Annotated in this window: 33 protein-coding genes; 26 read left to right on the top strand and 7 right to left on the bottom strand. The window is 72.0% G+C overall.

What is annotated here, in order from left to right; genetic code table 11:
* Nucleotides 1–814, bottom strand: an 814-nt coding sequence (locus LE181_RS04330; protein WP_263868437.1) for a DUF5933 domain-containing protein, incomplete at its 3' end; no start/stop codon positions are given.
* A gap of 239 nt (nucleotides 815–1,053) precedes the next feature.
* Between LE181_RS04330 and LE181_RS04325 the strand changes: the two genes are divergently transcribed.
* From LE181_RS04325 to LE181_RS04305, 5 genes are all read left to right on the top strand, one after another.
* A complete protein-coding gene (locus LE181_RS04325; protein ID WP_225659680.1) occupies nucleotides 1,054–1,236 on the top strand; it encodes a hypothetical protein in 183 nt (60 codons plus the stop codon).
* Nucleotides 1,237–1,670: 434 nt separating this feature from the next.
* Nucleotides 1,671–2,147, top strand: a complete 477-nt coding sequence (locus LE181_RS04320) for a pyridoxamine 5'-phosphate oxidase family protein (RefSeq protein WP_225659678.1) — start codon at nucleotides 1,671–1,673, stop codon at nucleotides 2,145–2,147.
* An 87-nt stretch (nucleotides 2,148–2,234) separates the two neighbouring features.
* A complete protein-coding gene (locus tag LE181_RS04315; RefSeq protein WP_225659677.1) occupies nucleotides 2,235–5,405 on the top strand; it encodes an amino acid adenylation domain-containing protein in 3,171 nt (1,056 codons plus the stop codon).
* The gene (locus LE181_RS04310; RefSeq protein WP_225659675.1) at nucleotides 5,402–6,625 is read left to right on the top strand and encodes a cytochrome P450 family protein; all 1,224 of its coding nucleotides are present in this window, start codon (nucleotides 5,402–5,404) and stop codon (nucleotides 6,623–6,625) included. Before LE181_RS04315 ends, LE181_RS04310 begins: the two co-directional genes overlap by 4 nt.
* Before the next feature lie 59 nt (nucleotides 6,626–6,684).
* Nucleotides 6,685–7,911 carry a cytochrome P450 gene (locus LE181_RS04305; protein ID WP_225659673.1) on the top strand — a complete coding sequence of 409 codons (1,227 nt, stop codon included), beginning with the start codon at nucleotides 6,685–6,687 and terminating at the stop codon, nucleotides 7,909–7,911.
* A 114-nt stretch (nucleotides 7,912–8,025) separates the two neighbouring features.
* Here the strand turns inward: LE181_RS04305 and LE181_RS04300 are convergent, their stop codons facing one another.
* Entirely contained in the window at nucleotides 8,026–8,232 is a 207-nt protein-coding gene (locus LE181_RS04300) for a hypothetical protein (protein ID WP_225659672.1), read from the bottom strand.
* A 107-nt stretch (nucleotides 8,233–8,339) separates the two neighbouring features.
* Nucleotides 8,340–8,975 carry a MerR family transcriptional regulator gene (locus LE181_RS04295; protein ID WP_225659671.1) on the bottom strand — a complete coding sequence of 212 codons (636 nt, stop codon included), beginning with the start codon at nucleotides 8,973–8,975 and terminating at the stop codon, nucleotides 8,340–8,342.
* A gap of 78 nt (nucleotides 8,976–9,053) precedes the next feature.
* Between LE181_RS04295 and LE181_RS04290 the strand changes: the two genes are divergently transcribed.
* The 3 genes from LE181_RS04290 (at nucleotide 9,054) to LE181_RS04280 (ending at nucleotide 11,400) form a co-directional block, all read left to right on the top strand.
* Nucleotides 9,054–9,557, top strand: a complete 504-nt coding sequence (locus tag LE181_RS04290) for a DUF4188 domain-containing protein (RefSeq protein WP_225659669.1) — start codon at nucleotides 9,054–9,056, stop codon at nucleotides 9,555–9,557.
* Nucleotides 9,558–9,701: 144 nt separating this feature from the next.
* Complete coding sequence (locus tag LE181_RS04285; RefSeq protein ID WP_225659667.1) at nucleotides 9,702–10,694, top strand: GlxA family transcriptional regulator; 993 nt, start codon at nucleotides 9,702–9,704, stop codon at nucleotides 10,692–10,694.
* Nucleotides 10,695–10,776: 82 nt separating this feature from the next.
* The gene (locus LE181_RS04280; RefSeq protein WP_225659665.1) at nucleotides 10,777–11,400 is read left to right on the top strand and encodes an isochorismatase family protein; all 624 of its coding nucleotides are present in this window, start codon (nucleotides 10,777–10,779) and stop codon (nucleotides 11,398–11,400) included.
* A gap of 122 nt (nucleotides 11,401–11,522) precedes the next feature.
* Here LE181_RS04280 and LE181_RS04275 read toward each other — a convergent pair whose 3' ends face one another.
* Nucleotides 11,523–12,254: a dienelactone hydrolase family protein gene (locus LE181_RS04275; protein ID WP_225659664.1), complete on the bottom strand. Its 732-nt coding sequence runs from the start codon at nucleotides 12,252–12,254 to the stop codon at nucleotides 11,523–11,525.
* Nucleotides 12,255–12,628: 374 nt separating this feature from the next.
* Between LE181_RS04275 and LE181_RS04270 the strand changes: the two genes are divergently transcribed.
* Nucleotides 12,629–13,678, top strand: coding sequence for a hypothetical protein (locus LE181_RS04270; RefSeq protein WP_225659663.1), 1,050 nt, complete (start codon nucleotides 12,629–12,631; stop codon nucleotides 13,676–13,678).
* 80 nt (nucleotides 13,679–13,758) lie between these two features.
* Here LE181_RS04270 and LE181_RS04265 read toward each other — a convergent pair whose 3' ends face one another.
* A complete protein-coding gene (locus tag LE181_RS04265; protein WP_225659662.1) occupies nucleotides 13,759–14,760 on the bottom strand; it encodes a VOC family protein in 1,002 nt (333 codons plus the stop codon).
* A 421-nt stretch (nucleotides 14,761–15,181) separates the two neighbouring features.
* On the opposite strand from LE181_RS04265, the gene LE181_RS04260 reads away from it, so the two are divergent.
* The 16 genes from LE181_RS04260 to LE181_RS04185 all read left to right on the top strand — a co-directional run bounded on the left by LE181_RS04260 (nucleotide 15,182) and on the right by LE181_RS04185 (nucleotide 43,454).
* Nucleotides 15,182–17,515, top strand: coding sequence for a ComEC/Rec2 family competence protein (locus LE181_RS04260; RefSeq protein WP_225659661.1), 2,334 nt, complete (start codon nucleotides 15,182–15,184; stop codon nucleotides 17,513–17,515).
* Between the two features lie 10 nt (nucleotides 17,516–17,525).
* On the top strand, nucleotides 17,526–22,949 hold the full coding sequence (locus LE181_RS04255; RefSeq protein WP_225659660.1) for a YncE family protein: 5,424 nt from the start codon (nucleotides 17,526–17,528) through the stop codon (nucleotides 22,947–22,949).
* Nucleotides 22,946–25,600, top strand: a complete 2,655-nt coding sequence (locus LE181_RS04250) for a hypothetical protein (RefSeq protein ID WP_225659659.1) — start codon at nucleotides 22,946–22,948, stop codon at nucleotides 25,598–25,600. The genes LE181_RS04255 and LE181_RS04250 overlap by 4 nt, the downstream gene beginning before the upstream one ends.
* The gene (locus LE181_RS04245) at nucleotides 25,593–29,384 is read left to right on the top strand and encodes a hypothetical protein (RefSeq protein WP_225659657.1); all 3,792 of its coding nucleotides are present in this window, start codon (nucleotides 25,593–25,595) and stop codon (nucleotides 29,382–29,384) included. The genes LE181_RS04250 and LE181_RS04245 overlap by 8 nt, the downstream gene beginning before the upstream one ends.
* Before the next feature lie 51 nt (nucleotides 29,385–29,435).
* The gene (locus LE181_RS04240; protein WP_225659655.1) at nucleotides 29,436–30,395 is read left to right on the top strand and encodes a hypothetical protein; all 960 of its coding nucleotides are present in this window, start codon (nucleotides 29,436–29,438) and stop codon (nucleotides 30,393–30,395) included.
* A gap of 1 nt (nucleotide 30,396) precedes the next feature.
* Entirely contained in the window at nucleotides 30,397–31,518 is a 1,122-nt protein-coding gene (locus LE181_RS04235) for a hypothetical protein (protein WP_225659690.1), read from the top strand.
* A 296-nt stretch (nucleotides 31,519–31,814) separates the two neighbouring features.
* The gene (locus LE181_RS32395; RefSeq protein WP_225659653.1) at nucleotides 31,815–33,149 is read left to right on the top strand and encodes a NucA/NucB deoxyribonuclease domain-containing protein; all 1,335 of its coding nucleotides are present in this window, start codon (nucleotides 31,815–31,817) and stop codon (nucleotides 33,147–33,149) included.
* Between the two features lie 26 nt (nucleotides 33,150–33,175).
* Nucleotides 33,176–33,646, top strand: coding sequence for a hypothetical protein (locus LE181_RS04225; RefSeq protein WP_225659651.1), 471 nt, complete (start codon nucleotides 33,176–33,178; stop codon nucleotides 33,644–33,646).
* Nucleotides 33,647–33,703: 57 nt separating this feature from the next.
* The gene (locus LE181_RS04220; protein WP_225659649.1) at nucleotides 33,704–34,348 is read left to right on the top strand and encodes an HAD family hydrolase; all 645 of its coding nucleotides are present in this window, start codon (nucleotides 33,704–33,706) and stop codon (nucleotides 34,346–34,348) included.
* 96 nt (nucleotides 34,349–34,444) lie between these two features.
* A complete protein-coding gene (locus tag LE181_RS04215) occupies nucleotides 34,445–35,365 on the top strand; it encodes a LysR family transcriptional regulator (protein WP_225659647.1) in 921 nt (306 codons plus the stop codon).
* Nucleotides 35,366–35,419: 54 nt separating this feature from the next.
* Nucleotides 35,420–36,964, top strand: a complete 1,545-nt coding sequence (locus LE181_RS04210) for an AMP-binding protein (protein WP_225659646.1) — start codon at nucleotides 35,420–35,422, stop codon at nucleotides 36,962–36,964.
* A 248-nt stretch (nucleotides 36,965–37,212) separates the two neighbouring features.
* A complete protein-coding gene (gene cseB, locus LE181_RS04205) occupies nucleotides 37,213–37,956 on the top strand; it encodes a two-component system response regulator CseB (protein WP_308103064.1) in 744 nt (247 codons plus the stop codon).
* 5 nt (nucleotides 37,957–37,961) lie between these two features.
* Nucleotides 37,962–39,248: a sensor histidine kinase gene (locus tag LE181_RS04200; RefSeq protein WP_225659644.1), complete on the top strand. Its 1,287-nt coding sequence runs from the start codon at nucleotides 37,962–37,964 to the stop codon at nucleotides 39,246–39,248.
* A gap of 152 nt (nucleotides 39,249–39,400) precedes the next feature.
* On the top strand, nucleotides 39,401–40,183 hold the full coding sequence (locus LE181_RS04195; RefSeq protein WP_372458238.1) for an ABC transporter ATP-binding protein: 783 nt from the start codon (nucleotides 39,401–39,403) through the stop codon (nucleotides 40,181–40,183).
* Between the two features lie 91 nt (nucleotides 40,184–40,274).
* On the top strand, nucleotides 40,275–42,833 hold the full coding sequence (locus LE181_RS04190; protein WP_225659642.1) for an ABC transporter permease: 2,559 nt from the start codon (nucleotides 40,275–40,277) through the stop codon (nucleotides 42,831–42,833).
* 27 nt (nucleotides 42,834–42,860) lie between these two features.
* Entirely contained in the window at nucleotides 42,861–43,454 is a 594-nt protein-coding gene (locus LE181_RS04185) for an HD domain-containing protein (RefSeq protein WP_263868433.1), read from the top strand.
* 48 nt (nucleotides 43,455–43,502) lie between these two features.
* Here LE181_RS04185 and rox read toward each other — a convergent pair whose 3' ends face one another.
* Together rox and LE181_RS04175 are read right to left on the bottom strand one after the other, a co-directional pair.
* Nucleotides 43,503–44,930: a rifampin monooxygenase gene (rox, locus tag LE181_RS04180; protein WP_225659639.1), complete on the bottom strand. Its 1,428-nt coding sequence runs from the start codon at nucleotides 44,928–44,930 to the stop codon at nucleotides 43,503–43,505.
* 205 nt (nucleotides 44,931–45,135) lie between these two features.
* Complete coding sequence (locus tag LE181_RS04175) at nucleotides 45,136–46,242, bottom strand: serine hydrolase domain-containing protein (protein WP_225659682.1); 1,107 nt, start codon at nucleotides 46,240–46,242, stop codon at nucleotides 45,136–45,138.
* 218 nt (nucleotides 46,243–46,460) lie between these two features.
* On the opposite strand from LE181_RS04175, the gene LE181_RS04170 reads away from it, so the two are divergent.
* A complete protein-coding gene (locus LE181_RS04170; protein ID WP_225659637.1) occupies nucleotides 46,461–46,844 on the top strand; it encodes a hypothetical protein in 384 nt (127 codons plus the stop codon).
* The last annotated feature ends 59 nt before the right edge of the window (nucleotides 46,845–46,903 follow it).

The following is a 46,903-nucleotide window of genomic DNA, read 5'->3' as shown; positions in this document are numbered from 1 at the left end:
TGTAGATGGCCGGGCCGAGGAGGCCGATCACCAGGAACGTGCGGACCAGGTGGTGGCGCGGGAAGCGGCGTTCGGCCGCCACGTTGCGCAGCTGGTACAGCGCGACGACGACCGCGGCCACCGCGAGCTGGGCGTAGATCAAGCCGAGAACATGGTTGCCGATCGGGCCGGTGGCGTTGAGGATCCGGCCTGCCAGCCACGACGGGTTGCCCAGCGCGTGGTCGGCGGTCGCCACGTACGGGTCGAGCACCGTCGGGCGGGCCTTCGACGTGACGAGGAGCCAGGTGTCGCCGACCTTGCGGCCGGCCCACAGCAGCAGGCCCAGCCCGACGCCCTGCAGCAGCAGGACACGCTCACGGCCGGTGCGGCGCGTGACAGCGATGACCGCACAGCCCAGCATCACCCACAACGCGCCGTTGCCGAAGTAACGGCCGTCGGTCATCTTGGCGTCGACCGCCCACCGCACCAGCACGAAGACGACGTCGATGCCGATCGCGACACCAGCTGCGATGAACCGTTGCCGCCAGGTGAGCACCACCATCATCAACGCCATGCCGGCGTAGAGCGGCCCCGGTTTGGGGGCGAATATCAGCTCTTGCGCCTGGGTGGTGATCGGCCCCGGTACGCCGTAGCGACGCGCGGCGATCTCCAGCGCGATGAGGAATCCGAGGGTCGCCACACCCGCCGTGGCCCACAGGATCGCTCGCGGTTGACGCCACGCGGCGAACTCAGTTCTGCAGCTTATTCGCGAAGACACCCGCCATACTATAGGTATCGATCGTTTGACCGCTTTGTTGGCGTTGGATAAGGACATCACCTTTTGCGCCGAATGGTGCGCCCGGATGCCGGGCGTACCGCCGGCGGTGAGCACGGGGGCATGCCTGAGCATTCCGAGGAACGGACGGATGTCACCGGACCGGCGTATCGGCTGAGTGCCGACGACGAGTGGGATCCTCTGGCGGAAGTGATCGTCGGCGTGGCCCATCGGGCGATGTTTCCCGCCGAGGACCACCTGACGATCCGGTCCACCATGCCGTCGGAGCACTGGCACCGTTGCCCACCGATGTGCACCGGGAGAGCGACGGGCTGCTGGATGCCGCACACCGTGGCGCCCGTGACATGGCCGAGCTGCTCCGCAGTCTCGGCTTCGAAGCGATCCCCTGCCCGTTCCAGCACGTGCAGAGCCTCGGAGGGTCGTTCCCCTGCGCAACGCCCGACATCCGCCGCAGCGCCTGACCACCCCCTGCCGCTCGTGGGCCGTCTACCACGAACGAAGCGCTCGGGCAGCTCGCGCCCTGTGTGATCCGTATCCGGATATCCCGTCGAACCCGTCGAGGTGGCCCGGATCACACAGCGTGATCCGGACACTCCAGTGCGTCGGAAGGCCCCTGCCGCAGAAGAGACGACGGCCGCCCGGCGCGGCACGCCCGCCCCGCTCTCTCCGGCCTCGCGTCGGCTCCTGCCTGCGGTGATCACCGACCCGCACGCCTCGTCCCGCGCCCCGATGAGAAGCGGCTCAAAACCGCCTAAATCATGTGTTTACCAGCTATTCGGTCGGGGATTGATCACTCGCTCTCACGATTGCTCACCAGGACGGCGCCGTAACAGCACCATTCCGGCCGCGACGTCACAGCCACCGAAACAGGAGTCCGAAACGCATGCTGCCCTCCATGCCCCGCCCCGACCGCGAACGCTTCCTCGCCGAACCGCGCGTCGGCGTCCTGGGGGTCACCGACTCCCGGGGCGGCGACCGCGGGCCCCTGATCGTGCCGGTGTGGTACGGCTACGAACCCGGCGGCGACGTCGTCGTCCAGATGGGCCGGGAGACCATCAAGGCGCGGCTCCTGCGCGCCGCCGGCCGGTTCAGCCTCTGCGTGCAGGACGAGGGCCGGCCGTACCGCTACGTCAGCGTCGAGGGGCCCGTCACGGCGATCGAGGATCCGGTCGACCCGGCCGTCCGAGAGGCACTGGCCCGGCGGTACCTCGACCCCGAGGAGGCGGAGGCGTACCTGGCGGCGACCGCCGACCAGCTCAAGGACGACATCGTCTTCCGCATGCGCCCGCAGCACTGGCGCAGCGCCGACTTCGCCGCCTTCGCGGCGGACTTCGCCGAAGCGGGTGCCGGCCAGGAGGGCAGCGCCGGCTGAGCGCCGGGACCTCGTCCGCATCGCCGTACAGACCCCACCGCGCGCGCAGCGCACACCGCACCGAAGCCGCTCAAGCAAGAAGGACTCATGACCGACACCGACGTTTCGTCACGCCTGCTGTTACCCCGCTCCCCGGCTCCGGCCCCGGCCTCCGACCCGTCGCCGACGGCGTCCGGCGCGCCCGCGACCGGCTATCCCCGGGACAGCCGCATTCCCGAGCTCTTCGAGGCGCAGGCCGCGGCACGGCCCGACGCGCCGGCGGCACGGCACGGGGAGCGCACCGTGACCTACGGGCAACTCGACGCCCACGCCGACGCCCTGGCGGCGCGCCTGCTCGCCCGCGGCGTCCGGCCCGGTGACCTCATAGGCGTGTGCGGCAGCCGCTCGCTGGAGGCGCTGGTGGCGCTGCTGGGCATCCTCAAGGCCGGCTGCGCGTACGTACCCCTGGACGACGACCTTCCGCCCGCCCGCCTGCGGGCCATGGCCGAGGACGCGGGCCTGAGTGCCGCGGTCACGCTGCCGGGCAGTACACGTCGCGTGCGAGGTCTACGCGCGTCAGTCGAGATCGGTTCCCTCGATCACCCCGCTGACAACGTTGCCACCGGCGCCGGTCACCCGCGCACCGGCGGCTCCGCGGCCGACTGCGCCTACGTGGCCTTCACCTCCGGGACGACCGGCCGCCCGAAGCCCGTTGCCATACCCCACCGGGGCGTGGTGCGCCTGGTGCTGTCCGACCCCGAACTACCCCCGCCCGCACCGGGCGACGGGGTGCTGCACGCATACGGCCTGTCCTCCGACGCCTCGACGATCGAGATCTGGGGCGCGCTGCTCACCGGAGCCTGCCTGGTCATCGCCGACCGGGAGGAACTCCTCTCCCCCACCGCCCTGGAGCAGCTCTTCCGCGCGCAGGACGTCACCATGGCGTACCTGACGACGAGCGTCTTCCACCTCGTCGCCCGCACCCGTCCCGAGGTGCTGGCCACGCTGCGGTTCGTCTCGGCCGGCGGGGAGGCGATGGACCCGCACCTCGCGAACGCCGTCCTCGCGGCCTGCCCCGGCACCACGGTGGTCAACTTCTACGGCCCGACCGAGAACGCCGTGGTCTCCACGGCCCACGTCGTGCGCCCGCTGCCGGAGGACGCCACGCACGTCCCCCTGGGCCGCACCTTCGGCGCCTCCACGTGCCACGTCCTGCGGGCCGACGGCTCGGTCGCGGAGCCGGGCGAGGAAGGGGAGCTGTACGTCGGCGGGGACGGACTGGCCCTGGGCTACCTCGGCGACCCGGAACTGACCGCCGAACGGTTCGTCCCGGTGCCCGCCGTGGAGCCGGGCGGCCTGCTGTACCGGACCGGCGACCGGGCCGTACGGACCGCCGACGGCCTGCTGGAATACCGCGGACGCCTCGACCGCCAGGTCAAACTGCGCGGCGCGCGCGTGGAGCTCGACGAGGTGGAGGCCCGATTACGGTCCCACCCCGAGGTCGGCGAAGCCGTCGTCGAGGTCGAGTCGGCTGCCCTGACCGCCTACGTCACCCCCGCCGTCCCCGGCAGCCCTCTGCCGCTGGCCGCCCTGCGCGCGTACTGCGCCCAGTGGCTGCCCTCTCAGGCCGTCCCCGCGCTGGTGCCCCTGGACCACTTCCCGGTGACCAGCGGCGGCAAGGTCGACCGCACCCGCCTGAAGTCCACCGCACCACTGGCCGACCGCGGCCACGGCGACAGCGACGCGACGGGCGGGCAGGACACCGAGGAGGCGGACGAGCCGAAGATCGAGGGCCTGCTCGACGTCCTCACCGAGGTGTGGCAGCAGGTACTGCGCGTCCGCCCGCAGCCCCATGACGACTTCTTCCTCCTCGGCGGCGACTCCCTGCTCGCCTCTGAGGCCGTCACCCGCACCCTCGCCGTGCTCAGCCTCGACGCCGCCCTGGGCTCCACCCTGATCAGGGCCCTGCTGGCCACACCCACGCTGGACGGCTTCACCGCCGCCGTACGCGAGGCCCGGGGCGGCTTCGGCAGCACGGCAGGACAGGAACCGGTCGTCGACTTCGTCCGGGAGAGCGAACTCGGCTTCACCCTCCCGCCCGCCGAAGGCCCCGCTCCCCGCCCGCAGGACCCGAAGGACGTGCTGCTCACGGGCGCTTCCGGGTTCGTCGGAGTGTTCCTGCTGCACCGTCTGCTGCGCTCGACGGCCGCCCGCGTCCACTGCCCCGTACGGGCGACGGGCCCGGCACACGCCGAGCAGCGGGTGCGCACCGCGCTCGCCCGCTACGGACTCCACCTCGACGAGGCCGAGTGGCGGCGTGTCGAGTGCTTCCCCGGCGACCTGACCCAGCCGCGCCTGGGGCTGGAGACCGGCCACGCCGACGCACTGGCCCGCCGGCTGGACCTCATCGTGCACAACGGCGCGCAGGTCAACTTCCTCTACCCCTACGAGCAACTGCGGCCGGCGAACGTCGACGGAACCCGCGAGGTCATCCGCATCGCGGCGCCCCGCCGCGTCCCGGTGCACTTCATCTCGACGGTCGCCGTCGTCGCCGGATTCGGCACCGCCGGGGTGCACGAGGTGGACGAGGACCTGCCCCTTGCCCACGCGGACGGGCTCACCATGGGCTACGCCGAGAGCAAGTGGGTCGCCGAGGGCGTGCTGCAGCAAGCCGCCGCACAGGGCCTGCCGGTGGCCGTGTACCGGCCGTACGAGGTGACGGGCGACCGGGTGCACGGCGTGTGCAACACCGAGACGGCCATCTGCTCGCTGTTCAAGACGATCGCCGAGACGGGACTGGCCCCCGGCATCGAGCTGCCGATGGACTTCGTCCCCGTCGACCACCTCGCCGAGTCCGTGGTCCACATCGCCACGCACCGGCCGGCCGACGGCCGGGTCCACCATCTCACCAACCCCCGCCCGGCGATGCTGTCGGACGTCCTCGACCGGATGCGCACGGCGGGCTTCACCCTGCGCACGCTGCCGTACGACCGGTGGGTCGGCGAGCTGGTGCGTTACGTCGCCGAGAACCCGACGAGCGCCACGGCACCGTTCGTGTCCCTGTGCGTCGACCGCAGCCGCAACGCCGACATGTCCGTCAAGGAGATGTACCTCAAGGACACCTTCCCGGTCCTGGGACGGCGCAACGCCGAGGAGGCGCTGGCCGGCAGCGGGCTGCACTGCCCACCGGTGGACTCCGCGCTGCTGGACCGGTACCTGGAGCACTTCTTCACCACCGGCTACCTCGCACGCCCCACGGGATCGGAGCACGCCGCATGAACCGGCCCGAAGCCCCCGAAGCCATCGTCCCGGTCCCGGAGGTCGAGCCGGGTACCGCCGGACCGCCGTGCGCCTACGCCCGCCTGCGGGCCGAAGCCCCCGTCGTCAAGGCGCAGCTCCCCAACGGTGAGACGGGCTGGCTCATCAGCCGCTACGAGGACGCGCGCGCCGCGTTCGCCGACCCCCGGCTCGTACGGCCCCTGATGTCGGCCTGGCCGCCCCGTGAGGGGGACGACGCACCGCCGCCGTGCCTGCCGACCTTCCTGGAGATGACCGGCGCGCATCACGAGCGCGTGCGCCGTGCCGTCCTGCCGATGTTCGGCCGGAAACGGCTGGAGTTCATGGCTCCCCGGATCCGGACGATGGCCGGGGAACTCGTCGACGCGATGGTCGCCGGGTCGGACGACGGAACGGCGGACCTCATCTCCTCGTACGCCGATCCGCTGCCGCTGCGCGTGCTGTGCGAGACCACCGGGCTGCCATACGAGGACCGTGGGATCTACCTGCCGCACACCCTCGCGCTCCTCAGCGCCGCCGGGCTGACGATGGAGGAGGTGCTCGCGGCGCTGTACGCGCTGCAGGACTACGCCGAGGAGCTCATCTCCCGCAAGGAGAAGGACGCCGACGGCGGCGAGGACTACATCCGGCTGCTCCTGGCCGAGGCACGCCGCCCGGGCGCGGGGCTCACCCGGGACGACGTCGTCAGCTTCGTCGTCACCATGCTCATGGCCGGCTACAAGACCAACATCCAGCACACCGGCAACGCCCTGCTCGCACTGCTCACCCACCCCGAGCAGTTGCAGAGGCTGCGTGAGGCGCCCGGGACGATCGGCACCGCGGTGGAGGAACTGCTGCGGTACGTACCGCTGATGAACGCCATCAACATCCTCGTCGCGACGGAGGACTTCACCCTGCACGGGCAACACATCCGTGCGGGCGACGCGGTCGTCCCGGTCCCGGCGTCCGCCAACCGCGACCCGGAGGCGTTCGCCGATCCCGACCGTCTCGACCTGACGCGCACGCCCAACGCGCACGTGGCGTTCGGGCACGGCCCGCACGCGTGCACGGGCGGGCACCTGACCCGTATGCAGCTCGCGATCGCCATCGAGGTGCTGCTGGAACGGCTTCCCGGCATCGAGCTCGCGGAGCCGGCGGAGTCCCTCCCCTGGGACGAGTCCACCCCGCTGCGCGCACCGGCCCGGCTGCCCGTGCGCTGGTGACGGCCGCCCCGCCCGACGCACCGTACGCGACATCGATCCATAAGAGAGGCCCGCACCCCATGACCACACCTCACGCACCCGCGTCCGCGGAAGCCCCGCACGAAGCGCCCCTCCCCCACTATCCCTTCAGCACCCGGGGTGACCGGCTCGCGCCCGAACTCACCGAACTGCGCGGCCGCTGCCCCGTGGCCCGGGTCAGCACCAACTCCGGCGACGAGGCGTGGCTGGTCACCGGCTACGAGCTGACGCAGCACGTGCTGCGGGACCGCGCCTTCGCCCGATCGGTGCTGGCCGAGGCGGACAGCCCGGGCCAGGACGCCCCGATCCTGGCGCCCGAACTGCTCGACGCCATGAACCACCTGCAGAAGGCCGGCCTGCGCGACGAGGTGCTCCAGGCCCTCGGCCGCAACCAGCCCGAGCTGCCCGCCGACTGGGTCGAAGGCGTGACCCACGAGGGCCTGGACGCGATGGTCCGGGAAGGAAGCCCCGGTGACCTGCAGCGCCACTTCGCGGAGTGGGTCGCCGGCCAGTGCATGATGCGGCTCCTCGGCCTGCCCTTCGAGGACCACGCCTGGCTCGCCGTACGGGCCGACCTGGACCTGACCATGGTCACGCCCACGCACGAGGAACTCGCCCGCAACTGGGAGGAGATCCGCGTGTACATGCACGCACACATGGCGGCTCGCCGCCCCGGCGAGCCGCGCGGCCTGGCGGACCGTCTCGCCGACCTCAATGCCGGGCACAAGGGGCTGACGGACGAGCAGCTGTCGAACATCGTGTCCGTCCTCTTCGTCAGCGGCTACGAGGACTTCGCGAGCTTCCTGGGCGTCGCGGCCTTCAACCTCCTGCAGCGCCCCGACGTCATGAGCGCGGTCCGCGCCCGTCCGGAGACGATGCCGCAGTGCGTCGAAGAGCTCCTGCGCTGCAGCGTCGTCCTGGGCAACGCGATCCCCCGCTTCGTCACCCGGGACGCGCGGCTCGGGGACGCGGAGGTGAAGGAGGGCGACATGATCCTTCTCTCCCTGGACGCGGTCAACTACGACCCCGCCGCGTTCTCCGACCCCGAGGACTTCGATCCCGCCCGCTCCCCCAACCCGCACCTGCGCTTCGGCTACGGCCGCCACCACTGCCCCGGCGCCCATCTGGTCCGCCGCCAGTCCGACGTCGCCTTCCGCGTCCTCCTCGACCGCCTCCCCGGAATCCGCCTCGCCGTACCCCCCGCGGAGGTCCCCTGGCACCCCAATCGCATGGCCATCATGGCGGCGGCGCTGCCTGTGACCTGGTGAGTCCCGCCAGAAGGTGACCCTCGGAACGGGCCCTGGGTGAGGGCGACGGAGTCCGGGCCCTGACCGCGGGCGGCGCGGTCAGGGGCATGACGCCGTGGATCCGCCGCTGCGGTGTCATGTCGCTAAGCTCCCGGGCGCGTTCCTGGGATGCGGCCCGGGCCGAGGTTGAGGTAGAGGCCCCTCGTCGAAGTCGCAGCGGTGGGTGCGCGTGAGTTCTCCGCGTGCGTCGAGCCCGTAGGGCTCGTCAGCCTGCCGGGCCGTGCGGTTCCGGCCGCCGGCCCGGCGCCAGGCTTCCAGGACCGTGCAGTGGTAGCCGCGCAAGGAGAGTTCGTAGGCCGCCGTGAGGCCGGCGACGTTCCGCGCCCAGGGTGAGCACCTTCAGCTGTTCCTCGCGGCAACGGGTGGGCGCCCTGCCTACGTTGCGGCATTCAGAAGCGCCGGGCCGATTCCTCCGAGTGAGCGATGCGCCGCAGGCTCAGCAGCACCGGTTCGTACAGCACCGTAAGCGCGACGGCCGCCTCGATCTGCCCGGCCGGGGTCGGCTGCTCCTCGATCAGGTCCAGGTCGCTGACCGCCAGTTGCGCCGCCAGCTGCCCGTACGGCAGCAACTGCTCGACGCCGCAGGGGTAGCCGAGCCGCACCAGCGCGGCGACCGAGTCGACGAGCCGCCGACGGGCGGGGTTGACCATGTCCTTGTCGGGGTCGGAGGACCAGCCCAGCCGCTCCAGCAGCGTCTCCACCGAGCGGCGGGCGGTCTCCACTGCCGGGTCGTCCTCGGCCACCTCTTCAGCGCAGGGTAGCGCCCGGGTCGCCGCACCCAGCCGCAGGTGGTGGTCCAGCGACTCGTCCTCCGCGGCGGCGATCACCTCGCGCGCGGCGGCCACCGGAACCCCGCCGATCTGGATCAGCGCCCGCACCAGGCGCAGCCGCCGCAGGTGATCCTCCCCGTACTCGGCCTGGGTGGCGGAGATCCGGCGCCCGGGCTGGAGCAGCCCTTCGCGCAGGTAGTACTTGATCGTGGCGGTGGACACACCGCTGCGCTCGCTCAGCTCCGCCAGTCGCATGCTCTTGCGCCTTTCCTTGGACAGTGGCACTATCCAAGCATGGATAGCGACGCTATCCAATACGGAACGGGGAACCTCATGGGTAGTGCACCGATGTCCGAGCGACGGGTCACGGCCGCCGCGGAGGGCGACGTCGTCGTCTTCCTCATCGGGATGCGGATCAACCGCTGGCGGGCCGTACGCCACTGGCTGCCGACCCTGGCCGCGATGCCGCGCATGCTCAAGGAGCTCTCGCAGGACGACGACAGCGGGCTGCTGGGTCTCCGGGCGCTGGGCGGCGGTCGCCGCGTATTCGGCGTCGTGCAGTACTGGGAGTCGCGCGAGAAGCTGCTCGCCTACGCCTCCGACCAGAGCGGGCAGCACCGCCCCGCGTGGGCGGCGTTCAACCGCCGCGTGCGGGACAGCAAGGGCGGCGTGGGGATCTGGCACGAGACGTACGTCGTCCCGGCCGGTTCGTACGAGTCGGTCTACGTCGACATGCCGCCGACCGGTCTGGGGGCGGCATGGGGGGTCGAGCCCGTGGGCCGGCGCGGCGAGCGGGCGGCGCAGCGGCTGGCGAGCGGGGCCGTTCAGAAGGCGTGATGTCCGGTGTGCCGGGGAGCGCGCTGGCGATGGGGACAAGGCTGCTCGTCGGTGACGGGAGCGTCGCGCCGGACCCGGCCGCATGTCTGGATGTGACAGATAGCCGTCATTGCCGTCATGGGCGGTGGGGTTGAGGATGACCTCATGCCCCTTTCGCACCGTGTCGTCATCGCGGTTTTCCCCGATGTCGATCTCCTCGACGTCACCGGCCCGGCCGAGGTCTTCGCGCTGGCCAACCGGGAGACGGCGGGCCGCGCCGGCTACCAGGTCCGCCTCGCCGGGCCGGTCGCCGGTGAGGTGCGGACGTCGGCGGGCGTGCGGCTGCTGGCCGATCTGGCCTTCGACGAGGTCGGCGGGCGCGTGGACACTCTGCTGGTGCCCGGTGCGGTCGACATGACCGAGGACGGCCCGTCGGCCAGGATCGACGCCGATGTCGTGGCCTGGGTGAAGGAGACCGCTGCGCACGCCCGGCGGGTGGCGTCGGTGTGCGTGGGCGCGCACGTGCTGGCGGCGGCCGGGCTGCTGGACGGGAAGACGGCGACCACGCACTGGTCGACGGCCGCCCAGCTCGCCGCCGACCATCCGGCCGTCAGGGTGGACCCGGACCCCATCTTCGTACGCGCCGACCGCGGCCGGCTGTGGACGGGAGCCGGAATCAGCGCCTGCCTGGACCTCGCGCTCGCGCTGGTGGCCGAGGACCTGGGCGAGGACGTAGCCCTGTCGGTGGCCCGGCACCTGGTGATGTACCTCAAGCGGCAGGGCGGGCAGAGCCAGTTCTCCGTGCCGCTCAGCCGGCCCGCCTCCGCCCGCCGTGACATCGACGAGCTGCGGCTGTGGATCGCCGACCACCTCGACGAGGACCTGTCCGCGGGAGTGCTGGCGGCCCGGATGTGCCTGAGTGAGCGCCACTTCGCCCGGGTCTTCACACGGGAGACCGGCACCAGTCCCGCCGCCTACGTCGAAGCCGCCCGGGTCGAAGTGGCCCGGCGCCTGCTGGAGACCGGCGACAGCCCGCTCGACCAGGTCGCGGCCGCGGCCGGACTCGGCTCCGTGGAGTCCCTGCACCGGGCGTTCAAACGGCAGCTCGCCATCACCCCGGCCGCCTACCGCCGCCGCTTCCGCACCCAGTCCGCCTGACCCCCTCCCCCCCACCGATAACCCCCTGCGCAGGCCAGGCGGGTAGCCCCGCCATGCCTGATTCCCTCATGAAAGGTTTCCCATGAACAGCAATCAGCCCTCCGCAACCCTGCGCGACGTCATCGGTCTGGACAACCAGCCGCCCAGGCTGAGTGACTCCGTTCTGATCATGATCGACTTCCAGAACACCTACCGGACCGGTGTCATGGCCCTGGAAGGCGCCGAGGAAGCGCTCGCAGCCGGCGCCCGTCTCCTCGCGCGCGCACGCGGCGCGGGCATACCCGTCATCCACGTCATCAACGACGGCGGCGAGAACACCCCCTATGACGTCCGCGCCCGCATCGGCGCCATCAGCGACGAAGTCGCCCCGGCGGACGGCGAGGCAGTGGTGGTCAAGCAGTTCCCCAACGCCTTCCACCTCACCGGCCTGGAGAAGACCCTGACCGACCTGGGCGCCTCTCCGGGCGGAGGCAAGGACCTGGTCATCGGCGGCTTCATGACCCACATGTGCGTCAGCTACACAGCGCAGGGGGCCTTCAACCTCGGTTACCGCCCCACCGTCGTCGCCGAGGCCACCGCCACCCGCGCCCTCTCCGCACCCGACGGCACACCCCTGTCCGCGGCCGCCCTCCAGACCGCCGCCCTGACCACCATCACCGACCTGTTCGGCACTGTCGTCCCCACGGTCGACGCCCTCCCCGCCTGATTCCGGACCCAGCCCAGCCGTGCGCGACAGCGCGAGGACGGCCGACCGCAGTGCAACGCGCCGATGGGACGGTCCCCATCGGCGCGTCGTGCACCGCACGTGGTGGTGTCAGCTGCCAGCTGTCAGCCGAGGTGTCGGGTGAAGAACCGCAGCGTGCTGTCCAGCTCGAACGCCGGGATCTCCGCGTGCTTGCCGGGGTTGGCGTGCAGCGTCTTCTCGGGTGAGGCCAGGGCGTCGAACAGTGCCAGGCTCTGGGCCCGCGGCACCCGCTCGTCGTCCCACTGCACCAGGAACTCCACCGGGACGGTGACCCGCGCGGCGGCCTCGGCCGATGCCGGCGCCCCGCCCAGGCCCAGCACCGCCGCGCGGACCCGGGGTTCGGCGGCAACGAACGGAACGCCGAGTCCGCAGCCCAACGACACGCCCCAATAGCCGACCGGGCCGGCGCCGACGTGCTCACGTTCCTGGACCGCGTCCAGGACCGCCCGCCATTCGGGGACGGTCTGGCGAGCCACGAGCGCCTGGAAGCCGGCGAGCAGCGGAGCCAGCTCCTCTCCGGCGTCCACGCGAGCCTGGTTCTCGGTCGCGATCCGGTCGTACTCCTCGTCCTTCGGCCGGTCACCATGGCCGGGTACGTCGACCGCCACCACCGCGAAACCGCACTCGGCCACAAAACGGCGCGCACGGGCCACGACGCCGGGAGCCTTCTTGTGCTGGCCGCCGCCGTGCCCCATCACGATCAGGGGACGAGTGCCGGTGGCGCCTTCGGGCGTCCACAGCACACCGGGAATCTCACCGAGGGTAAAGAGCTGTTCGCAGACGCCGTCGGACGACGACTCAGAGATGAAGCGCATAGCGTATCAAGCCTTTCGGGATGCCTTCTGCGGGCACTCCCTAGGCCATGCGAAGGAGGGAGTCCCGACATGTCACAGCGTTGATCGGTCTCACCTCCTCGGTTGGCAACAGCGCACGGCGGCGCCGAAATTATCACACGAAGCCCGGTGCCGGGGCCGCCTGAGCGGCCGTCCGCTCGCGGCGCCGAAAAGCGTTGCCCTTCCCGTCCGCGTCTTGAGGCTTCGGCCGACGGCCTGCCGGCACCCCGGCGGGGGCAGGGGGTGGCGCGCCCACCCCGTCCGCCCAGCCAGTCCCACTGTCAGCACGCTGTGTCATTATGCGGACGCGTCCCAGGGGAGTGGGCCGCGGACTGTTGATCGCCAGGGGGTTGAGGATGGGCACGGGTACCGAGCCGGACGGCTCGTCCAGGTCCGACGAGGAGTGGGAGCGGTTTCTGCGCGAGTCGGTGGCGGGTGTCGCCGACGCGCCCAAGGAGCCGTCGGCGCGGGCCCGCGATGTGGCGAAGCGGCTCCGCGCGGAGCCCGGCGCCGGCCTGGAGGGCTGGCGCAGCTACACCCCCGCACGGCCCAAGCGGCGCACGGGCTGGTACGTGGTCGGGCTGCTGGCCTCGCTGGTGCTGCTGGTGGTGGCGCTCGCGCCGGGGCGGATAGTGGACCTGTTCGCCGGTGCCGACTCTCCGGCGGAGGCGACCCAACGTCCCACCATGGACGAGCCGTTCCGGGGCTCGCCGGCGGCGAGCTGGGCGAGCGGAGCGGCTGGGATCACCGTGCCGGAGGCCCGGGCGGTCGGCTGGATGAGCGCGGCCGAGGTCGAGCAGGCCCTCGCCCGCAGCCGGGACTTCCTCGTCGCATCCGGCCTGGACCGCGGGGTGCTGCAGGGTGAGAGCCCCGAGAAGGCGATCGCACTGATCAACCCGCACCAGAAGGACGTCCAGGACCTTCTGAAAACCGCTTTCCGGACGCCGAGCGAGAAGAACGACCCCCTTCTCCTCTTCAGCCGCTTCCAGCCCTCCCGCACCCGCCTGGTCGGCGACGTCGTGAAGACCCGGGGCCAGCTCACCTACCGGGAGGGCGAGCGCGGCGCGCTCCAGGTGACCGCCGACGTCACCTTCGTCTACCCGGTCACCCGTGCGGACGCGGGCGGCGACGAGATCGTGCGCACGATCGTCCGGCGCGAACTGGTCCTGAGCTGGGACGACCCTGCCGAGGTGATCACCGAGCCGGGCACGTTCTCGATCGTCTCGCACAAGTACCACATGACCAACGGCGGCTGCGGCGCCCTCACCGGCTACTTCACCCCGCCTTTCGGCACGGACCGCCGGGCGGACGGAGCCGGCAGGGAGGTCGACCCGTACGACCGCAGCGCGCCGGTCGGGCGGGGCGAGTCCTCTGGGGACGAGTGCGGGAAGGCGACGCGGTCCTAGCGGGCGTTACCCGGCGGAGGCCACCTCGTCCCCGAGGGCGATGAACATCCAGCCGCCGGTCCGCTCCCGGCGCCGTCGCCTCACGCAGCTGCCGCCGGTGGAGCAGCCTGGCGGAAGACGACAGCGGTGCCGAGCGCGGCGTCGGCCGGTACGAAGATGTCGCCGGAGGGGGCCTCGCGCAGGGGCAGTCCGTTGCGGTGCAGCAGGGCGTGGGTATGGGCCAGGTCGCGTACGGCGACGGTGCAGCCGACGAGCGCCGGGAGTGCAGGGGGCCGTTCCCCCGGCAGGAGGGTCGCGAGGCCGGAGTCGGGCACGAGGGTCAGGGCGGCACCGTCGAGATCGAGGATGCGGGCCGGTCCCTCGGGCCGTGACGGCCGGCCGAGGTAGGTCTCGTACCGCTGCTGAACCGTGGCCAGTTCCCGGTCCGCGACGCAGAGCACGGCCTCGACGAGGCCGACGGCGCCGTTGGGGTGGTCGAGGTGGCGGGCGCCCTGGACGTCCGGGTCCAGGTCGGCGACGACGCCGACCCGTCCCCCGGCAACGGAACCCTGCGCGGCGCCGGGCCCGTCGCCGTCGAGCTCCAGATAACGGACGGTCTCCACCGGCGTTGCCGCGCCCGGCGGCGCGGCACGTCGCACGGTGTTCACCCCGCCGTGGCGCACACCGGCGGCGGTCAGTCTCGCGGCGGCGGCATCGATGTCCGGCGAGGAGAACATGAGGATGTGCAGACCTTCGAAGCGGTTCAGGCACGCCGCCAGGTTGGCGGTGGTCTCGCTGATCCGTTGCACGAGCCGGGGCATCAGCTCGGCCGGCGCCTGCAGGGGCACGAGGCGTGTGCCGGCCGGTAGGCGGTCGGTGTCGCCGTCCTCGACACAGGTCGCGAGTTCGAGGAAGGAACGCGGGAAGTCGGCGTGGGTGTTGGCGGCGCCGAAGGGCTCGGGTACAGCGCCTTCGCGGAGGGACATCGCGGGGCAACTGGGCGGTGGTACGACGAAGCCCAGCCGCTCGTAGAGGAGGAGCGCCTGCGCCAGGTCGTCGACGATGTGACCGACGTGGTGCAGGCGAACGATGTCGTGTCCCATGGCCGCCACCGTAGAGAGGGCTCGACGCGGCGGGCAAGGCGTGAGGCACACGACGGCAACGGTGACCGTGAGGCGAAAGGCACCGCGCCGGCGCCGAGTTCCTCGCCTGGTCCGCCGTCCACGGCCTCGGCGCCTTGGCTTTGGCCAGCGATCTTCGGTCATGTTCGCCCTCGCCCGAGCGTTGCGCCACCCCGCTCCAGGAGCACGTGACCTGCAGTAACCAGTGCACGACGGACCGCTCTTGGGTGTCTTTGCCCGGCGCGGGCCGGTGTCACGGCCGGCGGCAGGGCTGTCCGGAAAGACCCGAAGGGTGACGAGGAGGCACGTGTGAGTGGCCCATCATTCTGCCTCGGCCCGTCTCCGGGGGCGTTGCGGAGAAGTCGGGCGGTCCCGTACTTCTTTCGTCCCGCGGAGAGGCTTCATGCCCGTCGAGGTGGTCTTCTTCAACGTCGGTCAAGGCGACTGCACGTTCCTCCATTTCTACGAACCGGGGCCTGGAGGAACACGCGTCAGCAAACGGACGGTCCTCCTGGACTGCGGCACGTTCAGCGGCTGCGACGTTCCTCCGGGCAGGACGAGTGCGCCCGTGAGCGGCACCGACAGAGCCCGCCTCCTGGCGCACCTGCGGCACGAGATCGGCACGCGCATCGCCGAGAACGGCGGTGTGCTCGACGCCCTCCTGATCAGCCACCCGGACCAGGACCACTACCGGAACCTCGAAGACATCCTGTGCCACCTGGATTCCAAGACCAACCTGCCCACGGGAAAGCTCCAGTACGAGGTGGGCCGGGTCTGGTACTCGTGCGACCCCGACAATTACCGCGAGGGCAACGCCCGGGGCGCCAAGGGAGGTGACGGCAAGGGGTTCGTCGGGCGGCTGCTCACCCAGCCCGCCGCGGCCGCCTGCCCCGACCACCCCGCCCACAAAGTGCGGAGCGTGCCCTTGCGCGTTCAGTCGCCGAGCGACCCCGAGGCGCTCTTCCCCCCGGAGACCGTCGGCGCCGGGCCGGAACTCCCGAACCTCTTCCTCGTGAGTGCGCAGCCCTTCGGCCCGCACCCCAAGAAGTGGTCGCCGACGGGCGCCAGCAAGTCCCCGGACGCCGGCAACAAGCTCAATCACCCCGCCCAGGTGATTCCGCCGAGCACCCTGCCGAAGGAGGAGGAGCTCGCCAAGCTGCTGGAGAAACTCCTCGACGTCAGCGATGCCGTCACAAGCCTGCGTGCCTCCACGCCGCGCACCCTCTCCGGTGACGCGCTGGAGCAGCGGCTGCTGGCGGACGGCAGAACGGAGTTCGGCAACAGGTTCCTGAAGGCTCTGGCGTCCGAAACGGACCGAAAGGCCGCGAAGGACAAGGCCGTACTGGCGGTCCGCAACGCCGGGACGACCGCGCCGCGCTGGCTGATCCGCTCCGCCAAGGACAGCAAGAAGGCCGATGAGCTGCAGAAGGCGTGGTTCGCGGCCGAGGGGGTGCGGAAGCTCGGCAGCGACTACGTCGCGGCCGGCCACCAGAAGGAGTTCGACGCGTACGTCGACAGCCTCCGCACCAAGACGTACTCGATGGGCAACGACGAATTCGAGGATCACCTGGAGGTCGAGGCCGTCCGGAAGGTGACGGAAGCGTTCCTCGCCAAGGAGCCCCCGGCCGACGTCGACCACCTCCTCGGGCTGTACGCCGCCGACATCGCCAAGGAGCGGAAGGACAGCAATGCGGCGATGGGTCCCGTGCAGGCCAAGGTCGTGGACCGGAACAAGGCGACCGATGCGGCCAATACCGCCGTGGAGAAGGACGACACGTTCGCCCCCTTGCCGACGCCACCGGTCCTGACCGGAGACGTCACGGCCGACAACAAGGCCATCGGCACGTACAACGATCAGACGCACCGGTACAACGCCGACGTCGCCGCCTTCAACGAGAAGCACGCAGCGGACGGCACGCGCAAATCCCCGCTCGACACCATGAGCAAGCTCCGGCCCGTCCCGTCGGGCGACGACCTCACCAAGCTCGCCAAGGAGAAGCTCTTCGCCGAGTACACCGGGGAACTGCTGACCGACTACCGCGCGAAGACCCACGACCAGTGGGTGGGCGATCACAAGACCACGTGGGCGAATGCCAGCAGCATGGTGTTCGTCCTCAAGGGAAAGCCCGGTACGGACGGAAAGCACCAGCAGGTGTGGCTGATGGCCGACGCCGTCATGATCAACGAGGACCTGCTGCGGAACCGGTACACGGGGGACGCCTTCGTGGCCAACGCCCGCAACCGGTGGCTGAAGGCCGGGCACCACGGGAGCGGCACCTCGACGTCCGCCGCGTGGGTCACGTTCCTCAAGCCCACGGGCATGTTCGTCAGCTCGGGCAAGAAGGACTACCACATCCCCAAGGCCAGCCACTTCCAGGACACGGTCATCACGACCTGGAACAAGACCTCCCCGCCCGTCATCGCGCCACCCGACAAGCGCCCGGGCGCCACCGGGCCCTCTCCCGGCCCTACGGCCCCGCATCACGACTACACCTACTGGCAGGACCCGGACGCGACGAATCCGGACTTCTCCCTCGTGTGGAAGTCCACTCCGCTCGCCCTGGGCACCAGCCTGATCCCCACGGCTTCCGACAAGGCCACCACGGCCAAGAAGCCGAAGCCCGGCCCCGGCCCGAGCGCCGCCAAGAAACGCAAGCTCATGGACTTCGAAGGCCAGGGCACCGACTGGCATCTGATCCTGGACGACGCCGGAGGCTTCGAGCTGTGGCACCACTGAGGAGGCCCCGATGACACTGCCGGTCAGCGCCCTGCGCGAGAAGCTCGTGCTGCCGCACGGCATGCTGGTCGTCACGCCGGAGTTCCTGCAGCTCCCGCCGGCGACCGATCTGTTCACCACCCACTTACCCGACGGAGTGCTCCGCGTCCTCGACGCGGTCGCCGACCAGGACCGCCTGAGCGTGACGGGCCTGATCCAGCTGCTGGGCCACGAACCGCGCCCGGGCACCGTCTCCTTCCTCACCGGGGACGGCGGCGACGACGTGGTCGGCATCCGGATCGACGTCCCCCTCGCCGGATCCGACGAGCTCCCCGACACCCTGCGCCCGGTGCGCGGCGTGCTCGACGCCCTCGCGATATCCACCGTGCACCTCGTCCTCGGCGTCGAGCCCGGCCCCACCGGGGACCTGGAACCCCGCCTCGGCTTCGGCGTGGAGCTGGACTTCCCCGCCGGCGCCGGCGACGGCGCGCGGCCCTACCTGTGGGGCTACCCGCCCCTGAGCGCGTCCCACGCCTGGAGCCTGGCCGGCAGCTTCCACCCCGTGAAGGTGGACCGGCTCGACGACCTCCAGCAGTTCGCCCACAAGACCGGTGACTCCACCTTCGCCCTCCCGCCGGACCTGGCCGCGGTGGCCGGCGCGCTGTCGCTGACCGACCTCGTCGTCACCTTCGCCCCGCCCGGCACGACCCGCACGGCCGGCTTCGTGCAGTCGGTCTGGCTGCGCGTCGACGTCACCGGTTCCTGGCAGGTCTTCGACGGGCTCACCGTGGACGACCTGCACGCGGAGTTCGGGGCCATCCAGCCGTTCGGGCCTGCTCCCCGGCTGCAGGGCCTCGTCGGCGGCACGATCGGCCTGACCGACGACATCAGCGTCGCGGTGCAGATCGACTGGCACGACCGGCAGTCCCGCGTCAGCGGCACCCTGCTGCGCCCGGTACGGGTGAAGCCCCTGCTGGAGAAGCACTTCCCCGGCTTCCCCGCCGGCACGGACCTGACCGTGAGCGAGCTGTCCGTCCACGGCGAGTTCGGCGGCGAGAACCCCGGGTACGGCGTCGACCTGCTCCTGGACGACGTGCTGAAGATCGCCGACGGCGTGGAGCTCTCCCAGGTCGCCCTCTCGGTGCGCAAGGAGGGCAGCACCACGCAGGCGGCGTGCGACGCGCTGTGGACCCTCGGCGACTCGGCCACCCTGAACGTGCACGGCGCATGGGAGAAGGACGGCGGCTGGCTGCTGTCCGCACGCGCCTCGCACCTCAAGCCCGCCGACATCTTCGGTCTGTTCGGCATCGCGCCGCCGCCCGTGCTCAAGGACCTCACGGTCGAGCGGCTTGCCGTGACCTACGACGGCGCCGGCAAGACCTTCGGGCTCGAAGCCGGCGCACAGTTCCCGCTCGGGGACATCAGCGCCTGGCTGGGCCTGGACGTGACCCTCACGAAGCGGACGGGCGGGCAGTCCGGCTACGACCAGAGCTACACCGGCAGCCTGACCCTGGAAGTACCCCGGGCCGGAACCGATCCGCGGACGCTGACGTTCACCGTCAAGGACGCCCAGCACGCGGAGTTCACCGCGGAGTGGACGGACACCGAGGGCGTGTCCCTGGCCGACCTGGCCGCACTGCTCGGTGTCCAGAACGACACAACCGCACAGATCCTGAGCCGGCTGGGCACGGCCGACAAGATCACCATCGGTTACTCCTCCGTCCGCAGGTCCATCGTGTTCTCGGTGCACGAGAAGGGCGGCGGCGGGTCGCTCGTCGTGGCCTCCGTCCAGCCGAAGGGAGGCGCACGCGCCTGGGTGGTACGCGCCACCATCGGGCTGCAGGCGAGCCTGTCCCAGGTGCCGCTGCTGCACGGGCAGATCCCCGACGGCCAGGACGTCGGCGTCCGCGGGCTGGGCGTGCTGCTCGCCTCGGAGGCCCTCAAGGGTGCGTCGCTGCGCCAGCTCGGCGAGGCCCTCACCGCATGCGACCCGGCCCTGCCCGCCCTGCCGGCCGACGGCGTCGCCAAGGGCGCGACGTTCGCCGTGGACCTGCTGCTGCCCGGCCGTACGACACCGGTCTCGGTCCTGGTCCGGGCAGGCGGCAGCGGCAGCGGCAGCGGCAGCGGCAGCGGCAGCAAGCATCCCGCCCTGCCGTCCGGTCCGGCGGAGGACACGGCCCTCGCCGGCGCCCCCGGCAGCGGAGTGCCGCTCGTCGCCTGGGTGGACGTCCAGCGCGCCGTCGGCCCCCTGAACCTGCGCAGGGTGGGAGTCGGCTTCGCCGACGGAACGGTGTGGGTGCTCTTCGACGCCTCGCTCGGCATGGCCGGGCTCGAACTCGGCGTCGAAGGGCTCGGCCTGGGCATCCCGCTCGCCGACCCGGCGCACCCGGAGTTCCGCCTGGACGGCCTCTCCGTCGGCTACTCCCGGCCGCCGCTGGCCATCAAGGGCGCGCTCGTGAACCAGGCGACGGCGGGCACGCCGTACGAGACCCTGGTCAAGGGCGTGCTGGTGGTCTCGGCCGAGAAGTTCGGGCTGACGGCGCTGGGCGCGTACGCCCGGGCCGCGGTGACCCCCGACGTGCCGTCGCTGTTCCTGTTCGGACGGGTGAGCGGACAGTTCGGCGGGCCGCCGCCCGTCCAGATCACCGGCATCATGGCCGGTTTCGGGCTCAACACCACGCTGCGGCTCCCCGAGGGCGACCAGGTGCTGGAGTTCCCGTTCCTGAAGGACATGACCTCCACCAGCCCGGACGCCGATCCGCTGAAGGTGCTGGACACCCTGATGGGCGGCGACGGCGCCTGGGTGCGCCCGGCGTCCGGGCAGCTGTGGTTCGCGGCGGGGCTGGCGTTCAAGGTCTTCGAGTTCATCGACGGCCAGGCCCTGCTGGCCCTGGAGGTCGGCGACGACTTCGCGGTCGCCCTGCTGGGCACGGCCGAGGCACGGTTCCCGAAGGACCCCCGCCTGCCCGAATACGCGCGCGTGCGGCTGGGCCTGTCGGCCAAGTACCGGGCCAGCGAACAGGTCCTGAAGATCACCGCACAGCTGGCGCCCGGCTCGTACCTCATCGACGAGGCGTGCGTACTGACCGGCGGCTTCGCGCTCTCCACATGGTTCGACGACGCGCACGCCGGCGACTTCGTCCTGACCCTGGGCGGCTACCACCCCAAGTACACGGTGCCCGCGCACTACCCGAAGGTGCCGCAGCTGGGCTTCTCCTGGCCCGTCACCCGGGAGCTGACGATCAGCGGCGGCGCGTACTTCGCGCTCACCCCCGGGGCCGTCATGGCCGGCGGTGCGCTGGACGTGAACTACCGCTCCGGCGACCTGCACGCCTGGCTCACCGCCCACGCCGACATGCTGATCGAGTGGGCTCCGTTCCGCTTCGACGTCGCGATCGGCATCAGCATCGGCGTCAGCTACGTGCTCGACCTGTGGCTGGTCCGCGAGACGATCCGCGTCGAGGTCGGGGCGTCGCTGCGGCTGTGGGGTCCGCCGACCGCCGGCGAGGTCACCATCCACCTGTGGTTCATCTCGTTCACCATCGCCTTCGGCAACGGCAACGCCCGGGACGACAGCCCGGCACCCTGGCCGGACGTGGTCAAACAGCTGCCCGCCCAGGAGGACGCCGTCCGGCTGTCCGCGCTGGACGGACTCTCCCCGACGCGCGCCAAGGACGGGCAGCAGGAGCTGTGGGTCGTCGGACCCGGGGCGTTCTCCTTCGCCGTCCGCACCGCCGTCCCGGTCACCACCCTGATCCTCGCCGCGCCCAAGGATCCTCAGCAGATCAGCGGCCACGAGGTCGACATCCGCCCACGCCGCGACGAGGGCAAGGGCCTGCAGTCCGTCCTCACCGTCACGCTCACCCGGGGCGAGGAGACCCCGGAGACCCTGGACCTGCGCGACTGGTACGCAGGGGGGAGCGCGGACGCCCGGCAGAGCCTGCCCGCCGCGCTGTGGGGCCCGTACGAGGGGAAGCTGACCCCCAACGGCCCCCAGCGGGTGGACGACCAGCTCGTCGGCGTCGACCTGCGGCTGCCGCCACCCGAGGAAGGCAGCACACCGGGGCCCATCGAAGCGGAGACCCTCGCGTTCGACGACCGCACACCGGAGGGGACCCTGCCGCTCCGGCCCCCCGCCCACGCCACGCCCGTCGCGATGCAGTTGCAGGCCGAAGCGGTGCCGGCCGGGACGGCGGAAACGCTTCCGGCCGGCGTGGTGACGGTCGAGGCAGCCGGGCAGGACTCCGGGGACATGGGCGACGCCACCGGCAGCATGTCCGGGACCGCGGTCGACTGGGCCCGCGACCGGCTGTTCGAGGCCATGGGCTACCTGGACGTGAGCCCCGGCACCAACGAGCGGCTCACCGCGGAGGACTCGCTGGTGGCCGGCGACGTCAAGGCCAAGATCGCCAAGACCGAGGGCGACCACCCGCTGCCCAGTGGCGAGCGACTGTACGTCCTGGGCGCGGGGAAGACCGTCACCCCGGTCGACGCGCACGGCCTGACCGCGTACGAGCCGTTCACACTGCAGTTCTCCGGCGCCACCCACATGGCCGTCGGACCGGACGGCAACCGGCTGTGCGCCGTCGACGACGACCAGCGCATCGACGTCCGTGACATTTCCGGGAACCCGCCGCGGACCGACGTGCCGTCGCTGTTCACCGACCGCATCTGGGGCTACCAGAAGGCACAGGGAGCGTCGGTCTCGCCCGACGGCAAGTGGGCCTACGTCACGTCCGCACAGTCGAACCAGATGCTGGTGCTCGACCTGGCCTCCGCACCGCCCCGCAAGCACCAGGACTACGGCGCGCAGACACGGCCCGGCGAGGCGGTTCCCGCCGCACGGTGGGACGCGTCGTCGCAGGTGGTCTATCTCGCCAAGCCGGACAAGGGCGTCGTGGCCCGGATCGACGTCACGGGCGGCAAGTGGCCCGTGGAACTGGGCGACGTGCCCGCCGGCCCCCACCCCACCCGCCTGGCCGTCGACCCCCGGGGCCGCTGGCTCTACGCGCTCAACGACGGCCACTCCACCGTGACCGTCGTGGACCCGGCGGCGGGGACCGTCGTCGCGACCCTGCGCACCGGCACGGACCCGAGCGCCCTGGCCGTCTCCCCGGACGGCAACCGCCTCTACGTGGCGGCCGTCACCACCGGCACGGTCTCGGTGTTCGACGTGTCGGGCGCCGCACCGCAGGAAGTCGACGAGCCCGTGTGGGTCGGAGCGGATCCGGTCGCACTCGCGGTCTCCGCCGACAGCGCCCGGCTGTTCGTGGTCCGGTCGAAGGCCCGGCAGGTCCAGGTGGTGGACACCACCGCCACCCCGCCGGTCCTGCTGCCCGTCACCGTCCCGCTCACCGACAATCCGGTGGCGCTCGCCGTCACCGTGCCGCCGCAGGCCCCGGAGCCACCGGCTGCCCCCAGCGACACACGAACCACCGAAGGCGGTACGGCATGAGCCACCCCCAGCACACACCGGAGCCCGGTGAGCGGCTGAACGTCCAGTTCTTCGACGCCCTCGTGCCCCGGCTCACCGCCGGGCGCCACACCCTCACCGCGCACCAGACCCTCACCCGCAACGGCAGCCCCGTCGACGAGGGGTACCTGCCGACCGCCGCCACGCCGGTGAAACAGCTGGTGGAGGTACGCGCGCCACGCTTCGCCGTCGAGCCGGACTGGGTCCACGGCGCATACCCGCCCGCGGGAGCCACCGGCCGGTACTCGGACGTCCTGCCGCACATGACGCTGAGCCGGCCGACGCTGCCCTGGGAACGGAGAATCGACCGGACGGACGGCGGCGGGGAGGCGACGCCGCTGCCGTGGCTGGCGGTCCTCGTCTTCGGCGAGGGCGAGCTGCCCGGCGACCCGCACTGCCTCGGGCGGACCGACCCGCGCACGGTCGTGGAGCTCGCGGTCGACAGCGCCCGCAACCCCGACGACGGGACGGACGTGACCCTGCCGCGCTTCGACCACGACGACCCCGTCCCCACCGAGGGCGCCCAGGGGCAGGAGATCTGCCGCACCATCCGGGTGCCGCGCCGGATCTTCCACGCCGTCGCGCCCACCAAGGCGGAGCTCCCGTACCTGACGCACGTGCGCCGGGTCGACACCCGGCACCAGGGGGTGACCCTGGGGCTGGACCGCATCCGGCTCGGCGACTACTCGGTGGTCGTCGCCAACCGGCTGCCCCGCGCGGCCGGCGGCCGGTACGTCGCCCACCTCGTCTCCTTGGAGGGCTGGCTGCCCGACCTGCCCGACGGCGGCAAGGAGACGTACGACGGACCGGAGCAGGACCTGCGGCTGGTGTCGCTGTACTCCTGGGCGTTCGAGACGCTGGCCGACCACGCACCCGGGTTCGCCGCTCTGACCGAGCACTTCGTCGAACAGGAGGGCGACAAGGGCTCCGCGCTGCTGCTGCGCGTACCGGTGGCCGACCGCCCGCTGTCCGGGACCGAGCAGCAGGACGTCGCGACGCGGCTGCGCGGCGGCCATCTGCCCGTGTCGTGCCGCACCGAGTCGGGGCGGGCGACCTTCGGCTGGTACCGGGGGCCGCTCATCCCCGAGTACGCCCCGCCGCAGCCGGCGCGCGAGCGCCGCCGCTGCGCCGCCGAGGCGCTGATCCACCTCCAGCAGTACGGCGTCTTCGACGTCAGCCTCGCGACCGCCTTCACCGCGGGCCGGGGCGTCGCCCTCGCCGACCACCAGTTCAGCGCGGCGCTCCTGCGACTGCGCGGCAAGGTGCGGCAGGTGGCGGACACTGCCCTGCGCGCCCACGGTCACGGCGCCGCCGTCCCCTTCGCGGCCATGGCTCTCGGGGCCGGCCCTGCGGCCTCCGGTGCCCCGGCCGCGATGGCGGGCGGGGCACGGGTCCACCTCGAACACCTCGTCACCAACGGGCTCGCCGACCACCTCGGGCGCGTACTGGCCGCCGCCCCGGCCCCCGCCCCGGTCGCGGCGGCGACCGGGGAGGCGGCGCCCGGCGCCGGTGCCCTGGGCACACCGGTGCCCGTGCCGGTGCCGCACGTTCCCGTCACGCCGCCGGCGGCGGCGACGGACCTGCCGGCGACGGCCGGCCTCACCGTGGGTCGGCTGCGCGAGGACGCGGACCTGCGGGAGCGGCTGGGCTCAGCCGTCGCGGCCCTCACCGGGACGGTGGCTCCGCGCAGGACGGTGAACGATATGGCGGAGAGCGGCTTCGCCGCCGGCCCGGAGTCGGGTCCCGGTCCGGAGTTGAGCCTGAGCCTGAGCTCAACGCCAGGCCCCCGCCCGCACGCCGCAGACCCCGCGCAGCCGGACGAGGACCTCAAGGCCGTCCAGCAGTGGCTGATCAAGCTCCGGAACCTGGACGGCGTGCCGTTCGCCCATCTCGTCCCCGACGCCCGGATGCTGCCCGCCGAGAGCCTGCGCTTCTTCCACGTGGACACCGACTGGACCGCGACCCTGGTCGAGGGCGCGCTGAGCGTAGGGCTCGCCCACTCCTTCGACCTCGCCGCCGACGACCTGCTCTTCGGCCCCGAGGGCAAGGCACCACTGCCGGAACCCGCGGCGCCGCTCACCGGACTGCTGCTGCGTTCGAAGCTCGTCAGCGGCTGGCCGGGGCTGGAGATCCGCCCGTACCCCAACGCCCGTGCCACCGACGGTGAGGCGGCCCTGCCGGTCGTGCGCCGCGCCGCGCTCGCCGAGGACGTCCTGCTCGTCATCGTCGAGGGCGTACCCGCGCGCGTCGAGATCGCCGAGCCGCAGCAGGGCCTCCACTTCGGCATCGACGAGCTGGAGGAGGGCGGCAGCGACGACCCGGTGGAGGACGGCGTCATCCGGTTGCGCTCGCTCACCGCGCCCCTCGGCAAGGAGCTGGGCGAGGACCGGCACTACCCCGACCGGCCCGGACTGCGCGACTGCGTCCGTGCCCCCGGGGCGGGCAATCCCGACACCGTCCTGCGGGTCGAGCGGCTGGCGAACGGGCTGCAGGACGCCCTCGGCCTGGACCGGCCGCTCACGCCGAGCCAGTTCGCCATCCAGATGATCAACGCGGCCCAGCGCCGCACCTTCACCACCGAACCCGCATCGCACACCCCCGCCCTCACGACAGGAGACCACCCCCATGGCTGACCGCGACGACACACTCATCGTCCCGGTGAACATCGACGCCCTGGTGGTCAACGCGAACCTCCGCCAGCGCGACGGCCAGGGCTTCCGCCGCTGGCAGCCCAACTACCAGTTGCTGCGGCACAACAAGACGCCCGAGCCCGCGCCGTTCACCAACGAAGAGCAGTGGAACGCCACCGGCGCCGAAGGCGACGGCGCGTACCAGCGACACGACGGCGTCCACCTGCGCTGGGAGCTGCCCGAGGCGCTGCGCCGGGCGAGCGCGCCCGAGGACGGTGGCCGCAGCGCGTTCCCGCTCGTACCCAACCGCTGGCTGGTCGTACGGCAGGTGCAGGACCAGCCGGAGTTCCTCACCGGCTGGATGGTGGAGAGCGACTTCCTGGACCCCACGGACGGCACCAACCCCTTCGTGCACCCCGTACGGCCGAACGTCACGGACCCGTCGGTGACCCCTTACCGCTCGACCGTCATCACGACGCGCATCGGGCGCTCCCAGGAGGTCGGACGCGGTGGCACGGCGTGGGACGAGCCCTCCGACCCCGGACACCCGAACGCCCGCAACGAGCTGTTCCTGACGGCGGTCGGGCCGGGACTGATGACCTTCCACGTCTACCAGCCGTACAACGAGAACGTCTTCTCGCTGCACGACCCGCTGACCGGGATCGACACGGCGACCGTCCACTACCAGGTGACCGGCTGGTACTCGGACCCGGCGCAGGAGAAGCTGCTCGACGGCGACGGCGACGCCACGCTGGACGCGGCGCTGAAGCGGCTCGGCTGGACCGTGGCGGACCTGCCCAAGGGCTGGACGCCCGGCAGGACCGCCTACTGCGGCCGGACCGTCGGCGTCCAGTGGAACCGGCAGGGGAAGGCGCCGGCCTCGGCGCGGCCGACGAAGGACACGGTCAAGGACAAGATCGCGGTCGGCAGCAGCGCGAAGGAAGCGCTCGCCGCCCTGATCGGGGCGGCCCAGGCCGCCCAGGCCGCCCACCCTGCAGGCGTCGGCTCGGATCCCGGCTCCGGTGAGGGCTCCGCTGCCGGCTTCGGCGCCGCTCAAGGCATCGCCCACGCCGACCCCGCCCTGCTGCACGCGCTCGGCAGCGGCCTGGCCAACACCCTCGACGGGCCCGACGGGGCCGTCCGTACCGCGCAGGCTCTGCACAAGGGCTGGTTCGAGCAGCTGCCGGGCGGCTACGTGTGGCGGCTCGCCGACACCTCCGACAAGGGCAACGCCTCCGGCTCCCCGGCCTCGGTCACCTGGTCCGGCGCGGGCCACGAGCACGAGGAGTGGCTGGCGCAGCTGAACCGCGACCAGGCCGCCTACGACACGGCGGAGCGCGAGCTCGCCGCGCTGCAGAAGCGCCTGTACGCGCTGTGGTGGATGCACGGCCTGCCCCTCATTCCCCCGCAGTACCGGCGCGAACAGTTCCGCGCCGAGATCGACCCGGCGAACACCGCCGGCCTGGCCGCCGAAGTGAAGCGGCGCAAGGGCGAGCTCCTGCAACTCCAGGACAAGATCCCGCACGGTACGAACGAGGCCGAGCTCGCGCGGTCCATCGCCGCGTACCTGGGCCGGCACACGAAGCCCGACGGATACGAACTCCGCCGGGAAGCGCTGCCGCCGTTCCACCAGCCGACCGACCCGACCGTGGTGCTGGCCGGTGCGAACAGCCACGCAGCGCACGCCCCGCTGACCGGCCAGGACACACTGCCCTGCCGTACGCCCGGGCAGATCCTCGGCGGCGTCGCACCCGGCGGCCGGCTCCCCGCCCCGTTCGACACCCTGAAGGCCACTGGTCTGCCGGCGGTCGTGGCCGCCCTGCTGGGCGAGTTCACCTGGCTGCTCGACCCGGCCAACGCCGGCGTGATCGCGCCCGGCGCCGCGCCGCAGCAGTGGCAGCAGCCGTGGAAGCCGCTGCTGTTCCAGTGGCGGGTCCGGCACTGGAACGTCCCCTACGGGGACAAGGCCGCGCCCAACTGGGAGTTCACCGGAAGCACCTACCGGTGGGAGCGCGGCGCCGCCGAGGAGGCGGCGGAGGTGACCGGCCGGCGCTTCCTCGTCCCGCTGCCGCAGTACGCCCTGGGCAGCGAGCTGGAGAAGTACGCCGCCGACCACCTGGAGGCGTCCGAGGAGGCGTTCAAGGCGGCCGCGGACCAGATCAAGGACCTCGATCTGCTCTCGCAGAGCCTGGACGGCCTCACCGACGCCTTCGCCTGCCGCGACACGGCCCCGAACCTCAGCCCGCCCGGAGAGATCGGCGACCTCATCGGTGACGTCTACGGTCATCTGCCGAAGGCCGGGCCGCTGCCCGCGCCCTTCCAGGGCTGGCTGCCGTCCGGCTTCACCCAGATCCGGGCCGGCCAGTTCGCCCTGAAGGCACTCAGCGTCATCGACGAGTTCGGCCAGAACCTCGACATCCTGCTGTCCGGGGACAGCGACTACCTGGCCCCGAAGGTCGCCGACAGCCTGCACACCAACGGCCGGTACGCCGTCGAGGCGCTGCGGGACCGCTTCGTGCAGCTGCCGCCGCGCCTGCTCCAGCCCGCACGGCTGCGGTTCGACTTCGTCGACGAACACGACGACGAGCGGCTCGTCGACCTGAACGCGAACACCACCCCGGTGTGCGCGTGGATCATCCCCAACTACGTCGACCGCTCGCTGCTCTGCTACGCCCCCACGGGCGCGCCCCTGGGCGAACTCCGCCTCAAGCTCCAGGCCGGCGAAGGCGGCGGCCCGTCGACGACCGTCGTGGGCTGGGGACCGCTCCCGGACTCGCAGGTCCACACGCTCGACGACCTGCGCACCGTACGGCCGCACCTGTACGCCTTCGCACGGGAGCTGGCAGCCGGGGGCCCGGACGCCTTCGCCGATCTGATGTCCACCGTCGACCAGGCGCTGGCCGGCATCGACCCGGGCAACCCCTATGGCGACGACGTCCTCGGCGCGCTGCTCGGCAGGCCCCTCGCCCTCGTCCGGGCGCGGCTCGGCTTCGAACTCGACGGCCCGCCAGCCGCCGACCCGGGCTGGCGGTACGCGCTGGACTGGAAGGCCCTCACCGACTGGCGCGAGCGCATCGCCGGCGGCACGGCTCCCGCCGAGATGGACCACCTCAACTATCCCTGGCCCGTCCGCCTCGGCAATGCGGGACAGCGGGGCGACGGACTGATCGGCTACTTCTCGGAAGGGGACTACAAGAAGTTCTACGCCGTGGCGACGCCGCAGACGTCCGCGCCCACCGGATACGTCGACGAGATCGCCCACGACAACTGGCCCCGCCTGACCGCCGACTCCGTACGGCGGACGCACCTCACGCTCCTCCTCGACCCGCAGGCGACCGTGCACGCGACGACGGACCTGCTGCCGGTGACGGAGCTGGGCCTGCCGTCGCGTGTCACCCGTACGGCGATGGCCGCGATGCAGGTGGCGCTGCGGCTCAGCCCCGTACTCACCACGGTGAGGAAGGTACCGGCCGAGAAGACCGAGGGGCAGCAGGCCGGCACGGCGACCGGCAACGAGTCCGCCACGTTCGTCAATGCCCTGGCCCTGCCCCACCCTTCGTCACCGCAGGGTGTCTGGGACTGGTCGGAACTCGTGGTTCCGGACACCAAGGCCAAGGGCTCGGGCCCGGACTCCGGACCGGGCTCCGGGCCGGGCGACCGCGGGCCCGTCCCGGCGTGGAACCACGAGCGGATCGTCCAGATCGACCAGACGGCCCGCCTGGACGAGGACGGCCCCGTCATCCGGACCGGTTTCCTGCGACTGTCCGGCGGCTTCCACGGCACGTAAGCAGCAGTCAGCTCCCGCCACAACAGCCTCATCTTCGAAAGGACAGCGTCAGTGAACGAGTCGGCCAACGAGGGCTGCCTGCTCGACTACGCGATCATCAGCGAGCCGTTCCCGCTCTACGCGGCGGTCAGCGACGACACCCCGCGTTCCACCCTGCACCTCGTGATCTCCAACGGCGGCGGCAGCACCGTCTACTGCCGGGAGTTCCTGATCTCCCTGCCGCACGGCGAGCTCGCCCAGAGCCTCGTCGCCGCCACCGCGGGCGACGGGGACGGCAGCGCCCCGGGCTGGACGGTGGCCAACATCCAGGAGGGCGCCAGCATCGTCCTGCCGCAGGGCGACTACGCCCACTTCCAGGTCAAGCCGCCCACCGACACGACACCGCTGGACGTCTCGGGCATCACCATCACGCTCAAGAACCTGCGCATCGGTACGAAGCCGGGCACGGCGCGGGTCGAGGTCCGTGAGATGGCGACCCCCGACCAGGGCACGTGGCCCGACAGCCCGCGCTTCACCAGCCTTCCGATCACCAAGTTCCCGGCACCGGCCATTCCCGTGCAGGTCGTGACCGACTTCCACGCCGAGCCGTACGAGGTGGAGGCCGGCGGCGAGGTCCGTCTGACCTGGCGCGGCCCGTCGACGCTCGACTACACGGTGGCCCACAGCTCAGGGGCCACGGGGAGCGTGGAGTCGGACGGCAAGAAGGACGAACCGGTCAAGGACTTCGTGTGGAAGGGAACGGTCACCCGCGACACCACCTTCCAGCTGTCGTACGTCATCGCCGGCGCCACCCACTACCAGACGACGACGGTCGTCGTCACCGACCCGGTGATCGCCGGCCTGAAGGTCATGGGGGACAAGGGTCTCTACGTGGAGAAGAACGCGAACGTCGACGGTGACCTGAACGTCGGCAAGAACACCAGTATCACCGGCACCCTCGGTGCCACCGACGACATCACCACGCACGCCCACTTCATCGACCCCAACGGCAAGCCGCTGCGGAGCAACTGACATGGCAGGCAACGTCACGATCGGCGGTGGCGTGACCGTCAACGGCGCCGTCACGCTCTCCGGCGGTCACTACACCATCCTCAACCCCGAGGGCAGCAAGGACTTCGCCCACACGGGCCAGGACCAGGACCAGCCGTTCACCGTCCCGGACGGCGTCACTCTCCTCCGCCTCGACCTGCGCGGCGCCGGCGGCCGGTCCGCCGACGGCGTCAGCGGCGGCAAGGGCGCGAGCATCAAGGCCCTGCTGTACGTGAACCCCGGCGACCGGCTCACCGTCCGCATCGCCCGTGACGGCGCCTCGGGCGCCGCGGCCCGGGTCTCCCACAAGGGCGCCCTCGTCGTGGGTGCGGGGAGCGGGGGAGATGCGGGCGAGTCGGGCGGCCGGGGCGGTGACGGCAGTCACGGCGGCAAGGGCGGTGACGGGTCCGCCAGCGGTGGTGGCGGCGGAAGCGCCGGCTCCGGTGGCGGCGGGGGAAACGGCGGCGCCGGGGGCGATGCGGGCGTGGTCACGAGCGCCGGTGGCACGACAGCGGGCGGCTCGGGTGGCGCAGGGGCCGGCGGGCGCGACGGAAGCGGCGGTGACCGCGGCGGTGACGGCTCGAAATGGGGCCTCTACAACCCCGGTTACGGAGGCAACGGAGGGGGTGGCGCCACGACCTCCCGCGCCGGCGGCGGCGGGAGCGCCCGGGACAGTGACACCGGCGACGGAAGCGCCGGCAGCGGGCGGCAGGGCGGTGGTGGAGGGTCGCCCGGTGCACAGGGTGAGTCCTACTGTGGTGGCTGGGGCGGCTCGGGAGGCACCGGCGGTTTAGGCGGCCAGGGCGGCCGGGGTGGCGCCAACGGAAGCGGTGGGCCACGGCCGTCCGACGGGAGCGAAGGTCAGTCCGGCTTCGGTGGCGGCGGTGGCGGAGGCGGCGGCTGGGGTGGAGGTGCGGGCTGGCATTCCGGCGGCGGTGGCGGCGGTGGCGGGGGCGGCGGCGCCGGTGGTGGTGGCGGCCAGGGCGGCCACGGCGGCGACAGTTACTTCGACCCGGTGAAAGCCACGCTGACGCACGCCGCCGCGGACAACACCGGACCCGCGGGCGTCACCATTTCCTGGGGGAACTACTCGGTGCCTTCCTGACGCCGCGACATTGGGGGGTCGTCACGTTTCGGCTCCCCTGTCCGGGGACGGTCCGGTCGCTTCCCCCCGCAAGTGACCGGATCCGTACGGTACGGGCCGACAGTGGCCGGCGGTGAGCAGGCCGTACGGCGGAACGCCCCACCCAGAACCGGCCAAGTGCAGGCGTCGCGGCGAAGACGGCACGGCAGGGGCACTAGGCTGCGCGAGGTGTCATGTCCATGGCGTATGCCGCCCGCGGAGCGACATCGCATCCTGCCCTGCGGCGGCGCCGCCGACAAACGGGAGGACACCGTCTCGTGAAACGTTCACTGGCCACAGCGGCCGGCGCCATAGGGCTCTGCCTCGCCCTGGCCGTACCGGCGGCCGCCGCGAACGCCCCGTCGGAAACGGCGGGTTACACCGACGTCACCATCGTCGGCGAGGACCCCGCCCAGGTCCCCGGAACCGCTCCCTCGTTCCGCCTCGACGACCGGCGTGCCCAGAAGGGGATACCCAAGGAGAGCCCGCAGGACGTCCAGGAACGCATGGACGCCGCAAGCACACTGCACGCACTGGAGCGCGAAGGCCGCACGGCGCGCACGCTCGCCCAGCAGGGCGGGCGAAGCGCAGAAGCGCAGGGCGTCGGCATCCGCCGCACCACGCCGGACATCAACGTCTGCATGGGGAACGACAAGACGTACCGCACCTACGGCTGGACCATCGACCACTTCTTCCACTGCCAGGGGACCACACAGACCCTCTACAAGCAGCGGTGCTGGATCTTCGGGTGCTACCCCGTCGGGTCCTTCACGTTCCGCGCCACCACCATCGGTCAGGGCTACGACAACCAGCGCCGCATCTACTACGGCACCCTGCTGGACAAGGTCGAGGTCAAGGGCGACGTCAGCGGCCTGCGCCTGCGCCACGGCATCAGCTGCGACAACCTGACCGGCTCCCCGCACTGCAACGCCGAGGCCGGCAACGGCCGCACCGACACGCTCGCCGAATGGCAGCGGTTCAACGCCTCGTACCACTGGTTCAACACCGCGCAGGAGGGCGACTCGCCGGACAAGCGGGCCTACTACAACATCACCCAGTCCTTCACCGGCATTCAGGGCAGCCGCACCAAGTCCCTCACCACCGGGCGCGGCGGCTTCCGCTGCGACAGCGCGACCTACATCCCCGGCCGGAGCAGCGCCTGCGTCTTCGACGTCGTCATCCCCGTGATGAACAGCATCAGCATCCGCGACCGCGAGGTGCGGCAGACCGCGGGCAACATCCGCGACGCGCAGTTCCGCCCGAGGCGCACCATGCCCGTCTACGCGGCCAAGGACGTTCCCGGTGCTCCCAGCAGCGGTGAGCCGCTGACGCGGAACTACTACGACCAGGCCACCCAGGACCGCAGCCGCACCCGCGTCCGCGCCGCCTGCGAGCGCTACTGGCCCGGCTACGCCCAGCGCGGCCTGCAGTGCGACGAGTACCCCTTCGCCTCCACCTATCAGAGCGCGGGGGCGAACCCGGCGCACCTCAACTACGCGGTCAAGGCCATCCCGGCCGAGGACAACCGCAAGGGCGGCGAGAAGATCGCCGAGTTCTACAAGCTGGACCGTATCCTCGACAGCGACCCGTTCTACGTCCACATCAGGAGCTGACCACTGGAGGGAATCCGGTGACGGCCGTGCCGCCTCCCACCGAACCGTTCGCCACCCGTGACGTCCAGCCGCGCATCGCGTACTTCACCTTTCACCTGAGGGGTGTGGAGGACGGTGCGGATCCCCAGAGCGCCTGCGGTTCCGCACCCAAGCGCTGGACCGTCCTTCGCGGGCCGGGCGGAGCCGTGTTCCGGTGCGGCAGCACCGACTTCCGCCCGCACGTCCGGCTGGAAGCGTGGTCCGGGGAACCGCCCGCGCCGCCGGGTGACTGGGACACGGTGGACACGGTGGAGTTCCGCCTGTACGACAGTGGCATCGTGCGGATCGAGGAATGGGACGGCCGCCCGGCCGGGGATCCCGTCGACCTCGGCGGCCCCGGCGCCTACGGGCTGCGTGCCGCGAGCCGGGGCCGCGAGGCGGCACGGCTCCGGCACGCGGCGGGAGAGACCCACTTCCACGGCGCGGAGGAGTGGCTGCTCCAGCTCTGGCCGCGTTGAGCGTGCACATACGGAACGGACCTTCATTCGAACCCGTATACGTTTACGCTTCCCGGCATGCACTTTTCGGCAGACGCTCTGTTGTTCGACAGCGACGAAACGCTGGTCCACTCGGTCCGCACGGTCATTCCTGCGTGGACCCGGTGGGTCGCGTCGTACGGCCTGACCCCTGAGGACGTCCTCCGGGTCGGGTTTCACGGCCGCCCGGCGGCCGCGATCGTAGGCGATCTCCTCCCGGCCGGCCGGGTTCCCGAGGCGCTCCGGCTCCTTGAGGACGCCGAGGTGGCCGCTGCGAGCGGAGTCACGCCGGTTCCCGGCGCTCTGGAGCTGCTCGCCTCGCTGCCTGCGGACCGCTGGGCCGTCGTGACGTCCGGCACCCGGCGGGTGGCCATGGCGCGCCTCACTCAGGCCGGCATCGACCCCGGGTGCCTGGTCGCCGTGGAGGACGCCCCCGAGCACAAACCCCATCCGGCGCCGTTCCTCGTCGCTGCCGAGCGGCTCGGCGTGGATCCCGCCCGTTGCATAGTCGTCGAGGACGCACCGGTGGGCCTGGAGGCAGCGCGGGCAGCCGGTATGGCGACCATCGCTGTGACCACGACGCACCCCGAGGAGGAGCTGAAGGCGGATGCCGTGGCAGCCGACCTCGGCGCTGTCACCGTCCGCATCACGGAGGCCGGCGGCCTGGAGGTCGTCGTCAGCTGATCGGTGCTTGAGGCGGTCGGTCGTCCTGCTGCAGGAGGACGGCCTCCGTCATGGGCGGACCGGCAGTGGCCTTGATCATCCGGCGAGACTGTCGTCATGGATCTGCTGTCACTGCGATATTTCCAGGCCGTGGCCCGTCACCAGCACATCAGCCGGGCCGCGGAGGAACTCCGGGTCGCCCAGCCGTCGGTGAGCCGGACCATCATCCGGCTTGAATCAGAACTCGGCGTTCCGCTCTTTGACCGCCAGGGCCGGCGCATACGACTCAACGAGCACGGCGCCGCCTTCCTGCGCCGGGTCGAGCGGGCGCTGGCGGAACTCGACGACGCCCGCCGGGAGATGGCCGATGCCGCCGGTGACGGCCCGGGCCGGGTCGCCGTCGCCGCCGAGACCCTGGTCCAGCTGGGCGGAGTGCTGGCCGCCCTCCGCGCGCACCGCCCCGGGGTGGGGGTGCGGCTGTTCCAGGCGCCGCCGGACGCGATGCGGCGTCATCTGCGCTCCGGCGAGGTGGACTTCGTGGTCGCCTCCCAGCCGCTGTCCGGCCCCGGGCTGTGTGCGGTGGAGCTGGTGCGGGAGGAGGTGCTGCTGGCCGTGCCACCCGGGCATCCGCTGGCCGGACGGGAGCGCGTGGCGGTGGCGGAGCTGGCGGACGAGGAGTTCGTCAGCACCCGCCCCGGCCACTGGCAGCGCGCCATGCTGGAGCGGCTCTTCGCCCGCGAGGGGCTCACGCCGAAGGTGGTCTGCGAGGGCGACGAGGCCGCCGCCACCCCCGAGCTGATCGGCGCCGGACTGGGCCTCGGTCTCATGCCCGCCGTCGCGCGGCAGACCATCGGCGGGCACAGCCCGGTGGTCTGGCTGCGGCTGGACGCCGCGGACTGCCACCGGACGCTGACCCTCGTGTGGCGCCGGGACGCCTACCTCTCCCCCGCCGCCCAGGACTTCCGCCGGCTGGCCATGGGACCGGATCATGCCTCCGGGGTCATGAGTTCATGGCGGAACAGGTCGTGGAAGGTATGAGGGGCCACCACTAGCGTCGGGTCCGTCCACCGGTTCCGACGAGGGAGAACAGCGATGAGCCAGCGAGACGACACCCGGGACGGCGGTTTCGGCAGCTACGTGGAGGCCGTCCTCGACACCCTGTCCGAGGGGCCCGGACGGCCGGCCGTCACCACGGCCGAGGGGCGGGTGATCAGCGCGGGCGAGCTCCGGGACCAGGTGCTCCGGCTCGCCGGAGAGCTGGCGGAGCGCGGGGTGGTCCGCGGCACCACGGTCACCCTGCTCACCGGCAACACCGCCGAGGCCATCGTCGCCCGCTACGCCGCCAATCTGGCCGGCGCCCGCGTCGTCGGCCTCTACGAGGGCATGAGCCCGCCGACCATGGCCGCGATCATGGCGAGCGTGGAGTGCGCCCTCCTGCTGGTGGACGACCGGCGGCACGACACCGCCGAGGAGCTCGGGAAGATCGCCGGCGTTCCCCCGATGCTCTCCCTGGGACCGAGCGGCTTCGCCGAGGACGTCCTGGCCGCGGCCGCCCGCCGGCCCGCCCGGCCGATGGGCGGCCTGGTGGGTCCGGACGACGACTGGTGCGTCCGCCACACCGGCGGCACCACCGGAGTGCCCAAGGGCATCAGGACCACCCACGGCCCCTACCGGCAGGGCCTGGACCACCGGTTCGCCGACGCCGGCGACCCGCCCCGCTTCCTGGCGTGCACCGCGCTCGCCCATCTCGCCGGCGTCTTCATCGACATGACGCTCCGCCAGGGCGGCTCGGCCGTCCTGCGGCACGGCTTCGAGCCCGGGGACGTCCTGGCCACGATCGAGCGGGAGCGCGTCACCCACACCTGGCTGCTGCCGCCGCTGCTCTACCGGCTGCTGGACCACCCGGACCTGCCCGGCACCGATCTGTCCAGCCTGAGCCGGATCAGCTACGGCGGCACCCCCGCCTCGGCGGCCAGGATGCGACAGGCGGCCGAGGCCCTGGGGCCCGTCCTCTACGGCCTGTACGGGCAGGCCGAGGCGCACCACATCACCGAAGCGGGCCCCGCGGAGCAGACGAGGACCGGCGGTGGCGGGCATCTGACGGTCGGCCGGGCCGTGCCCGGGGTGGAGATCGCCATCCGGGACGCCGACGGCACCACCCTGCCGCCCGGGGAGCGGGGCGAGGTGCAGGTGCGCACGCCGCATGTGATGTCCGGTTACTGGAAGCAGCCGGAGCTGACGGCCGAGGTGCTGCGGGACGGCTGGGTGCACACGGGCGACGTCGGTTATCTCGACGAGGACGGCTACCTCTACATCGTCGACCGGATCAAGGACATGATCGTGGTCGTCGGGGGCCATGTGTACCCGACGGAGCTGGAGGAGCTGCTGCTGAGCCATCCTGCCGTCGCCCGGTGCGCGGTCTTCGGCAGCCGGGACGAGGAATCGGTGGAGCACGTCCACGCCGCCGTGGTGCCCGCCGCCGGACAGCGGCCCTCGCCGGCGGAGATCCGGGACTTCGTCACCGCCCGCAAGGGGCGCCTCTACGCCCCCGAAGCCCTCCACCTGGTGCCCGCGATTCCGCTGACGGCGGCGGGCAAGCCGGACAAGCGGCTGCTGCGGGAGCGGCTGGCGGGCTGAGCCGGCCACGCCCTCCGCCCCGGAGCGGCGTGCTGTCCTGGGCGGGCTTTGTATCCGCTGCGTATCAGGCAGCGCTTGGTTGTCCATCGGATCAGTGCGCCGACCCGCGGTGCCGGGAGCCCGCGCAGTGGCTGCCGTATCGTTCCGTTGCAGGCCGCGGCGGTCACCGACTGCGTACATGCAGCCGGGATCGTCGCCCCGCCCAGACCGTCCGTACGTCCGTGCATCCCTTCAGGAGCCATCCGCCCGTGTCCTCGTCCGCCCCGGCTGGGGCCTCTCCGCCCACCGTTCGTGTGCTGCTGGTGGAGGACGACGACCTGATGCGCCGGTCCTTCACCGTCGCCCTCGAACGCTACGGCTACGGGATGAAGGCCGCGGCCGACGGTCTTGCGGGGCTTGAGCTCTTTCGCAAGGAGAGCTTCGACCTGCTGATCCTGGACGTGATGCTGCCCGGCCTGGACGGGATCGGCCTGTGCCGCAGGGTCCGGGAGACCAGTCTGGTGCCCGTTCTGATGATGTCCGCCCGCGGCGACGGGCTCGACGTCGTCGCCGGTCTGGAGGCCGGGGCGGACGACTACGTGGTCAAGCCCGTGGACACCTACGTCCTCGTGGCCCGCATCCGCTCGCTGCTGCGACGGGCGACCTACGCACCCGCACCGGGCCCCGGGCAGGCGCCGGTCGAGGGGCCGCCGTCCGAGGGGCACGGGCGGGTGCTGGTCTTCGGGGAGCTGACCATCGACACCGCCGGCATGGAGGTGTTCCTCTCCGGAAGCCCGGTGGCACTGACCCCCACCGAACTGAAACTGCTCCTTGAGTTCGCCGCCCACCCCGGCGTCGTCCTCGACCGGCACACCTTGCTGCGCGATGTCTGGGACTACGGCTGGGACGGCGACAGCCGGGTCGTGGACCTGTGCGTGCAGCGGCTGCGCAGGAAGCTGGGGCGGGAGCGGATCGAGACGGTCCGCGGCTTCGGCTACAAGCTCAGGCGCTGAGGCCGGTGCGCCCGTTCCCCCGGTTGCGACCGGCCCGCCCGTCCCTGCGCTGGAAGATCGCCGCCCTGGCCGCGGCCACAGCGTGCCTGGTGGCAGTGGCGGTGGGCGTGCTGGTGCACGTATGGACCGCGCAAGACGTCCGCGACCAGGCCGAAGCGCAGGCGTTCAACGGCGTGTACTCGGCCATGGACGTCTACCGGCGTACCGGAACGCTGGTGGACGGTGCCGAGCTCGATCCGGTCGACCTGCCCGCCGCCCTGCGTCACCCTGCCGACGGCGACCGGCACACGGCCTACGACGAGCACGTCGAGGGCAATCTGGGGCCGAGCGTCTGGGCCGCCCAGCGGACCGGCGGCCCGGGCAGCCGGGTGCTTGCCGTCCGGGTCAACATGAGCCCGCAGCTCCACACCCTGCGCCAGCTGGACATGAGCATGGCGGTGGCCTCGCTGGTCGCCCTCGCGGCGGCCGTGCCCCTGGCGGCCTACGGTGCCGGACTGCTCGCCCGCAGGCTGCGGCGGGTCTCCGAGACCGCGGGCCGGATCTCCGCCGGAGACCTGGACGCCCGGACCGGGCCCACCAAGGGCCGCGACGAGGTGGCCGACATCGCCGCCACCGTCGACCTCATGGCCGACAGCCTCGGCCGCCGGCTGCGCACCGAACGCCAGTTCACCGCGGACGTGGCCCACGAACTGCGCACCCCCGTCGGGGGTCTGCTGGCGGCCGTCGACCTGCTGCCGGCCGGCGAGACGGAGGACCTGCTCCGCGCCCGGGTGCGCGATCTGCGCGGCCTGGTCGAGGACCTGCTGGAGATCTCCCGGCTGGACGCCGGCGCCGAACAGCCGGTCCGTGCCCGTGTCCCGCTCGGCGCCGTCGTCTCCGAGGCCGTCGTACGCACCGGCCTCGACACCGAGGTCACCGTCGCCGGCACGGAACACGCACCCGCAGGCACCAGCGCACAAGCAGCGGATGCCACGACCGTGGAGACCGACCCGCGCCGCCTGGAGCGGATCGTCGGCAACCTCATCGTCAACGCCCATCGGCACGGGGACACCCCGGTGCAGGTCGCCGTCGAGGGCCGTACGGTCGTCGTCCGCGACCACGGACCCGGCTTCCCGGCGGACCTGCTCCTCCACGGCCCGCGCCGGTTCCACACGGGGGCGGCGGAGCGCGGCTCGGGCCACGGCCTGGGCCTGACCATCGCCCTGGGGCAGGCCCGGCTCCTCGGCGCCGAGCTGCGCCTGGACAACGCCCCGGACGGCGGCGCCGTCGCCACCCTGCGCCTGCCGGCCTGACCACCGGGCCCCACCCCGGCCCGCCCATGACACGGCCGCTGCACAACTGCTGCACAGCAGCGCGGACGCCGATACACAGCGGCCCAGGGCCCGATACGTTCCCCCGACACCCTTCGAAGTGCACCGTTTCCGCACCCGAAGAGGAGTCCCCTGTGACCGTCGACCCCTTTGCCCCGCACGCGCTGCACACGACGCCGGGGATCGCGGCCGCCGCCACCGACCTGACGAAGGTCTACGGCAGCGGCGACACCGAGGTCGTGGCCCTGGACCGGATCAGCATCGGTTTCCGCGAGGGCGAGTTCACCGCGATCATGGGCCCCTCCGGCTGCGGCAAGTCCACCCTGATGCACTGCGCCGCGGGGCTCGACTCGCCCAGCTCCGGCTCCGTGCGCATCGGCACCACCGAACTCGGCACGCTCGACGACCGGCAGCTCACCCAGCTGCGCCGCGACCGCATCGGCTTCATCTTCCAGGCGTTCAACCTGCTCCCGACCCTCACCGCCCTGGAGAACATCACCCTGCCGCTGACCATTGCCGGACGCCGCCCCGACCAGCAGTGGCTGGACCGCGTGATCTCCATGGTCGGCCTCTCCCAGCGCCTCGGCCACCGGCCCGCACAGCTGTCCGGCGGGCAGCAGCAGCGCGTCGCGGTCGCCCGCGCCCTGGCCTCGCGCCCCGCGATCGTCTTCGGTGACGAGCCCACCGGCAACCTCGACTCCCGCGCCGGGGCCGAGGTCCTCGGCTTCCTGCGCGACTCGGTGCGCGAACTCGGCCGGACCGTGGTCATGGTCACCCACGACCCCGTCGCCGCCGGCTACGCCGACCGCGTGGTCTTCCTCTCCGACGGCCACCTGGTCGACGACATGACGCGGCCCACCGCGGACCGGGTTCTGGACCGCATGAAGGCATTCGACCCCCGCTCGCACACCGGCTGACCCGCCCTCGCCCGAGGGCCGAACCCGTCACCTGCACCCGCCACCCGCCACCTGCTCGTGTCCGTCGAGCCCACGTCCCCGAAAGCCCCTCATGCTGAGAACAGCCCTGCGCAACCTCCTGGCGCACAAGGCCCGTCTGCTCATGACCGTCCTCGCGGTCTGCCTCGGTGTCGCGTTCGTCAGCGGCACCCTCGTCTTCGCGGACTCCACCGCCGAAGCCCACCGCGCCGCCGCCTCCAAGAACTTCGCCCACATCGCGGTCACCGTGACCGCGAAGGAGTCCCCGTCCCGGGGGCCCGCGGACCAGCAGGCCGGCGTGCTCGACGACGCGCTCGCGCGGAAACTGGCCGACGTGCCCGGCGTCGCCGCCGTACGGCCGTCGGCCGACGGCTCGGCCGCCCTGAACGCCGCGGACGGCACTCCGCTGCGGGTCAAGGCGGGGGCGAACCTGGCCGCCGCCTACGTACCGGGCAAGGACGGCAAGGACAGCCGCTACCCCCTGGTCAAGGGCCGCGCCCCGACGAACGGCGAGGAACTCGCCGTGGACCGCGGCACCGCCACCGCAGGCCACCTCCGCATCGGTGACACGGTCACCCTGGCCACCGACGGACCGGTCATGACCAAGCGGCTCGTCGGCATCGTCAGCACCAAGGACACCCGGGTGACCGCCGGCGGCACCCTCGCCCTGTTCGACAAGGCGACCGGCCAGCGGCTCTTCGCCTCCCCGGGCCACTACACCGGGATCGACCTGTCCGCCGCGCCCGGCACCGACCAGTCCGAGCTGTCCCGCCGGGTCACCGCCGTGCTCCCGGCCGACCGGGCCGAGGCCACCACCGGCGCCGCCCAGGCCGGCCGGCAGGCCGTCCTCGTCGACACCCTGACCCGGGGCTACGAGAAGCTGCCGATGGTCTTCGCCGGGGTATCGCTCTTCATCGGCTCGTTCCTCATCATCAACACCTTCACCATGCTCGTGGCGCGGCGCACCCGTGAGATCGCGCTGCTGCGGGCGATCGGCGCCACGCGTCGTCAGGTGGCCCGCTCCGTCCTCCTGGAGGCCCTCCTCGTCGGCCTCGTCGCATCGGCGGCCGGTTTCCTGCTCGGCCTCGGCATCGCCTCCGTGCTCCCCGGCCTCCTGAGCACCGGCGGGAACACACTGCCCCACGGTTCCCTCGTGATCGGCCCGCGCTCGATCGTGGCGGCGCTCGGCGTGGGGGTGGGCGTCACCGTGCTCGCCGCGTGGCTGCCGGCCCGCAGGGCGGCGAAGATCGCGCCCGTCGAGGCGATGCGCACGGCCGAACAGCCCTCCGCCTCCCGGTCCCGGACCCGCGGCGCGGCGGGCCTCGTCCTCCTCGTCGTCGGTGCCGGTCGGCTGATCTCGCTCACGGGGGCGAAGGACGCCTCGGAGGAGAACCTGCAGAGCGCGATGCTCGGCTGCGCCGTCCTCGTCGCCGCCCTGATCGTGCTGGCGCCGCTGCTCGCCGCCCCCGTGATCCGGCTGACCGGGCGCCTGACCGGCCGCTTCGGGCTCACCGGACACCTGGCCCGCGAGAACGCGCTGCGCGACCCGCGGCGCACCGCGGCCACTGCCGCCACCTTGATGATCAGCACCGCACTCGTCGCCGGACTCGCCGTCATCGGGAACTCGACCGGGCAGGCACTCGACCGCCAGGCCGCAGCCGGGCTCGGCGCCGACTACGTGATCAGCTCGCACACCACCACGACCGGAGTCGACCCGGCCGCCGTCCGGCGGGTGGCCGGCACCGCGGGGGTGCGGACCGCGACCGCCGTCACGGACTCCACCCTGTTCATCGGCGGCGGTGTCCGGGACATCTCCGGCGTCGACCCCGACACCGTGGGCGCCGTCATGAAGCTCGACTTCACCAGCGGCTCCGTCAAGGATCTCGGGCCGGGCCGGATCGCCCTCTCCAGCACCCTCGCCCGGGAGAACGGCGTGACCACCGGCGGCCGGGTCAACGCCCACATGGGCCCCGGCCAGGAGTTCACGCAGTACACCGTCGTGGGCGTCTACAAGGACAACCCCATCGCGCACGACGCGCTCGGCGCCCGTGCCGAGGTCACGACGAACAGCTTCAAGCCCGGCTCCGTCCAGCGGATCCTCGTCCGCACCGACGCCGGCACGGTCTCGAAGACCACCGAGAACCGGCTGCGCACCGCCGTGGGCAACAGCCCCCTCCTGAAGGTCCAGGACCGGAAGCAGCTCGTCCGGGAGGCCGCCGGCACCATGGCCGGCCTGCTGAACGTGATGTACGGAATGCTGGCCATCGGCGTCGTGATCGGCGCGCTCGGCATCGTGAACACCATGGCCATGTCGGTCGCCGAACGCACCCGCGAGATCGGCGTCCTCCGCGCCGTCGGCATGGACCGCGCCGGCATCCGCCGGATGATCCGCCTGGAATCGGTGACCGTCGCCGCGTTCGGCACCCTCCTCGGCCTGGCGGGCGGCCTGTTCGGCGCCTGGGCGGTCGGCTCGCTGGCCAACGGCGCGATGGAGCAGTACTCCCTGGTGCTGCCCTGGGGAACGCTGCTCCTCGTGTGCCTGCTGTCCCTCGCGATCGGCGCGGTCGCGGCCGCCGTCCCGGCCCGCCGGGCAGCCGCCCTGAGCCCACTGGAGGCCGTCGCGGAAGCGTGACGCACGGATTGCTACGCTCCCGCCGTGATGCTGCCGACGGTCGACGACATACGCGCCCTGCATGAGAAGTACGCGCCGACGCGCGAGCTGCTCGACCTCGTGTACACGCACTGCGAGATCGTCTGGCGGGTCGCCGAGCAGCTGCTGGCCGCCGACGGCCACCGGCTCGATGCCGGCCTCGTCCGCGCGGGAGCCCTTCTCCACGACATCGGCGTCTACCGGCTCTACGACGACGCAGGCCGGCGCAGGCCCGACGAATACATCCGCCACGGGGTGCTCGGCGACGAGATCCTCCGCCAAGAGGGCTTCCCCGCAGGGCTGCGCCGCTTCTGCTCCTGCCACACCGGCGTCGGGCTCACGCGGCAGGACGTCGAGCAGCAGGGCCTGCCTCTGCCGGTGGCCGACTACGTGGCGGAGAGCGGCGAGGAGCAGCTGGTGATGTACGCGGACAAGTTCCACACCAAGGCCACTCCCCCGGCCTTCCTCTCCTTCGACGCCTACGCCGCGTACGTGGGCCGGTTCGGTACGGAGAAGGTCGCCGCGTTCCACGCCCTGCGCGACCGGTTCGGCGAGCCGGACCTCGCACTGCTCAGTGCCCGGTACGGACACGCGCGGGCCTGACGCTCCCCGCCACGGCGCGGCCCGCCCGTGCAGGACACACCTGCTCGCTCAGCCGGCAGCGGCGCCGAACCACCTGGGCAGCCGGTCGAGCAGATCCTGCTGGTCCTCGCCGGCCCATGCCACGTGGCCGTCCGGCCGCAGCAGCACCGCGGGCACGTCCAGTTCCTCGCTGACGTCGACGACGTGGTCGACCCGGTCGGCCCAGCTCTCCACCGAGAGCCGGCCGGTCTGGTCGAGCAGCAGCCCGCGGCCGCCGTGCATCAGCTCGTAGAGGCGGCCCCGCTTGAGCTTGACGTCCCGCATGCGCCGGCCGAGCAGTTCGTGGCCGTCGCCGAAGTCGTAGCGGACCCCGACCGCGGTGATCATCTCGGTCACGTACCGGTTCACCTCCTCGAAGTCCATGAGCTTCGAGAGCAGTTCCCGCAGCGCGGTCGCACCCGGATCGGTCCCCAGCAGCGTGATCTGCGCACGGGTGTTGTCCAGTACGGCGGCGGCCACCGGGTGCCGCTCGGTGTGGTAGCTGTCCAGCAGCCCCTCCGGCGCCCAGCCGCCCACGGCGGCGGCCAGCTTCCAGCCGAGGTTGAACGCATCCTGCACGCCGAGGTTGAGCCCCTGCCCGCCGGTCGGCGGGTGGATGTGCGCGGCGTCGCCGGCCAGCAGCACCCGGCCGGTCCGGTAGCGCTCGGCCAGCCGGGTCGCGTCGCCGAAGCGGGAGAGCCAGCCCGGTGAATGGATGCCGAAGTCGGTGCCCGCGAAGGCCCGCAGCTGCTGCTTGAACTCCTCAAGGGTCGGCGGGAGCGTACGGTCCTCGGCCACCCCCTCGGCGGGCACGACGAGGCGGTACCTCCCGTCCCCGAGGGGGATGGCACCGAACCGCAGCTGGGTCTTGCGGACCTCCTCGACGACGGCGGCGATCGTCGCCGGCTCCTCGGTCACCGCCATATCGCCCAGCAGCGTCTCGACCGTGGCGGGCTCGCCGGGAAATCCGACGCCGAGCTGCTTGCGCACCAGGCTGCGGCCGCCGTCGCACCCGACGAGGTAACGCGAGCGCAGCTCCGTACCGTCCGCCAGCTCGACGGTCACCCCGTCCTCGTCCTGGCTCAGCCCGACCACCTCGCAGCCGCGCCGGAGCTCGGTACCGAGCTCCAGGGCACGCTCGTTGAGCAGCCGCTCGGTGACCGGCTGCGGGACCGACAGGCTGTACGGGTGGGCCGTGTCCAGCCGGTCCGGCCACGGCTTGAGGATGCCGCCGAAGAATCCGCCCACCTGGAACTTCTCCCCGACCGCGAGGAACCGCTCCAGCAGCCCGCGCTGGTCCATCACCTCGACGCTGCGCGCGTGCAGGCCCCGCCCGCGGGACTCCTCGGTCGGCTCGCTCAGCCTCTCCAGCACGACCACGTGCACGCCGTGCAGCCGCAACTCGCCGGCCAGCATCAGGCCGGTCGGTCCGCCGCCGACCACGATCACGTCGATCATCACATTCCCCCATTCACCGAGACCGATACGCCGCCGCATGCAGCTGTACTTCGCGAATCCTGATTTCCGCAGGTCCTGGCCTCGGACGGAGATTCTGCGGCACGACGGGGGCCTTGCCGCAAGCCCCCCGGTGCGCTATATGTTGAGAGTGGCAAGGAGTGGGTGAACTCCTTGCCTTTGCTTTTCTCATCCGCCGGGGGCGGATTCATCGGCACAGGGCCGCATCCACGACGCTCTCGACATGCTTCATGACTGCGCCGCCAGCCGGCTGAACGGTCACCGCGACGTTGGCGGCGCGGCCGTCGTCGGTGACGCCGCCCCGGGTCTCGTATCCCGGGATGCTCCCGCCGTGCCCCCAGGAGACACCGGAGCACGACAGCGGCGTGCTCACGAGCCCCAGTCCGTAGCGGGCGCCAGGGCTGAAGGGGTGCCCGGCGGGGACGGTGGTACGCATCTGGGCGAGTTGGGCCGCCGGGAGGAGGCGGCCGGCCAGGAGCGCGGTGAAGAACCGGTTGAGGTCGGAATTGGTGGAGATCATCTGACCTGCCGCCCATCCCCAGGAGGGGTCCGTTTCCGTGACGTCGCGCAGGGGCGCGCCCGCTGAAGCCTGGTAGTAGCCCTTGGGATGCGGTTCTCTGATGGTCGCGTCACCGGGGGCGGGGAAATAGGTGTGGCGCAGCCCTATGCGCTCGATGATGCGCCGGTTCATCTCCTCGGCGAGGGGACGGCCGGTGACCTTCTGGACGATCAGACCGGCCAGCACGTAATTCGTGTTGCTGTATTCCCATTTCGCCCCGGGGGCGAAGCCGGCCTTGTGCTGGAGAGCGATGCCGAGGAGTTCGCGGGGGTCGTAGTACCGGACGTCGTCGCCCAGGTACGCGGTGTAGTTGGGAAGTCCGCTGGTGTGCTGCAGGAGCTGACGGACGGTGATGTGGCTTCCGTCGATGCCCTCCCCGCGGACGAGGCCGGGCAGATAGGTGTCGACCGGGGCGTCGAGGCCGATCTTCCCTTCACCGACGAGTTGCAGCACGACCACGGCGGTGAACGTCTTGGTGTTGCTGCCGATGCGCACCTGCCCGTCCTTGGGCACCTTCGCGCCGGTGGCCAGGTCGCCGACTCCTGCGGTGTAGGTATGTGTGCGTCCGTTACGGTCGTTGACGCTCGCCAACGCGGCAGGCAAGCCGTCGGAGTGCACGAGCGCGTCCAGGCCCTGCTGGACGGTGTCCGTCCTGACGGCGGCGAACGCCGCCGTCGGCGGGGCCAGGACCCCCGTCGTCATGACGCCGACGGCCACTGCGACGACGGCCGGCACGGCTCTGCGCCGACCACCCCGCTCCTGTCCGGGAGAACGGAAACTTTGCCATGCCTGCTTGCGCACGAGTCACATCCTGGGAAGTGGTCGGGAATCCGCCGATACAAACGGGGACCAGCATGTCCGGCTGCAATCTCCGAAACGATCCTGCTACCCGCCCACTGCGGGTAGGGCTAACCCCCGCGTGACGAAGGGTCCGAGCGGTCGTTGACCAGCGCATGACTGTTGTTCGGAAGATCATCACAGCTGTTTCGGCAACGGCTGCAGCGGTCGGCATCGTCTTCGCCGCCGGACCCCCGGCCGCGGCGGCCGGCAAGTGGTGCAACCATTCGGTCTGCATCGAGACGTACGACACGGGCACCTACCTGGGCAGGGTGGAAGTGTCGGTCGTCAACACCAATCAGCCCCACACGATCAGCGCACGGGTGTGGACCACGAATGGTTGGAGCGCCAGGACGAAGACCGAGAACGTCGCCGCGTTCCGGACCTACCGCGACCAGGCATACCCCCAGCGCCGATTTCCGGCGGGCACCCGGCTGTGCGCGGAAGGTTTCCGCGGCGGCGCGAGCGTCGGCCTTCCCTGTGTGACGCTCACCAACTGAGCGCACGGTTCAATTCCGGTGCCGTGGCCGCAGTGCGGCCACGGCGCCACCCCGGGACA

Source organism: Streptomyces sichuanensis, from assembly GCF_020328095.1.
In the GTDB taxonomy this organism is placed as follows: Bacteria; Actinomycetota; Actinomycetes; order Streptomycetales; family Streptomycetaceae; genus Streptomyces; species Streptomyces cinnamoneus.
Note: the sequence above shows the minus strand (reverse complement) of the source record. Positions and strands in the feature narration are given on the sequence as shown.

What these genes read in the sequence shown, in the direction of transcription:
- LE181_RS04215 (WP_225659647.1), top strand. Translation starts at nt 34,445, where the DNA reads ATGGATCTGCTGTCACTGCGATATTTCCAGGCCGTGGCCCGTCACCAG.
- LE181_RS04210 (WP_225659646.1), top strand. Translation starts at nt 35,420, where the DNA reads ATGAGCCAGCGAGACGACACCCGGGACGGCGGTTTCGGCAGCTACGTG.
- LE181_RS04275 (WP_225659664.1), bottom strand. Translation starts at nt 12,254, where the DNA reads ATGCGCTTCATCTCTGAGTCGTCGTCCGACGGCGTCTGCGAACAGCTC.
- LE181_RS04220 (WP_225659649.1), top strand. Translation starts at nt 33,704, where the DNA reads ATGCACTTTTCGGCAGACGCTCTGTTGTTCGACAGCGACGAAACGCTG.
- LE181_RS04285 (WP_225659667.1), top strand. Translation starts at nt 9,702, where the DNA reads ATGCCCCTTTCGCACCGTGTCGTCATCGCGGTTTTCCCCGATGTCGAT.
- LE181_RS04235 (WP_225659690.1), top strand. Translation starts at nt 30,397, where the DNA reads ATGGCAGGCAACGTCACGATCGGCGGTGGCGTGACCGTCAACGGCGCC.
- LE181_RS04320 (WP_225659678.1), top strand. Translation starts at nt 1,671, where the DNA reads ATGCCCCGCCCCGACCGCGAACGCTTCCTCGCCGAACCGCGCGTCGGC.
- LE181_RS04295 (WP_225659671.1), bottom strand. Translation starts at nt 8,975, where the DNA reads ATGCGACTGGCGGAGCTGAGCGAGCGCAGCGGTGTGTCCACCGCCACG.
- LE181_RS04290 (WP_225659669.1), top strand. Translation starts at nt 9,054, where the DNA reads ATGGGTAGTGCACCGATGTCCGAGCGACGGGTCACGGCCGCCGCGGAG.
- LE181_RS04250 (WP_225659659.1), top strand. Translation starts at nt 22,946, where the DNA reads ATGAGCCACCCCCAGCACACACCGGAGCCCGGTGAGCGGCTGAACGTC.
- LE181_RS04270 (WP_225659663.1), top strand. Translation starts at nt 12,629, where the DNA reads ATGGGCACGGGTACCGAGCCGGACGGCTCGTCCAGGTCCGACGAGGAG.
- LE181_RS04315 (WP_225659677.1), top strand. Translation starts at nt 2,235, where the DNA reads ATGACCGACACCGACGTTTCGTCACGCCTGCTGTTACCCCGCTCCCCG.
- LE181_RS04255 (WP_225659660.1), top strand. Translation starts at nt 17,526, where the DNA reads ATGACACTGCCGGTCAGCGCCCTGCGCGAGAAGCTCGTGCTGCCGCAC.
- LE181_RS04170 (WP_225659637.1), top strand. Translation starts at nt 46,461, where the DNA reads ATGACTGTTGTTCGGAAGATCATCACAGCTGTTTCGGCAACGGCTGCA.
- LE181_RS04245 (WP_225659657.1), top strand. Translation starts at nt 25,593, where the DNA reads ATGGCTGACCGCGACGACACACTCATCGTCCCGGTGAACATCGACGCC.
- LE181_RS04185 (WP_263868433.1), top strand. Translation starts at nt 42,861, where the DNA reads ATGCTGCCGACGGTCGACGACATACGCGCCCTGCATGAGAAGTACGCG.
- LE181_RS04310 (WP_225659675.1), top strand. Translation starts at nt 5,402, where the DNA reads ATGAACCGGCCCGAAGCCCCCGAAGCCATCGTCCCGGTCCCGGAGGTC.
- rox (WP_225659639.1), bottom strand. Translation starts at nt 44,930, where the DNA reads ATGATCGACGTGATCGTGGTCGGCGGCGGACCGACCGGCCTGATGCTG.
- LE181_RS04280 (WP_225659665.1), top strand. Translation starts at nt 10,777, where the DNA reads ATGAACAGCAATCAGCCCTCCGCAACCCTGCGCGACGTCATCGGTCTG.
- LE181_RS04265 (WP_225659662.1), bottom strand. Translation starts at nt 14,760, where the DNA reads ATGGGACACGACATCGTTCGCCTGCACCACGTCGGTCACATCGTCGAC.
- LE181_RS04305 (WP_225659673.1), top strand. Translation starts at nt 6,685, where the DNA reads ATGACCACACCTCACGCACCCGCGTCCGCGGAAGCCCCGCACGAAGCG.
- LE181_RS04190 (WP_225659642.1), top strand. Translation starts at nt 40,275, where the DNA reads ATGCTGAGAACAGCCCTGCGCAACCTCCTGGCGCACAAGGCCCGTCTG.
- LE181_RS04260 (WP_225659661.1), top strand. Translation starts at nt 15,182, where the DNA reads ATGCCCGTCGAGGTGGTCTTCTTCAACGTCGGTCAAGGCGACTGCACG.